Below are 57671 nucleotides of genomic sequence, written 5' to 3'. Positions count from 1 at the left end.
ATCACCGTTGATGTAAAATATGACTAAATTTTCTTTATCGAATTTTTTTAAATCAAAATTTTCAATAATTACTTTTGGTAAATCATCATAGTTCATCGATTTCATATCGCCAAACAAAGTTTCATATTTTTGTTTTTCTTCCTCGTAATTATCACAATTCGGTAATTGTGACTGAAGACACAAAAAACTGAAAACCAAAAGGTGAGAAAATAGAAATTTCATTTTTTTTATTTTCATAAACTTTGACAAATTAATGACATTTAAAATAATCAAAAGGTTCTTTGCAATCATCGCATTGGTATAATGCTTTACAAGCTGTGGAACCAAACTGACTTACCAAATGGGTGTGTTTTGAATTGCAAAGCGGACATTCAACCTCATCTGTTTTTGAGAATAATTCGTCATTATTTTTTGAATAGACAGGTGGCGCAATGCCGTACGCTTTCAGTTTTTGTTTTCCTTCTTCCGTCATCCAATCGGTTGTCCACGCGGGACTCAATTGGTTTGTTATTTTGATGTTGTTGAAACCTTTTTCAATCAGTTTCAGTCTAATCGACATATTAATCATTGATGTGGCGGGACAACCGGAGTATGTTGGTGTCACTACCACTTCCATTTCGTCACCATTGAATCGCACATCTCGGATGATTCCCAAATCCAAAAGATTGAGAACGGGAACTTCCGGGTCGGGAACTTCCTTTAGGATTTGCCAGATGTCGTTTTCTGGGATTGTCATTTTTATTACAAAGGCTAATAATTGTGTCGCCCCTTCAAGGCTTTCTTCATTTTGTTCATTTTTTCATCGGGTTGCACCCGACGCTACTAACAGGACGCCACTACGTGGCTTGACAGATCTGGATCATTGTCATTGCTGTTATAATTTTACCATTCCATATTAGGATAAGTGCGTTGCATTATTTGCATTTCTGCTAAGATGTAACCCATTTTTTCGGTGTGTTTTCCGTCTTTTCCCCCTGTTAGTTTTCTTGATTTCTCGAAATAGACTGTCAAAGTAGCTTCGTTCAGGATTTCCAGAACTTTGGTTTCCCATTTGGTTCGGAAGGTTCTGATGTCGGGGACGATGTTTTGTTCGATTAATTCTAATTCCCAGTTGGTTGGAATGAACATTTCGTCTGTAAAATCCACCAAATCATTGACTGACTTCTGGATTTTGTTATGGCTTTCTTCTGTACCGTCGCCGAGACGAATCATCCATTCGCTGCTCCATTTCAAATGATACGTCACTTCTTTCAAAGACTTTTCTGCGATGGAAGCGAGTTTCAAATCTGAATGGTGTTTCAGTTCTGTCAATAATAGATGATGATAAGCATCGAAGAAAAACTGTCTCGCAATCGTGTCTCCGAAATGGCCGTTTTCTTTTTCTACTAACAACAGGTTTTTGAAATCACGCTCGTTTCTTAGGAAGGCTAAATCGTCTTCGGTTTTTCCTTCATTCTGAATCTCTGTGGCATATTGATAATAGTTGGAAGATTCTCCCAACAAATCCAACGCGATGTTTGACAAAGCAATATCCTGTTCCAAGACTGGACCTTTGCCACACCATTCGCATAGACGCTGACCTAAAATAAGGCTTGTGTCTGCGAGATGCAGGAGATAATTGAACCAGTTGTTTTTATTGTTTTCCATTTGTTTTGAGTACAAAGGTTTTTAATTTAATTAAGTTTGTCATTCTGTAGTATTCTTGGCAGTTTAGATTGACTTCGTAGAAGCACTTCGTTAGGTCTCCTACGGAATGACAATATTGCGTTTTTAGGATAAATGTTGTTCTATGTAGAATCTGAAGCCCGACTTGAGCGGAAATCCTTTTTTGCGTGTACTCAATTTCAACATAATGGAAATCGTCGGCAAAAAAGATTGGGAGCGGAAGGCGGAAATAGCTGCCATAACAATTAAACTACATATTCTTCACCTCCTCCGGAACGTGGTAAAACGTCGGGTGGCGGTAAACTTTGTCTTCCGAAGGTTCGTAAAACGCTTCGGAATCATCAGGGTTTGTGGCGTGGATATGTTTGGATTCTACCACCCAAATGCTGACGCCTTCCATCCTTCTGGTGTAAACATCGCGTGCGTTTTGGATTGCCATCTCAGCATCTGCCGCGTGGAGACTGCCGACGTGCTTGTGGTTGAGGCCTTGTCTGCTTCTGATGAAAACCTCCCAAAGTGGCCATTCTGTATTTTGCATAATATTTCAGATTAGAGACGGATAGATTAGAGATAATAGACTTTAATCTGCCGTCTTGTATTAAACTGTTTTTCTGTTTTGTTCTTCTCTTAATTTTCTTTTCTCGTGGTAAGCGGTTGCGGCTTCTCTTACCCAAGCGCCATCGTCGAAGGCTTTTTTGCGGGTTTCGACACGTTCTTTGTTGCAAGCACCGTTGCCTTTGACCACTTTCCAAAACTCATCCCAATCGATTTCTCCGAATTCGTAATGTCCGGTTTCTTCATTGAATTTCAAGTCTGGGTCGGGAATCGTCAAGCCCAGATATTCTGCCTGAGGAATGGAAACATCTACGAAACGCTGTCTCAGCTCGTCATTGGTGAAGCGTTTGATGCGCCATTTCATTGACATTTCTGTATTTCCGGATTCGGCGTCTTTGGGTCCGAACATCATCAAAGTCGGCCACCACCAACGGTTGAACGCATCCTGAGCCATTGCTTTTTGCTCCGGCGAACCTTGTGCGAGTTTCATCATCAGCTCGTAACCTTGTCTTTGGTGGAAACTTTCTTCCTTGCAAATCCGAACCATCGCTCTGGCGTAAGGTCCGTACGAAGCTCGGCAAAGTGGCACTTGATTCAGAATCGCAGCACCATCTACCAACCAGCCGATTGCGCCCATATCTGCCCAAGTGAGCGTTGGATAATTGAAAATACTGGAATATTTGGCTTTTCCGGAATGCAAATCATTGATGGTTTCGTCCCTCGTAACACCCAAAGTTTCGGCGGCGCAATAGAGATACAAACCGTGACCAGCCTCATCTTGAACTTTTGCCAAAAGGATTTTCTTTCGGTTCAAAGTTGGGGCGCGCGTAATCCAATTGGCTTCTGGCAACATTCCTACAATCTCGGAATGGGCGTGCTGAGAAATCTGACGAATCAGGGTTTTTCTGTACGCGTCCGGCATCCAGTCTTTTGGTTCGATGCGGATTTCGCTGTCTATTTTATTCTGAAAATGTTCTTCTAAATTGATTTCTGTTGTTTCCATAATGTTTTTGTTTTAACAGATTATAATCTTCCAACTTTAATTGTGAGATTTTTTCATTGTTCCATCATCATTTATAAATCTGAACTGATAATCTTGATTTATAATTTCCCCTCCAGAACTTAAAAAACTTCCAAATAGTCCACGCCAATCTTCAGTATCGTCTTCTTTATCTGTGTCCCAACGGATTTGTCCATAATTATCATCATCTGATTTTTTTCTATAACTACACCAACTTCGGCATTCAGTGAAACTTTTGTACCGTTTACAAAATCTTGGTTTCTCTTCCATTTATCAGTTATGCGAAAAATATTAGTCCTTAATTCACTTCCTTCTTCTCCACAAAACAATTCCCATTCTTTTGCAGATTTAAACCATTCCCAAATCTTCGTAAAATCTGCTACATTATCTCCTTCAATTTCATACAATTCTTCAATAAAATCATTTTTAAATTTTACAAAAGCTTCATCGTTATTTTGAATATTATTAATGATTGTTTCAGCTTTATGTAAATCATCAAATAATTCAAACAATTCCCATTTTTTCCAATAGTCAACTTTGGAAATTTTGTTTGAATTTTGTTTTTGAAAAAATCTTTTGAACATCTAGTTTATTCTTTAAGTCACTTGATTTAGTAATACTTTGAATACAATTTTATTTAATATCAAAATTCACAACCACTTCCTCCGACCTCGGATGCGCTTGGCAAGACAGGATAAATCCTGCGGCAATCTCGTCTGGTTCCAAGGAATAATTGATGTCCATCACGACTTCGCCTTTTTCCAGTTTGCATTTGCAAGTGGCGCAAACACCACCTTTGCAAGCGTAAGGCAAGTCGGCTCCGTTTTGCAATGCGGCGTCCAAGATTGTTGGTCCGTGGTAAGCTAAATCTAATTTTAAAGCGGTTGCGTCCAACTTGACGGTGACTTTGCTAAATACATCATCCGATTGATTGATTGCGGATTCGTGCTCTTTTTTCTTTTCGGCGGAAGCTGCGCTGAAGAATAATTCGAAATGAATTTTCTTAACTTCAACACCAGATTGGATTAAAGTATCTCTCACACTCAGAATCATTTCTTCCGGTCCGCAAAGGAAAACCTCATCGATTTTCTCTGCCGGAATTATATTCTTAATAAAAGATTCTGCCTTGTCGGAATTGATTCTTCCGCTTAGCAAATCTGCATCTGCAACTTCGCGACTGAGAATGTGATAAATGCTGAGACGTTCCATAAATCGGTTTTTCAAAGCTTCGATTTCTTCTTTGAAGATGATGGTCGATTTGTTTTTGTTTCCGTAAATCAGAATGAACTGGCTTTGAGGCTCGTTTTTCAAAACTGACTTGATGATGGAAATAATTGGTGTGATTCCACTTCCTGCAGCAAAAGCAACATAGGTTTTTTTGTTCTCGGGATTCAGTTCTGTGTAGAATTTTCCCATTGGAGGCATTACTTCCAAGACGTCGCCTTCTTTCAGATTTTCATTCATAAAAGAAGAGAAGAGACCTTCGGGAACTTTTTTCACAGCGACTTTCAATTCGTTTTCGTGCGGACTTGCACAGATTGAATACGACCGACGAAGTTCCTCGTTGCCATTGATTTGTCGGAAAGTCAGGTATTGGCCTTGTGTGAATTTGAATTGTTCTGCCAATTCTACAGGCACATCAAAACTTACGGAAACACAATCCTGCGTTTCTTTCTTAACTTTTTTGACGGTTAAAGGGTGAAATGTTGTTGACATTTTTATTTGTAAAATGTATGATGTAAAAAGTACAATGACTTTTAATTCTAATTATTTAAACCTTTCATTAATAATGTTTTCAAATCATCTTCCAGTTCCTGTGGTGTGATTTCGCGGCTTGGTTTGTACCAAAGTTCAATCCACCTTAAAGAAGATAACATTGTGAAAAGCGCAACGGAAACATTCATTTTTTTGAATTCGCCGTTTTGCATTCCTTGTTCTATGATGTTGGCAAAGCTTTTTTCATAGGATTTTCTGGTTTCTTTATATTGTTCCTTTTTTTCATTAGATAAATATTTCCAATCGTTATTCGCAACAGAAACCGAGGCAGAATCTTCGATAATCAGTTGAACGTGAAGTCCGATGATGGCGTTCAGTTTTTCCTGAAAAGTCTGGTTTGTATTTTCAATTTCCTGTAATTGAGAAATATATTGGTTGGCAATTTTGAAACAAATCAATTCGAGAATTTCGTCTTTGGATTTGATGTGATTGTACATACTTGCAGCTTCCATTCCTACTTTTTCAGCAAGGTCGCGCATACTGGTTCCGCCGAAACCTTTCTCTTTGAAAAGCATTGCGGCTTCGGATAAAATCAGTTCTTTTTTATTGATTTTTATTTTGTTTGGAATTGTTTCTGTTTCCATATTTTTACGCAAAGTGCAATTTCATCAAAGTTATTTCCCCAGCCCTAAAGGGAGTAACTTTGATGAAATTCTAATACTTTAATAATTGTTCTATTTCTTTAATTAATTTCTGTGTGTTCGGCAACATTTCCTTTTCCAATTCGGAATTGATAGGAATTGCAGGCAAATCTTTTGCTCCAACTACTTTTACCGGAGCGTCGAGATTTCTGAAACAATTGTCACTGATTCTCGCTGCGAGACTTTGCGCAAAGCTATTATTGACAGGTTCTTCCGTCAAAACGATGCAACGGTTGTGTTTTTTCACACTTTCGAAAACTCGGTTTTCATCTAAAGGCGCGAGCGTTCTTAAATCAATGATTTCGATTTGATTGTCAAATTCTTTCGCTGCGTTCGAAGCCCAATAAACGCCCATTCCGTAAGTGATGATGGTCAAAGTTGGTTTGTCTTGGCGATTTTCACAAAGCAAAACTTCTCTTGCTTTCCCAAATGGAATGATATAATCTTCATCTGGCTCAATGGTTTTTGCATTTTCTGTGCCTTCGATTTTTGACCAATACAATCCTTTGTGTTCCAACATTACAACAGGATTTGGGTCGTAGAAAGCGGCTTTCATCAAACCTTTTAAATCTGCACCTGTTGAAGGATAAGCGATTTTGATGCCTTTGATATTCGTCAAAACACTTTCCACAGAACTTGAGTGATAAGGTCCGCCACTTCCGTAAGCGCCAATCGGAACGCGGAGAATCATAGAAATCGGCCATTTTCCATTAGACAAATAATAACTTCTGGAAACTTCGGTAAATAATTGATTCAAGCCTGGCCAAATGTAATCGGCGAATTGAACTTCGACAATTGGTTTCAGTCCAACTGCGCTCATTCCGACTGTTGAACCAACGATAAACGCTTCCTGAATAGGTGTATTGAAAACCCTTTTCTCCCCAAATTGTGCTGCCAACGTAATCGCTTCACGGAAAACGCCGCCTAATCTTAAACCGACATCTTGTCCGTATAATAAGGCTTCCGGATGTTTCGTCATCAATTCTCGGATGGCAAAAAGCGCGCAATCCACCATTACAGTTGGGATTTTTCCGCTTGGGGAACGTTCGCCTTTTTCTTCGGTGATTGGCGTTGGTGCAAAATCGTGTTTGTAAGCGTCCTCCGGTTTTGGGTCTTCTGCTAAAATGGCGTTTTCAAAATCGGTTCTTACGAGTTCTGCAACTTCTTTTTCTATGGTTTCAACTTCAGAATCTTCTACGCTGAATTCTGAAAGTTGATGTCGCAATTTGATTAATGGGTCATTTTTCGCACATTCTTCCAAATCATCTCGGTACCATTCTTTTCTCACACCAGAAGTATGGTGATTAAGCAAAGGAACTTTAGCGTGAATCAGCATTGGACGGCGTTCTTCACGAATGATTTTGATGCATTCTTTGACGGTTTCGTAAGATTTGATAAAATCTGTTCCGTCGATGGTTTTGGTTTCGATGCCGTTGAAACCTTGCATATATTGTGTGATATCCTGCGCTCGGATTTCGTCTGCACTGGCAGAAATGTCCCATTCGTTGTCCTGAACTAAATAAAGAATTGGCAATTGTTTCAAAGCTGCCATTTGGAAAGCTTCGGAAACTTCGCCTTCTGTGCAACTTGCGTCGCCGAGTGAGCAGACTGCGATTGGTTTGTCATCGAGATTTCCGGCGATTCCGATTTCTTCTTTGTACTTCATTCCCATTGCAATTCCGGTGGTTGGAATAGCTTGCATTCCTGTTCCCGAACTTTGGTGGATGATTTTCGGGAAATCGTCACGTCTTAAACTTGGATGTGAATAATATGTTCTTCCGCCAGAAAATGGGTCGTCGCGTTTTGCTAAAAGTTGAAGCATCAATTCGTAAGGCGTGATTCCGATTCCAAGTAAAATTGAATCGTCTCTATAATAAGGACTCACGAAATCCTGCGGCAACAACTGCATTCCCAAAGCGAGCTGAATCGCCTCGTGTCCGCGGGAAGTGGCGTGAACGTACTTCGAAGTTATCTTTTTTTCCTGCTCGTACAAATCGGTCAAAGTTTTTGCCGTAAACATCAAACGATAGGCTGATTTGAGTAAGTCAGTCAGAGAAATTTCTTTGTTTAAAAAATGTCTTTTGGTCATCTCCATATTTAAACATTTGACATTCAGTTAATTAATTCAAAATTTGAATTATGAATGTGATTTAAACAAACTTACGAATTTTTATTTAACTAACAAATGTTAGTTAGTTTTTCCGACTGTAAGAAATAAATATTTTGGAGAAAAAGTATTAATCAAAAAATAAATAAATTCACTTAAATCACTATATTTGAATTAATTAAACTAAAACCTATGAAAAAACATTTCCTTTTTATCTTTGCAATCCTAATTTATAATTTAGGATTTGGGCAAAACAATCCTGTTCAAAATTTAGCGTGGTATCATACACACATATTTCCCTACAACAATATTTTCTCTCTATCTTGGGCTCCACCTGCAACTCCTCATAATGACTTAATTGGATATAATATCTATCGTGGAAATGAATTGTACAGATTTCAAACTAACACCTCTTTAGGATGTGACTCACGTTCGGGAATTAATGATGGTTGTGATTTTCTCACACACGCGTTTATTGTTAATGTAAAAGCAGTTTACGAAGGAAATATAGAATCAGATGCAGTTTCATATACAATAAATGGTCCTGCTTTGGGCACTAAAGAATTTTCATCAAAATCTTTCACAACTTTCCCAAATCCGGTAAAAGACATTCTAAACTTTTCTGAGGAAATTACTGACTTTAAAATCACAGATTCATCTGGAAAAATAATTGAACAAATGTCAAGTTCTGGAAAATCAATCAATGTGTCAAAACTTACGAAAGGAACTTATATTTTTTCTGCAACTACAAAATCTGGAGAAATAATCAACAAAAAATTTATAAAAGAATAGGAATTATGTCTAAGCATTTTAATCTTATAAGACTTTGAAAATCGTACCATTTTCATCTAACGCTTAAATATGAAAATATTTTAAGTTTTAGAATAATTCGTAAATATGTATCTTCGTTAAAATAAATATTAATCGATGTTTCAAGCCAACCTTAATTAAATCTGTTAAAATGAAACATTATTTATTCGTCCTGTTTTATCTCATTTCGAATATTATCTTTTATATTTTCCAGGTAAGTTTTTGGCTTTGTTTGATATGGTTTTTCGTTTTTTCTGCGGTTGTAGTTTGGGGTTCGTTTGATATTCAGTTTGGGTATTTTGTTGATTCTATCATTAATAAAAAGACAAAAATCAAAGAAATCGCTTTGACTTTCGATGACGGACCGACTGAGTGTACTCCGAAATTTCTGGATTTATTAAAAGAATATAACATTAAAGCCACCTTTTTCTGCATCGGAAAACAGATTGAAAAATATCCTGAGACTTTCCAAAGAATCATCGCAGAAGGTCATTCAGTTGGAAATCATACTTATTCTCATTCAAATAAAACCGGATTCTTGTCAACTTCAAAAATGATTGAGGAAATTAAAAAATGTGATGAAGTAATGTTGAAAATTGGCAGTTTTAAAACTGATTTATACCGTCCTCCATTTGGCGTCACCAATCCGAATATTGCAAAAGCCATCAAGAAAACCGCGAAAAAAAGCATCGGCTGGAATGTTCGTTCGCTTGATACTGTTATTCAAGATGAAAAGAAAATTTTGAAAAAAGTAACAAAAAATTTAAAAAAAGGTAGCATTATTCTCCTTCACGACACTTCGGAGAAAACTTACAATGTTTTGGTCGAATTATTGTTATTTTTGGAGCGTGAAAAGTATTCGACTTTCACGATTGATTCAATGATTAATTCTAAAAAATAATGATTAAAAATATAGCTTTCGTAGCACTTTTATTAATTTCAAATTTATTATTTGCCCAAAATACAGCAATGACGAGCGCGGAATCAAAAGCATTTGTCGCAAAAATCTCTGCCGAAACGAAGGAAATTAAAACCTTACAAAGCGATTTCATTCAGACCAAAAAAATGGATTTTTTAGATAAAAATATTGTCACACAAGGTAAAATGTCTTTGAAATCGCCAAATACTTTGAGTTGGAAATACACGAAACCTTATCAATACAGCATTATTTTTAAAGACAATAAAATTTTCATCAATGACCAAGGGAAAAAATCCACTGTCGATGCGAAGAGTAAAACTTTTGAAAAAATAAACAAACTGATTGTCGGAAGTTCAAACGGAAAAATGTTCAGCGACCCAGAATTTTCTGTTGCTTATTTTAAAAATGGAACTTCAAATATCGCGAAGTTTATCCCAAAATCAACTCAATTGCTGAAATACATTAAGCAAATAGAACTACAATTTCCCAAAAACGAATCGACTGTTTCGCAAGTTAATATGACGGAAGCCTCGGGCGACACGACGAATATTGTTTTCAAAAACACCAAAATCAATGCGCCGATTCCTGCTTCTGAGTTTTCTTTGTAGTCTTATTTTTCTGAGTTTTATATCGTGTAAAACATTTGAGATAAAGGATGTAAAATCTATTTCAAACTCCAAAAAAGAAGTTGAAAATTTGTATTTTTCATCGAACGAAGATTATGTCTATAAAAGCCAAATGGAAGTTTATGGCAATGATATCAGCGGAATTCTTATCATCAAAAAAATCTCAGAAACCACTCACAGAGTTGTGATGACCTCAGATTTCGGGAATAAAATGATTGATTTTGAAATTTCTGAAAATGATTTCAAACTTAATTACGTTCTGGCAGATTTAGATAAAAAAATGGTCATTAATTTTCTGAAAAATGATTTTCAGGAATTATTAAAACGAAATTTTTCGGTGAATGAAAGTTTTGAGGATTCTAAATCAAATATTTTCTTATCAAAAATGGATAAAAAAAATTATTATCTGTTTTTTGATAAAGAAAATTCTCTGCTGACAAAAATTGTTTACACAAAGAAAAATCGGGAGAAAATCAATTTCAGTTTTGAAGCTAAAAAACCTACTTTTGCAGAGATGATTAATCTGGAACACAAAGATTTTAAGATTAACATCAAACTATTTCAAATCACCGAAACCGACTAATCGAGCTATGAAAAAAAATTTCTTTTTATTCTTTCTGATTCTGTCCAATTTTGCATTGGCACAAGTGACTTTCACGCCCGGGATTCGTGCTGGAGCCAACTTTGCAAAGTTCACAGAAACGGACGGCGGTTTCTATGATATGTTTGAATCGACGGAACTTTGGGAAAACGAAGAGAGAGTTCAAACGAGTTATATTACAGATTTTTACATCGGTGTTTTTGGGACCATCCGATTTTCAAAAGTATATGCTTTGCAACCAGAAATCAACTATTCCAGACAAGGAACGATAATGAAAACCAGCACGTGGGAACAGAAATCGGAGCTTTCTTATCTATCCATCCAAGCGGTGAATAAGTTTTTTTTACAGAAATTTAATTTGCAAGCCGGCTTGAGTATAGATTATTTAATCGCCGACAAAAACTTCGACCCTTATGTGAAAAACAATACAGATTTGGGGATTTTGCTGGGCGCTGGATATGACATTACAAACCAATTCGGAATCGAAGCCAGATTCAAAAAAGGGTTGGTTTCCCAAATCAAAACGACGAGTGAAGATCACACCAACATCCTTTTCCAACTGGGCGTTTATTACACATTTAAATAAGTTTTATGCAGACTATTCTTACAAATTTCTACACTTTAGAATCTCAGGAAAAAACTGAGAGCGGAAGTTATATTGCTAATATCAAACTGAGTCCCGACCACGAAATTTTCCAAGGACATTTCCCTGGAAACCCAGTGACGCCAGGTGTTTGTATGATGCAGATTGTGAAAGACTTAACTGAAAATTTCACCGCTTCAAAATTGTTTTTGAAATCCGCTTCCAACGTAAAGTTTATGGCGATTATCAATCCTTTTGAAACGCCGGATTTGGTTTTGCAATTGGACATCACCGAAAAAGATGGCGAACTGAAAGTAAAGAACACGACCAGTTTTGGCGAAACAATTGCATTGAAACTGTCAGTTAATTACACCAAAATCTAAGGTTATGAAATTGATGTTCACTTTGATGTTCACGTTCTTCTCATTCTTCCAATCGGATTTGGAATCTTTGAGAAACAGCTATTCCAAAGCAAACTCATCTAACGAAAATGCTAAGAATTTCATCGCAATCGCTGAGAAAAAATCATCATCAGACCCAGTAATTTCTGCATACAAATCAGCTTCTAAAATATTGGAAGCAAAAGTTACGACAGAGAAAAATAAAAGAAAATCCTTTATAAAATCGGGCGCAACTACCTTGGAAAGCCTCATTGCGAGCAATCCAAACAACGCAGAATTACGTATCATTAGAATGAGCGTTCAGGAAAATCTGCCAAAAATCGTGGACTACAACAAGAATCTGAAAGAAGACAAAACCTTTCTCATCAACAACTACAGCAAACAAAACGCTGACCTGAAAAGCTACATCAAACAATTCGCTGGGCAATCCAAAACGATGACAGCTTCCGAAAAAGCGTCATTCAAATAAATGGAATTTCACGAAGTTCAGAATGCAATCTCTGAGAAGAAAATCTGCATTTTAATCCCAACTTTTAACAACGAAAAGACTTTAAAAAGAGTTATTGATGGTGTTTTGGAATACACTCAAAATATCATTGTTGTAAATGATGGTTCCACAGATTCCACTTCAGAAATTCTTAAAAATTACGCTCAAATTTCCAAAATCCATTTGCCAGAAAACAAAGGAAAAGGAAATGCATTGAAAATCGGTTTTAGAAAAGCTTTGGAACTTGGATTTGATTTCGCCATCACTATAGATTCTGACGGTCAACATTATCCTGATGATATTCCCGTTTTTGTAGAAGCTTTGCTTGCAGAGAATGAAGACGTTTTGCTCATCGGAAACCGAAATATGTCGCAAGATGGCATTCCGAAAAAAAGCAGTTTTGGGAACAATTTTTCCAACTTCTGGTTTTGGTTCGAGACTGGAATCAAGCTTCAGGACACGCAATCTGGCTACAGACTTTATCCGCTTAACAAAATTCCGAAGAAATATTTCACCCCGAAATTCGAGTTCGAAATCGAGATAATCGTACGAACTGCGTGGAAAAATGTTCCGGTCAAAAATGTCCCGATAAAAGTGCTGTACGATCCTGCAGAAAGGGTTTCCCACTTCAGGCCGTTCAAAGATTTTACGAGAATCAGCATTCTCAATACGATTCTGGTTATCATCACTTTAGCTTACATCAAGCCTAGAAATTTCATTCATAATTTTCGGAAGAAAAGTTTCAAGAGATTTATCAAAGAAGATGTTTTGGAAAGCGACGGAAGCAACCGCACCAAGGCATTTTCCATTGCTTTGGGCGCGTTCATTGGACTGTCGCCGGTTTGGGGTTTTCAGACGGCTTTGACGATATCTTTGGCCGTGATTTTCAAGCTCAACAAAGTGCTGGCATTTGTCTCTTCCAACATCAGCTTTCCGCCGTTCATTCCGTTTATTATTGCGGGTTCTCTATTTATTGGTGCGCCTTTTGTGGATGGAGAAACCAATTTTCTGAATCACGAAATCAACTTCGAACTGGTCAAAAATCACCTGTTTCAATACATTATCGGCAGTCTGATTTTGGCAACTTCGGTTTCCACAATTTTGGGCGTTGGTTTTTATCTTTTTCTTAATAAAGTCAATCCTGAAAACGGTTAGAATCATTTGGGCAACTTATCCGCCTTCCACTCCCGCTATTTTTGCCTAAGCTTTTCCAGCCACAAAAAATGAGCTCCGTTCAAGTCGGGTTGCGCTTCGCAGAGTTTAACGCTTTCCATTCATTTGACGATTTATCGTTATTTCAACTTTTTCAACGTCTTCTTCAAATATTTCTCAACATCCTCTTTATCAGGAACTGTTGTAATCTCCTTCGTCAAAGCTTTTTCAAATTCAATTTTCGCCTTCCGATAATCTTTTTGATTAAAATAATATTTCCCAGCCTGATAATACACCAGCCAAAAATCCGGATTTAAAGCTTGATAATGATTGATTAATTCATCAGACAAAATTTTATTTTCATCAAACTGAGAACTCAATTTTTTAAATTCTTCGTAATTCTCAAATTCTTCAGAATCCACAAAAGAATCTTTTGCAATGTTCAAATTTGAAGTCGCAAATTCCCCTGTTTTTAATCGCTCATCAGAAAAGATTTTGTTCAAATCATAACAGACAAATTCGCCCAATTGATAAGGATTTGACGACACCCAAACCAATCGTTTCTCCGGCGAAAAAATCACAGCGTGATGCGCCAAAAGTTGGTTCAAAACTTTCTCATTTCCATAACCGATTTGCGTTCCTTTCAAACCAGATTTATCTCTTAGAATCGAAGCCATTTTTTCAGGATTCAACTTTGGGTTTTCATTCAATAATTCCTGAAGTTTTTCATAACGATATTCCGAATGACTTTCCGCAATTTGCTTCTGATTTCGCTCGTCATCCTTGTAAGCCTCAGACTGAAAATGATTCGTGCAAACCAATTGACTCGAATTTTTCACTTTAAAAACCCCGAAATTATCAGGCGAAACCTCGATAATCACAGCATTTTTATCATTCGCACTTCCAACCAAAATAGATTCAGAAACAAAAACTTTTCGCTTTTTTGCAATCGCAATCGCTTCATCAATATTTTTAGCAAATTGTAAAATTTCTCTAGTCACAAGGGAAATCGGTGTTTTTGCGGTCATCGGAATTTTGGACTTTCCAGCGTTGATGGTAACCGTGATTCCTTCGTTATTCATTCCCGAAACCACGCCAATCATTCCCGGCCAACTGACGGACATATAAGGAATTCCGTTTTCTGGTTCTACAAATTCCACCAACTTGTTTTTGGCAAAATCATCGCCGACATAAAAATCGAAATTTCTTCCAATCAGCAAATTGCCGTCTTCTGTATTCTCATTCCAAACCGCGAGTGAAGAACAGCCAACCATCGCCAAATCCTGCATTGCGTGCCCAATATCGTGCGCGCCGTGCAAGTACAAACTTCGAAGATATTTTGGCGCGATAAAGTTATATTTGCCCGATGAATATTGGGATAAACCATAGATTTCGGTTTGATAATCTTCACGAACATTCAAATACATTTTCCGGTTGTACCATTTCAAAAAGCCATTCAACAATTTCTGTTTGAATTTTGAAGGCACAAAACCTTCCACCTTCGAAAAGAAAATAGCTTCCTGATTCTGCATCAAACTTTGAGTCAACGCGCCATTGTTATAACCCAACTGCAAAGGATTTCCTTGGATGTAAAGTTCCCAAAGTTGCTGTTTATTTTTGGTCAGATAATTTTGTTTGAAGCTAAAAGTCGAGTCATTTACTTTTTCAACTTTCGGAATTTCAAGAGAATATTGACTGATTTCCGGAACGTGATGGATGGACTTTGAAACGCCACAAGAAATGACATTTAAAACAAAAAACAGATAAAGTAAAATTCTATTTTTCATTGGTTTGATTTAAAACTTGAGTCAATCTTTCGTCAATCAATTCCTTTCCCAAAATCTCCGAGCAAGTGTTGAACGCGCCAATCGTACAGCCCAAAATCCCGTGCATATTCACGCTTTGACCTGTCAGAAAAAGATTGCTGACTTTTGTTTTTGGCGAAAAAATCGTTTTCATCGGATTGGAAGAATCTTTGGTATAGCCATACATATTTCCTTTGAAACCGCCGATATAATCGCGATAAGAAAGTGGCGAAGAAGTGTGAACAGCTTTAATTTGAGAGCGCAATTCTGGGAATTTCTTTTCAATTTCTGAAATTAACTTTTCAGCTTTTTCACTTTTGAAATCTTCGTAAGTTTTTCCTCGTTCGTGTTCCTCTGCAACCGTGTTGAAAGTGTTTTCCCATTGTTTCACCTCATCGTAATTCATATAAGTCAGAATGGTCAAACTTTCTGCGAACTTTGAATTTTGCTTGGAAACTGTAGCCGAAAGCATATAGGATTCCGGCCAGTTTTCCTCCGAATAATAGGACTGATTCCAAATATTTTCTTCGTTCTTGTAATGGTAATAATTGAAATTGAAATGTTTCAAAGTCTTCGGTTTCAATACAATGTAAACGCTAAAACACGAACTGATTGGCTCCAATTCATCGATTCTCTTGGTGAAAGACTTTTTGAAATATTCTTTTCCAATTAAATCCAAAGTTGTTTTAATTTCAATATTCGAAATGAATTTGTTAGCAAAATATTCTTTTCCGTTTTTAGTTTTTACTGATTTCAAAATTTGTTCTTCATCAAAAATCATTTCTGAAACTTCGGAATGTTTGTAGATTTCTGCGCCGTAATTCCTCAATTGTTTAATCAATAATTTTGAGATTTGACTTCCGCCGTTTGTACATTTATAAGCACTTTGAATGTAGGAATTGACGGTCAGAGCGTGAACGTACAGAGGCGTTTTATCCGAACCTGCGTAAAGAAAATTGGAGCCCGCTAAAACCTTTTGCAATTTCTTATTAGATGTGATTGATTCTATAAAATCCTTGGCATTAATGTAAAGAATATCTTCATTATATTTTCCTTCACCTACCAGATTGTATCTTGGAAATTGGTTGCAAACGTCTTGAATTCCATTAACATAACTAATTAAATTCTCTCGCTCGTTTGGGAAAATTTTTGATGATTGATTTACAAAATTGTCGTAGCCTTGGGAATGCGGATATTCGATTTCGTCGTTTTCAAAAGTGATTTTGTCGAATCCGATTTCGTCCATTTTTTCGAGATTCAAATCTTGGACGATGCCGAGATATTTGAAATATTGATGGAGATTCTGACCTTCTGACAGTCCACCCAGATAATGAACGCCTGTATCGAAAATAAGTTTGTCACGGGAAAATGTCTGGAGGTTTCCGCCGTATTGGTTATTCTTTTCTAACACGCACACTTTCAGTCCTTCCTTCGCCAAAATCAAGGCCGAAACAAGCCCTCCAATTCCGCTTCCGATAACGAGTATGTCGTATTGTTTTTTCAATTTTTTAGAAGTGAGATGTTAGACTTTAGATGTTAGATTTAAAGTATTTTCTATGAATTTATCTGTTAGGAAAGAAAACTTACTATTGATGTTGACTTTTGATTTTATACCGAATCTGCAACCCGGCTTGAGCGGAAATCCTTTTTTGTGGCTGGAAAAGCGATGGCAAAAAGATTGGGAGCGGAAGACGGATTAAGCTGCCATAAATATATTGAAAATCAATCAATATCATCCCAAAAGTCGAAGTAATTGAACCATTGAAGTGGATATTTTTTGAGCATCGATTCCAAATTTTGGACGTAGGAGTTGAGCAAGCCTTGTGAGTCTCGGTTTTTGATGTTTTGAGCGATTCTTGCGTAAAGATGATAATGGAGATTCTTTTCCTTCATCACGTAAACGTAAACCACGGGAACCCGCAATCTGGAGGCGATGAGAAAAGGTCCAGCAGGAAATTTTGCGGTTTTTCCGAGTAAGTCAGCTTCCAGAAATTTGGAGCCTTCGAAATATCGATCACCTGTGAAACAAATGAGTTCGTTTTTGGACAATGCTTCATTAATCTCAAAAATATGAGACATATCGTCTTTGACGTAGATGAATTTGATATTGCTTTTTTTGACGGAAATGCTTTCCATATATTCCCTGATGGCCGTAACTTCCTGGTCTGTTGTGACTAAATTGATTTGACAATCAAAGTCGATGTCGGCAAAAAAGTGTTCGGCAATTTCGAAATTTCCGATGTGTGCGCTGATAAGAACGCCACCTTTTTTCTCGGCGAGAAGGTTTTTGAGATTTTCAATACCGTCGAATTCGTAAGTGAATCGATTTCTTAATCCGACGGAAATGGCAGTTTTGTCAATCAGAACTTTACCGAAGACGAAGTAGCTTTTGAAAACGGACAATTTAGTTTTCAAAGTACTGAAATTCAGTCTGTTTTTAAAATAATAAGAAATGTACTGGTTGCTTTTATTCTCGAAAATAAAGTAGTAAGTCGCAACGAAATAGAGGACAAAATATGAACTTCGGATTCCGATATTCTTGATGCACCAGACGAAAATCCGGTAGCCTAATATCGTTCCTTTGGATTTGCCTTTCCACTTGTTCATAGTTCAGATGTTAGACTTTAGATGCTAGACATTAGACTAAAAATGCTGTAATAATTATGCGGTTTTTTCGGCAATCTTATTTTCAATTGCATCGTAAAAATCATCGAAGGTGACCATTTGCTTGAAATCTGCCTCGCCTAATTTCACACCGAAATTAGACTCAATAATCACGACCATATCGATATAATCCAGGCTATCCAAACCTAAGGTCGTTTTGAAATTAGCATCATTTACAATATCATCGCGATCAACTTCGAACTCGTTGACAAGAAAATTATCAACAATCGCAACAATTTTATCTCTATCCATAGTGTTTTTAAACAAATTTTTTGACAATTAATGCAGAATTGGTTCCTCCAAATCCGAAAGAATTCGACAAAAATACGTCAATTTTTTGATTTTTTGTTTCAGTGATGAGATTTATCTTTTTAGCATCGTCGTCCGGATTTTCCAGATTGATGTTTGGTGCCACGAAATCGTTTTGCATCATCAAAATCGAATAGATGACTTCGCTTGCGCCAGCCATCCAACACTCGTGTCCAGTCATTGATTTTGTGGAACTTACGGGAATTTCGTTTCCGAATATTTTATGGATTGCCTGTGCTTCATTCGCATCACCGATTGGTGTGGAAGTCGCGTGAGCATTGATATAATTGATATCTTCAGGTTTTAAGCCAGACATTTTTAAAGCTCTTTCCATTGCAATAGCAGGTCCATCGATATTAGGCGTAGAAATATGTCCGCCGTTGGAAGAAAATCCGTAACCGAGAACTTCCGCAATAATTGGCGCACCTCTTTTGACTGCAGATTCGTAGCTTTCTAAAATTAAAGTCGCTCCTCCTCCACTTGGAATCAATCCGTCTCTGCCTTGATCAAATGGTCGGGAAGCTTTTGTTGGTTCATCCTCACGAGCTGAAAAAACGCCTAATCCGTCGAAACTTGCCATTGAAAATTTGTTGGTTTCTTGCGCTCCGCCACATATTACAGTGTCTTGCAAACCATTTTTTATCATCAAATATCCTAATCCTAAAGAATGTGAACCACTTGCACAGGCTGCGCTAATCGTCATATTGATGCCACGAAGTTTGAAAATCGTTGCGAGATTCATCGTCACGGTAGAATTCATCGATTTGAAAATGGCTCCGGAACCCATCAATTGTGTGTCCTTTTTTTCACGAACAATATCGATGGCTTCTACAACGGCCTGAGAAACACTATCGTTTCCGTACAAAATTCCGACTTCATTTTCGTCTATAAATTCTTGGGAAATTCCGGAGTATTTTAAAGCGTCGATGGTTGCCATATAAGCATATTCGCTTTCTTCGCCCATCGAAATTCTTTGTCGGCGACTGAGCAAGTTTTTCAAATCGGGTTTCGGAACAAAGCCTGTCAATCCAGATCTGTAGCCAAATTCTTTTCTTTCATTATCGAGAATAATTCCTGATTTACCTTCGTACAAAGAGTTTTTGACTTCTTCCAAAGAAGTGCCGATGCAGGAATAAATGCCGATTCCGGTGATGACAACTCTGTTTTCCATTTTATATAATTTAACAATGTATCAGTTTAGCAATGTAACAATTTTTTGAAATTGGTAAATTGATACGTTGGTATATTGTTACATTAATTATGAATAAATTCCGCCGTTGATATTGATGACTTCGCCAGTGATGTAGGATGATTTTTTTGATGCTAAGAATGCAACCAAATCTGCCACTTCTTCGGCTTCACCAAATCGGTTTGCGGGAATCATTGCTTTTAATTCTGCTTCATCAAAATCTGCAGTCATATCAGTTTTTATAAATCCTGGAGCGACTGCGTTTACGGTGATATTTCGTTTTGCAATTTCTTGAGCCAATGCTTTTGTTGCACCAATGACACCAGCTTTTGCGGCGGAATAATTGGTTTGCCCCGCAGTTCCTTTTGCACCGGAAACGGAAACCATATTGATGATTCTGCCGTATTTGTTTCTCAATAATTTCTGAATGAAAAAATTGGTCACGTTGAAAAATCCGTTCAAACTGGTGTTGATAACATTGTTCCAATCTTCGTGCTTCATCCACATAAAAAGTCCGTCTCTGGTAATTCCAGCGTTATTGATGATGACTTCTACGATGGCGTCTGGATTTTTATCTTGCCAATCGGTCAAAACATTGGTTGTTTCTTCCGCATCCGAAACATCAAATTTCAGGATTTCTCCAGTTGCTCCCAATGCTTTGACTTTCTCCAAAGTTTCGTTGGCTGAAGCTTCGTTGGATGTATAATTAATGAGAAGATGATAGTTATTTTCTTCGGCAAGTTTCAGGCAAATGGCTCTGCCAATTCCTCTGGAACCTCCTGTTATGATGGCGCATTTCATAGATTTCATTTTTTAGATTTTCAAAAATTTGAAGCGAATGATTTGAAATTAATTCTTCAAATATTCTTTCACCTTTTCTACGAATGGATACATTATCAAATCTTCTTTGAAAGCTGGAACAATTGCCCGAACTTCATCGTATAATTTTTTCGTATTTGATGAAATTTCGTTCTGACATTCCAAAAACTCAATTGCTTGAACGATGGTGATCAATTCAATCGCCAAAACTTCAAAAGCATTTGCAATAACTTTGCTACAAATCACCGCAGAATTGGTTCCCATACTCACAATATCCTGATTATCATTATTATTCGGAATACTGTGAACATACATCGGATTCGACAACATTTGGCTTTCAGCAGTTGTTGAAGTTGCGGTGAATTGAACGCCTTGCATTCCGAAATTCAATCCTAATTTTCCGAGATTGACAAATGGTGGGAAAATCTCGTTGATTTTTGCATTCAGAAGATAATTCAATTGTCTTTCTGCAAGCATTGTCAGTTTTGTGATAACGATTTTCAGCTTGTCCATTTCCAGAGAAATATAATCGCCGTGGAAGTTTCCGCCGTGGTAAACGTGTTGGTCTTCGGGAATGATAATAGGATTGTCGTTGGCAGAATTAATCTCATCTTCCAATATTTTTTCCGTGAACTCCAAAGTATCCAAAACCGGTCCCAAAATCTGCGGAACACAACGTAATGAATAATATTCTTGAACTTTATCTTTGAAGATTTCCTCTTTGTTTTCCTTATTATAAAGATGGTCTTCTCTTTTTCTGATTAATTTGCTATCAGAAAGACTTTCGCGCATTCTGGAAGCAATTTTTTGTTGGCCTTCGTGTCTTTTTGTGGAATTTAAAGCTTCCGAAAAATGGTCGTCATAAGCTTTAACAATTTCGTTGATTGCACAAGAAAGTTTCAAAGAAATGTCTACCAATTTCCTGGAATTGTAAGCATTAATAATCCCAATTCCCGTCATTGTGGAAGTTCCGTTCATCAATCCCAAACCTTCGCGGATGTGAACTTTTATGGGTTCAAGATTTAATTCAGCAAAAACATCTTTAGCATTTCTTCTTTCATTTTTATAGAAAACTTCGCCTTCACCAATCAAGACCAAAGCCAAATGTGCCAACTGAACCAAATCACCACTTGCGCCAACGCCACCGTGTTCGAAAATCAACGGTGTAACATCTTTGTTAATCAATTCTTTAAGTAAAAAAATAACGGAAGGATGAATACCAGATTTTCCTAAACTTAACGTGTTCAATCTCGCCAACATTACCGCTTTTGCAGATTGAGGCGACAATGGATTTCCAACGCCTGAAGAGTGACTTCTTATCAAATTATATTGAAGCTGATTTCTATTTTCTTCGCTGATTCTGTATTGCGCCATTGGCCCGAAACCAGTGTTCACGCCATAAATGACTTTATCTTTGGAAAATTCTTCTAAAAAATTGAAACCATTTTCTACTTTCGACAAAAGTGTTTCGCTCAATTCAAGCGTTTCGTTATCGAAAATAATTTTATAAAAATCCTCTAATTTGAGGTTAGCCGTTAATACCATCTATCATTATTTAAAAAAAGGAGAAAACTGATTCGAAATCAATTTTTTGTGATTAATTTTGTGACGCAAATATAGATAGAATATCAGAAATAATGAAAGAATTTGTAGATGTCCTCGTGATTGGAGCTGGACCTTCGGGTTGTGTGTCTTCTGCGTATCTCCATAACAACGGCGCAAAAGTGAAAGTGGTGGAAAAAACCAAGTTTCCGCGATTGGTTGTTGGCGAAAGTCTGATTCCGCGAGTGATGGACCATTTTCACGAAGCTGGACTTTTCGAAGCGTTGGATAGTCAAGGTTTTGAGAAGAAACTTGGCGCACGTTTTATGCGAGGTGATGAAGTTTGTATTTTTGATTTCAGCAACAAATTTGGCGAAGGCTGGGATTGGACTTGGCAAGTTCCCAGAGCGGATTTTGACAAAGTTTTGGCAGATGAAGTCATCCGAAAAGGCGTTGATTTGGAATTTGAAGCAGAAGTGATTTCTGTTGAATTCAATGGTTCAGATTCAATTACAACTGTTAAAAATAAAAATGGCGAAACGAAGGAAATCCACGCTAAATTCATTATTGATTCTAGCGGTTATGGCAGAGTTTTGCCGAGATTGTTGGACTTAGAAAAGCCTTCAAAATTATCACCACATTCCGCGATTTTTTCCCACGTTGATGATATTAATCGTGAAGAAGGCGTGGAAGGAACGTTGATTTCTTTCGATATTATTGAAACCGAAGTTTGGCTTTGGGTGATTCCTTTTTCAAATGGAAAAACAAGTTTAGGAATTGTTGGACCAACTGATTATATTGATAAATTATCCGAAAATGGTGATACGACGGAAGCTTTGAGAAAAGCCATTTCACTTTCAGATTATTATGTAAAACGTTTTGGCGACGTTGATTTTCTTTTTGAACCGAGACATTTGAAAGATTATTCTTGCTCCGTGAAAAAATTATTCGGAGACGGATTCGCTTTGACAGGCAATGCTTCAGAATTTCTCGACCCCGTTTTTTCATCCGGAATGGCTTTCGCAACGGAATCGGGAATGCTTTCTGCAAAATTAGCCTTAAGACAACTGAACGGAGAAACCATCGATTGGCAAAAGGAATATTCGGATTATATTTTATATGGCGTAAATGTTTTCACAACTTATGTGAAAGAATGGTACACTGGGAATTTGCAGGAATTATTTTTCCATCAACCCGAAAATCCCGATGTGAAAAGGAAAATTTGTGCGGTTTTGGCAGGTTATGTTTGGAATAAAAAAAATACGTTTGTGCGGATTCACGATACGGCGGTGAAGAATTTGGCGGATTTTATTAGATTGGAAAAAATGCAACAACAATAAAAAACGGTCTGAGAATTTTCAGACCGTTTTTGTTTTATTTAATGACTTTTCTTATCGCTTTTCCGAGTTCCTTGCCAGTGACTTCATAAGCGCCGGCAATTCTACCATACTCCATTGTAAAGTCTTTATTGGTTTTCTTACCGAGAATTTCTGAACCTTGCAATTTCATCACAACTTTCGAAGGATTGTCTGTCTCCACAAATATCAAATCCGAAGTCAGCTTTCCTTCTTGAGCAACCAAGCCTGCGTGCCAGCCAGCGTAAACCCATTTTGTATCAACAATCAAAGTATATTTTGAATTAATATCCTTTTTGAAAGCCACTTTTTTTGACCAGCCATTGAGACCCTTCAAAAAGTAATTGAGATATTCCGTATTCTTGAAATTGCCCCAAGCTTCTTCCCATTTTTGCCAAGCCCCCGCATTTTTTTTTGCCAAAGTTTCAGCTTTCCTTCTTTCCAAATATTGAGCTTCTGTGAAATTATCTGCTTGAAATAGGACGTTATCAAATTTCAGTTGAACATTGACCTCGGTTTGGTCTTTCAAAAAGTCAAACGTCCCGAACTCAAAATTGATTTGGTTCTGCCCAAAAGCTGTTGTTGCAATGGCGATAAAAATGATTGATAATAGTTTTTTCATAGTTTTAGTTAAGTCAATTTTAATTTCGTAAATCTATAAAATTAATTGGTTTTCGGCTATTTGGATTAAAAACATTTTTCGATAACACTTCAAAATCTAAAACTTCGATTTTCGGACTCACTCTCAGTTTTGCTCGGAAATGGTCTCGTACATCATCCACAAAATTTTCCGTTTCGTTGTCTGTGCTTAGTTTAATGATAATTTCATCTAAACCGATTTCATCTGATTTGATGACAATCTGATAACAGGAAACATTCCCGAAATCATTCATAATATCATTCATCGCTGGTGGATAAAGTGTCGTTCCTTTATACTTTATCATTTGTTGTTTTCTTCCTAAAACAGGACCTAATCGCATTGTATTTCTTCCACATTTGCAAGGTTCATAATGTGCTTTTACAAGATCTCCAGTTTTAAATCGTAAAAGAGGAATCGCTTCAACGCCCAAAGTCGTAATCGTCAATTCGCCACTTTCACCTTCTTTTACAGGATTCTCATTTTCGTCAAGGATTTCTGTAATAATCAATTCCGGATGATGATGACTGCCAATTTGGAATTCACATTCCGTGAAAGCGGTGCTCATTTCCGTAGACGCGTAAGTTGAAAACAGTTGAATATTCCATCTTTCCTTAATTTTCTGAGATAAAATATTGTCTGTAAAATCTTGATTTTTTAATCCTTCTCCAATACAAATTGCGCCGTAAACGCTGGAATTTTTATAATCGATGTTGTGTTTCTCAGCGTAATCTATCATTTTCAAAAGGAAAGACGGAACGGTAATCAGATATTTCGGCTTGTATCTGAAAATCGAATCCCATTGCAATTCTGGAATTCCAGGTCCCATTCTCACCACACTTGCACCCATTTTCCGAAGTCCAAGAAAATAAGCCAAACCAGCCATAAATCTTTTATCGATGGTTGTTATCATCTGCACAACATCGCCTTTTTGGATTCCAGCGCAAGCAAAAGAAATCGCTTCGTTGTAAGCCAATCTTTCCAAATCCCTGTCCGACAATCCGAAAGTCACAGGGTCGCCCAAAGTTCCGGAAGTCGTACTATAATCCACAATTTCAGTTTGAGGAACGCAGAAAAAATCCTGATTGTTCGCCTGAATATCATTCTTGGAAGTCGTTGGAATTTTCGTTAAATCTTCAAGCGTTTTGATTTCATTAATATCAATTTTATTGTCAATAAATAATTTTTGATAAAACGGCGAATTCTGTTGAAGATAAGACAATTGTTCACGAAGTTTTTCTTCCTGAAAATTTTTTATTTTATGGGAATCGGCGAATTCGATTTCTGGTAAAAAATTCAAAATATTGGGTTTTAAGCAAAGTTAGAAATATTAAAATTTTGAGCAATTAAAAGTTAGCTCGCAAACTCGTGAAATGGCAAAACTTCAATGATTTTTCCGTCTTTCTCGAATCGGTCTTTTTGATCAAAAGTGATTATTTTTCCTTTTTCTTCATTAAAATAATTCAGAGCATCCATCAATCCCGCGATTTCTCGTTGCAAATTATCTTGGTTCAAATCGTAGCAAACCTGTATTATTTCCGCAGGTTTTCCTTGATTGATGGCGATGAAATCACATTCTTTTTTTTCATTAAAATAATACAGCTCAGTATATTTTTGCCTAAGATGCAAGTAAACCATATTTTCCAAACGCCTTCCCAATTCATCGGTGAAAACAATGGAAGCGTGCGTAAACAAACCCAAATCTATGACGTAAACTTTTTTAGGATTTCTAACTTGGGTTTTTAATGAATAACTGAATTTTGGAAGAAATTGTATGAGATAAGTATTTTCTAAATGAGAGAAAATTTCGAGCATTGTCGTTGCAGACTTGATTTCAAAAACGTCTTTCAACTTATTAGCAGAGAATAATTTACCAATATTTGAAATCAAATAAACGGCGATTTTTTTTAGCGTATTCACATCTCGAAAACCGTAGCGAATAGCGATGTCTTTGTATAAAATATCTTCCACCAAAGTATTGAGCAGTTTTCCATTGTTCGTATTTAGAAATTCTGGAAATCCACCTTTTTCCATAAATTCTTTGGTCGCATTCTCATTACTTTCAAGATTCATAAATTGTAAAAATTCCGAAAAAGAAAAAGGAAATAATTCGTAATCCAAATGTCTTCCTGTCAATTTCGTTCCCAATTCTCGGCTGAGAAGTGTAGCATTCGAACCAGTTATCACGACTTTCGAACCTTCATCCACTTTTTGGCGGACAAACATTTCCCAATTTTCTGTTAATTGTATTTCATCGAAAAACAAAACATCGGGTTTTCTCTCTTTTATTTCATCATCTAATCGTTGAAAATCTTTCAATTCAAAACCGCTCAATCGTATATCTTCGAAGTTTAAATACAGTGAACTTTGAGAATTTTCTTTTAATAATTGTAGCAACAGCGTACTTTTTCCACTTCTTCTGATTCCGGTGATGATTAAAGCAAATTTTTCATACACTTTCAATTCTTTCAATAATTCTCTTTCTTGACCCAACTTTTTAGTCTGAAAATTACTTTTCTGACTATCGATTATTTCTGCTAATTGACTCTGTAAAAACATTTTATAAAAAATTTTAAACAAATATACAACATCTTCCATTATAAATGAAAAATATCTTTCACTTATTTTATAAAATATCTTTCATTAAAAACTAATATTATCTTCCATTTAAAACAGAAGATAGTTTTCGTTAAATTTTCAACTCCAAAATCTATCAATAAATCCCTAAAAATCCTTATATTCGCAAACTTAATTAATTAGGATAATTCTTTTGAACCGACTGACAATGAAGAAGTTTAACGAATATAAAAACCTCAACCTTACCAAAACTGCACAAAATATCGCAGAATTTTGGAAAGAAAATGAAACTTTCAAAAAATCCGTAGAAATCCGTGAAGGACAACCGGAATTTGTTTTTTATGAAGGACCACCTTCCGCCAACGGAATGCCGGGAATTCATCACGTGATGGCGAGAGCGATTAAAGATATTTTCTGTCGTTTCCAAACGCAATCCGGAAAACAGGTTTTCAGAAAAGCGGGTTGGGATACGCACGGACTTCCTGTGGAATTGGGAGTTGAGAAAGAATTGGGAATTACCAAAGAGGATATTGGTAACAAAAATTCTGCTAATTACATTTCTATTGAAGATTACAACAACAAATGTCGTGAAGTAGTGATGCGCTACACCGATGTTTGGAACGATATGACCGAGAAAATTGGCTATTGGGTGGATATGGAAAATCCGTACATCACCTACAAACCAAAATATATGGAATCGGTTTGGTGGCTTTTGAAACAGATTTATGACAAAGGTTTGCTGTACAAAGGTTACACAATTCAGCCGTATTCTCCGAAAGCAGGAACAGGCTTGTCTTCGCACGAAGTCAATCAACCGGGCGCGTATCGTGATGTTTCTGACACGACGGTTGTTGCGCAATTTAAAACTTTACCAGAAACTTTGCCTTCATTTTTACAAGGTTTTGGCGATGTACATTTCTTGGCTTGGACGACAACGCCTTGGACTTTACCTTCCAACACCGCTTTGACGATCGGACCAAAAATCGATTATGTTTTGGTGAAGACTTTCAATCAATATACTTTTGAGCCGATTAATATTGTTTTGGCGAAAGCTTTGGTTGGGAAACAATTAGGTGGAAAAATGTATTTCGAAGTAAAAAACGAATTTAATCCTTCAGAAATTGAATTATTCTTTACAGAAAATTGCAATAGTAATTTTAGTTCCGAAGAAATTTTGAACGTTGACGGAAGAAAAAAAAGGATTGAGTTCATTATTGGCAAAAGATTATCTGATGAGCAATTTGAGATACTTTACAATATAACTGGAGCGAGCAAAAGAACCGGAAATCTAAACGAAGTTTTATCATCATCTTTATCAGGAATCACTGAAGAAGATATAGATTTATTAATTAAACACAAAGTAAATCACACTAATAAAACCATTCCTTACCAGATTTTAGCCGAATTCAAAGGAGCTGATTTGGTTGGAATTCAATACGAGCAACTTTTAGATTACGCCTTACCTTATCAAAATCCGGAAAATGCTTTCAGAGTGATTGCCGGAGATTTTGTAACAACGGAAGACGGAACAGGAATCGTTCACACTGCGCCGACTTTTGGTGCTGATGATGCGAAAGTTGCGAAAGAAGCAACGCCTGAAGTTCCGCCAATGTTGGTTTTGGATGACAATGGAAATCCGGTTCCGTTGGTTGATATGCAAGGTAAATTTTTATCGATTGTCAAAGATGAAACTTACGGTTTTGCGAATGAATATGTGAAAGGTGAATATCTAAGTGAAGAAGAAAAAAGCACAGAATTCAATATTCAGAAAGAAAATTTAAAATCAATAATTTCTGATTTGAAAGCATATCTTTCTGTTGATGAGAGAATTGCCTTAAAATTAAGAAAAGAAAATAAAGCCTTCAAGGTTGAAAAATACGTTCACAGTTATCCGCACAGTTGGCGAACTGATGAGCCTTTGTTGTATTATCCGCTCGATTCTTGGTTTATCAAAGTAACCGATGTGAAAGACAGAATGTTCGATTTGAACGAAACCATCAACTGGAAACCAAAATCTACTGGTGAAGGCCGTTTCGGAAATTGGTTGAAAAACGCCAACGACTGGAATCTTTCCCGCTCGAGATATTGGGGAATTCCGTTGCCGATTTGGAGAACTGAGGATAAAAAAGAAGAAGTATTAATCGGTTCTGTAGAAGAATTGTACAATGCGATTGAAAAATCCATCAAAGCTGGTTTCCAAAAAGAAAATCCTTTCAAAGGTTTTGAAATTGGGAATATGTCTGAGGAAAACTATGCAAAAGTTGACCTTCATAAAAATATTGTGGACCAAATTACTTTGGTTTCAGCATCCGGAAAACCGATGAAGCGTGAAAGCGATTTGATTGATGTTTGGTTCGATTCCGGAGCGATGCCTTATGCGCAATTGCATTATCCTTTTGAGAATAAAGAGCAAGTTGATAACAACAAAGCTTTCCCGGCAGATTTCATTGCAGAAGGTGTTGACCAGACTCGTGGCTGGTTCTACACTTTGCACGCGATTGCGACAACGGTTTTCGATTCTGTAGCTTATAAAAATGTAGTTTCAAACGGTTTGGTTTTGGACAAAAACGGACAGAAAATGTCCAAACGTCTTGGAAATGCCGTTGACCCATTCGAAACGCTTTCGGTTTACGGGCCGGATGCGACACGTTGGTATATGATTTCCAATGCGAATCCTTGGGAAAATCTAAAATTTGATATTGAAGGTATTGATGAAGTGAGAAGAAAATTCTTCGGAACGCTTTATAACACCTACTCTTTCTTCGCTTTGTATGCGAATGTTGACGGTTTCAAATATTTGGAAAGCAATATTGAAAACCGTCCGGAAATTGACCGTTGGATTTTGTCTGAATTGAATTTATTAATCAAAGACGTGAAATCTTTCTACGAAGATTACGAACCAACGAAAGCTTCGAGAGCGATTAATAATTTCGTAAATGACAACTTATCGAATTGGTACGTAAGACTTTGCAGAAGACGTTTCTGGAAAGGCGATTATTCTGATGATAAGATTTCGGCTTACCAAACACTTTACACTTGTCTGGAAACTGTTGCGAAACTTTCCGCACCAATTGCGCCGTTTTTTATGGACCAATTGTTCCAAGACCTTAATAAAGTAACTGGAAAAGAATTGGTAAATTCTGTTCACCTCACAGACTTCCCAGTTGTAAATGAAAGTTTGATTGACCAGGATTTGGTTGAGAAAACGCATTTGGCTCAGACAATAACATCATTAGTTTTTTCTGTTCGAAAAAAACATAACATTAAAGTCAGACAACCTCTTTCTAAAATTTTAGTTCCAGTAATGGATGAAAATTTTGAGGCTAAAGTTTTGAGTATTGCAAAATTAGTTGAACAAGAAGTCAATGTAAAAGAATTATCTACTATGGATGTCCAACAGGCGAATCATATGATTGAAAAATCTATAAAACCTGATTTCAAAAAACTTGGTGCAAAGCTTGGAAAAGATATGAATATAGTCAAAAATAAATTAGCATCTTTAACCAAACAAGAAATTTTTGAATTTGAAGTAAATGAAGGATTAAACATTGAAGGTCACTGGATTGACATTGAAGATGTCGAAATTATCACTACTGATTTACCTGGATGGGCAGTTGCAACAGAAGGAAAAATAACTGTGGCATTAGATTTGACGCTAACGGATGAGTTGAAATCAGAGGGCGTTGCAAGAGAGTTCATCAACAGGGTTCAGAATCTTCGAAAAGAAAAGGATTTTGATTTAACGGACAGAATATCAATCCAATTGGAAGAGAATTCGCCGTTCCACAAAGAACTTACTAACAATCAAGCATATATTTCTGCGGAAGTATTGTCGGATAAATTAGAATTTGTAAATTCACTCTCGAATTTTGACGAAATAGAGATAGATGAAGAAAAATTCAAGGTAAAAGTTGAGAAAATATAAACGATTTATTATTATTGTTAAGAAATTGTAAATTGATAATTCTTTATTGATATTTTTTAAATTTTATTTCTATCTTGTTTAATGAAAATCAGCGTGGTTGCTAAATATTAGAAAAACTAAAAAAAAATAAAAATTTGAACAATTAATAACAATGGAAATGGCCGACGAAAAATTACGATATAGTGACGCAGACTTACAAGAATTCAGACAACTGATTCAAGATAAAATCGATAAAGCTGAGAAAGATCTTCTTTTGATTAAGGAAAGTTTCATCAATGACCAAAATAACGGGACAGATGACACTTCGCCAACTTTCAAAGCTTTTGAAGAAGGTGCTGAGACGCTGAGCAAAGAGCAAAATTCCATCTTGGCAGGAAGACAGGAAAAATTTGTACGTGACTTGAAACACGCGCTAATCCGTATTCAAAACAAAACTTACGGAATCTGCAGAGTGACAGGAAAACTAATCCCGAAAGAAAGATTGAGAGCGGTTCCTCACGCAACTTTGAGCATCGAAGCGAAGAATATGCAACGATAAACGATTAATTATCAAAATATTAAGTCCGAGTTTCTGATTCTAAAAATTGGAAATTGGGACTTTTTTCTTATAATAAAATGACTTATTTAATTATTTTACTTTTGGTTGTAGCGATTGGATTTGTATTGATGAAAAACAAATCGGTCAAAAACATTTTTCAACCCGAGCAGAAATATTACACCATCGATGATGAGTTCAATGCAAAACGGAAAGAACGACAAGACGAAATCGATAAATTGTTGAGTAAAATCGGGAAAAATGGTTTGGCAGATTTGACTGAAAAAGAACGCAAAAGGCTGGACGAATTGTCTAAAAAATAACTAAAATAAGTACATTTGCAAAAATTTTTCTTGAGGGAAAATTTAATTTAAAATATTCAAAAAATGGAATCAATTATTGTACATACAAAAAATGCGATGGAACTCACAGCACTGAAAAGTGTGCTGAAAGATATGAACATCGAGTTTGAAAAATTTCACACCAAAAATAATTTTCACAATAAGAAAACGGTTCAGAAAATCAACGACAGAAAAGACAAGAAAATCACCAGAACGCCTAAACCAAAAGGATTGTAATGAAGAAAATAATTGCAATTACGTTTCTAATTTTATTGATTGACCAGTTTTCCAAAATCTACGTCAAAACGCATTTCTACCTTGGCGAGAGCATCAACGTTTTTGGATTGGATTGGTTTAAGCTAACTTTCGTGGAAAATCCTGGAATGGCTTACGGACTTCATTTCGGAGGACTTTGGGGAAAATACGCTTTGATTATTCTTAGAATTGCTTTGGCAATCGGAATGGTTGTCTTATTCAAAAAATGGCTGAGAGAAGGCGCATCCAATTACCTCATCATCCCGATGGCAATGATTTTTGCTGGCGCTATTGGGAATGTTTTTGACGGAATCTTCTACGGTGTGATTTTCGACAGCGGAACTTTCTACGACGTGGCTTCCGAAAGATGGATTGATTATGGAGGCGTTTCCAAACTCACCGCATTCGGAGATGGCTATTCTGATTTGATGAAAGGTTGCGTGGTGGATATGTTGCATTTTCCTTTGGTTGATACGACTTGGCCAGATTGGGTTCCTATTCTTGGTGGCAACAGAGTTGAGTTTTTCAAATACATTTTCAACGTTGCGGATAGCTCAATTACGGTTGGTGCATTGTTCCTGTATATTTTTAGAAAGAAAGCTTTTCCGAACGGTTTGGATTTTTAAAAAATATTAGATAACACACACAAATGAAACTCTTAAAAAAATCACTCAAAATAGTCCTGTTGCTTTTGGTAGCAGGATTTCTTTTTATATTCTTCGCCAATTACATTATTAAAGATAAAAGCGAGGATTTCCTTTACAAAGACGCAAGTAAAATCCCAAGTTGTAAGACAGCTTTGGTTCTTGGAACCAGCAAAAGCCTTAGCAACGGAAATCCAAATTTATACTTCCTTTACCGAATAAAAGCGACTGCAGAATTGTACAAAGCCGGAAAAATCCAATCTGTCATTGTGAGCGGTGACAACTCCGTAGAAGGATACAACGAGCCGGAACAAATGAAAAACGACCTCATCACAGAAGGCATTCCTGCAGATAAGATTTTTGAAGATTTTGCAGGTTTCAGGACTTTGGATTCTGTGGTTCGGGCTAAGGAGATTTTTGGACAGAAATCGTTTATCGTGATTTCTCAGCGTTTTCACAACGAGCGCGCCATTTATCTTGCGCATCAAAATGGCATCACCGCTTACGGCTACAATGCAAAAGATGTGGACAAGGAAGCTGGTTTTAAAACCAATGTGCGTGAAAAATTTGCCAGAGTAAAGGTGTTTTGGGATTTCTTTTTTGGTGTGAAACCGAAGTTTGGTGGCGAGAAGATTTTGATTGAATAAGTTTTGTACATTTAATATAAAAATCAACCATACAAACCTGAAAAAATGAGCGTCTTCACTTATCATCTGGTAAAAACAAATTACTTTTCTGCGCTTAGAATCCTTTTGTTTCCACCGAAGCAAAAAAACATTTCAGGTTTGATTCACGCAGAGATTATGACAGCGATGACGCTTGGTTCTGCTATTTTTTCACCATCAAGAATGTTAATCCGACAAATCGCTGTGTTTGCTCAATGGGAAAATGAAAGTGATATTGATAATTTTTTAAATCAAAATAATTTAGGGAAAATCCTTGCTGAAGGCTGGCACACGAGATTAACTTTTATGAGAAAATGGGGGAAATTCAACAAGTTTGAAATCCCTGATGAAACCTTAGAATTTGAAAATCCGGATTCGCCAGTTGTTGCAGTGACCATTGCTCGAATGAAATTTTTGGAAATCCCGAGATTTATCCATTGGGGAAGACCAGTTGAGAAATTGGTGCGCGACCATCCGGCAACAACTTTATCTTTAGCTTCCATCAAATTTCCAAATACTGTTTCCACATTTTCAATCTGGAAAACACAGAAAGAAATGACCGATATGGTTCACGGACACAGCAAAGTTCCAAAGCCAGAAAGACACGCCGATGCGATGAAAGAAAGGGAAAGGAAAGATTTCCATTTCGAATTTACAACTTTGCGTTTCAAACCTATTTCTGAATTTGGAGAATGGAACGGGCGGACGAATATTATTCCAAATCTTAAAAATAATTAAGATGAGATTTGCGTATCCGATGCAGAAATTTCAAGATTGGGTGACTCAGCAATGGGTGATTCTGCGGGGAATAAAAATTAAGCCTGAAGATTTTCCTTGGTTGATGGGACCATTTGGAAATCTGGATGCGATTGGCGAAGATTTTATCATTCAATTTGCGGAAAAGGAAAACTTAATTATAGAAAAAGATTCGGCAAAAGGTATAATTCCTTCAATGTTAAAACTGAATTTATCCGAAACTGACTTTTCAAATTTATCCAAAAATGTTATCGGTTTTTTATGAAAACACAGCCAATCACAATTTGGAATTTTCTGTAAAATGGAATCCGTTTTTTAAATTTTTTGGGATTTTAATCAACAAATTATTTAGCAACAGAATCAATCAACTGAATATTCCAACTAAAAATATTGATGATTCTGAATCTTTGAAAAGCGAAATCATCAATCTTATCGACCCAAAAACCAATGAGATAAAATACACCTTTTGGTTTCGTTCAATTGAATCTAGTGGACAAGTGATTTATTCTGGCGTTTATGGAATTTGTAATTTGCCATCAGGAAAAACTTGTGTGAAAGCTGTTTTCCCTTTACCAAATGGAAATGCAACTGTTTTGATGAATCCAAGTGTTGGAGAGAAGGGCGAATTGATTTTAGACTCTTCAGGGAAACAATTTGGTGATGCTGGATTTTATTTTTTACTAAAAGATTCGAAAGGTGAATATTGGTCACAGTTCATCAGTTCATTTCGAGATAAATTAATTATTGGTTCGGAAAACGATTTGATTTTTGCTGAACAAACTTTGACACTTTGGAATTTGAAGGTTCTGACTTTTAATTATAAAATTAAATTGAAAGATATAATTTAGATTGACATATTTTCCTTTCATCATTTCCATTTTACCACTCGTCATTTTTTGATGGATTTGCAACGTTCGGTGTTTTACATTTGTTTCAGAAAACTTTTAAAACTTTACGCTATGATCACATTATTCATCGAAATTGCTGTTAAAATCATTGACTTTTTTACTCAATTGTTTTAAAATTACTAAAGAAAAAACTTAACTCTAAAACAAATCAAACTATGAAAGATTACAAAGTAGAATCGCTGATTTATTATTCCAAAATCACCTTAGACTCAGAACATATTGCCAAAAAATCTAAGGAAGACATCCAAGAAAAACTAAATGAATATGCTAAAAACGGCTACCAACTAACCTCTACAACTTCTACTAGTTTTGGATTGGCCGTTTATATTTATTTGTTTTTTGAGAAAGATATTTAATCAAAATCTAATCTAAATGAAAAATAAAATTGGTTTTAACCTTGTGTTCGCCTTGCTTGCATTTCCCATAGGATTGGCTTTGTCGCGAGAATTTGATTTTCACAATTTTACATTTAGGAAGCCAGCATTGGGTTTTCTTTATCTGTTCACTTTTATCATAACCATCATTTTGATATTCAAAAAAAGACAGTCATCTCAATAACTTTTGAGTAAATTAGTCAATTATTTTTAAACAATTATCATTGTGACCTTGCTCAAAAACTGGAAATATCACGTTTTTACAATTGCTTATTTCATAAGTATCATTTTCTTTTTCCTGACTTTTAAGAAATTAATTTACGTCGAAATATATTCGAAAATACATCTGAATCTTTATATTTTCGAATTATTTTTTTGCGCATTTTTACTTTACATTATTTCTAATATTGTCATTTATTTTATTGAACGTTTTTCATTAAAACAAATTTTCAACTTCAAGAATATTGCATTGACAATTGGCATTATGCTGATTTTACACGTCATTCTTCAAATAATGCTTTGGCCATTTCTATTCTATGCACAAAATTTATTGGTAGGATCCGAGGCTCGATTTGAGTTCACAGCCAGCCAGACTTTTGACAAAAGATTGGTTAACTATTTTTACTTCCTTTTTATCTCGATCAATTGGTTGGTCTTTATTTATGCCTATAAAATCTATCAAAGCAAACAGGAAGATCTGAAACAAAAATTGTCCATCGAAAAAAATCTGAAAGAAGCCAATCTCAATACTTTGAAAGGTCAAATCAATCCGCATTTTATTTTCAACAGCCTTAATAATATCCGAGGTTTAGTACAAGAAAACCCTGCAAAATCGAAAGAAATGATTACCCGAATTTCAGAATTGTTGCGTTCATCTTTGCTATCTGGGAAAACAAATTTTGTGACAATCGAACAAGAATTAGAAACTGTAGAAAATTTTCTTGAGATTTCTAAAATTCAATACGAAGACCGATTACAATTTCAAATGGACATTTCGTCAGAAACAAAAAGCATTCAAATTCCACCGATGATTGTGCAAATGTTAGTCGAAAACGCGGTGAAACACGGCATTTCTATTTTGAAAAATGGCGGAGAAATTAATATCAAAACTTTTCTGAATAACAATAATTTCCACATTATTGTAAAAAATACGGGAAGCATTTCTCAACACGAGAGTTCCACAAAAATCGGATTAAAAAATATCGAAGAACGCCTAAAACTTTTGTTTGATGACAAAGCAAACTTCAAACTTTCCGAAGAAAATAATGAAGTGACCGCTGAGATTATCATCAACCAAGACCATTTCACGATTTAAATTTGAAAAATGAAGAAGATTACCGCCATCATTGTTGAGGATTCTCGACTTGCAAGAAATGAATTGAAAGATTTGTTGAATGAAATCCCTGAAATCGAAATTCTTGCCGAAGCAGAAAATGCTGATGTTGCATTTGAATTGATTAATTCCAAAAATCCGGATTTGATTTTTCTTGATATTCAGTTGCCCGGAAAAGATGGTTTCCAACTTCTCGAAATGTTGGAAAATGTTCCGATGGTTATTTTCACAACGGCTTTTGACGAGTTTGCCATTAAATCTTTTGAATACAACACTTTGGATTATTTGCTAAAACCCATTAATCCGAAAAGACTTTCCCAAGCCATCGAAAAAGTAAAACAGAAACTTGCCGAAAAAACAGAAAAACAAGACAAAAAATTAGATTTGGAAGACCAGATTTTCATCAAAGACGGTGAAAAATGTTGGATGGTAAAAATCTCCGAAATTTATCTTTTTGAAGTGGAAGGCAATTACACCAAAGTCTTTTTCCGAAATGAAAAAGCCGTTCTCACTCGTTCGTTAAACGTCATCGAGAAAAAACTTCCTCAAGAAAAATATTTCCGTGCAAACCGAAACACGATTTTCAACATCAATTATATTCAAAACATCGAAAACTGGTTCAGTGGAAATCTGATGATAAAATTGCCTAATGATAATGAAGTAGAAATCTCTCGAAGGCAAGCAGTTTTGTTTAAGGAAGTTTATGGAATTTGATTTTTTGTATTAGAATAAATCTCATTTCTGTATTTAACTGGCGTGATTGAGGTTTGTTTTTTGAAAAAATTCACAAAATGTGCAGACTCCTTGAAATTGAGTTTGAAAGCAATCTCTTTTATGGAAAAATCAGTTTGTTGCAACAAAGTCTTGGCGTTGTGAATCAGTTTTGAATCAATATGATCTTTCGCCGTTCTTCCTGTTTCTGATTTTAATTTTGTGCTTAAATAATTGGGATGAACAGCAAGTTTAGAAGCGAAATAGGAAACATTATAATCTACGTTTTCTACATTTTGAGAATCCTCGTGAAGCAAAGTGAGAAAGCGATTGCTTAAAGAATCTATTTTCTTTGCATCAACATCTACAGACTGATTTTCTACGGAATATTGATCGTAGAGACGTTTTATTTTCATAAAAAAAATCAGAATTGCAGACGCCATTATTTCCAGAGAGTCTTTCTTTTCCTCCATTTGGAATTCATCGTAAATATAATCGAATACCTTTACCAAATCTTTCATTTCATCATCTGTAATAACAATGGGAGTAGATTTATCAGCTTGGAAGTATTCAAAAACAGAAATAAAATGTTTTACTTTCAGGTGTTTTTCAATAAATTGATCATTGATAATAACAGAATATTCCAGAATATCATCATCAAGCATTTCACAAGAGGCAATTTGGTTGGGTGGCGAGATAAAGATTGCCGGAGCCTTCAAATTCTCTTTCCATTGTCCGATTCTCATAATTCCTTCTCCTTTCAAAAGTAATTTGATGGCATAAGCATTGTGTTTAAAAGGCGGAACGACGAGCGATGGATGTGTCCAAAGTTTATCCATCATATCCACATACAAACCTTCATATTTGGAAGGTTGCATATCAACTGCTTTGTAAAACTCATCGAAAGTTTTAAAATAAGGAATGTCATTTTCCATAAAATAGATTTTAGTAAAATTATAAAATATTTAACAAAAACGAAATATGAGCAAGAAATATTACTCATATTTCTACAAAACACAAATGATTGTCTAATTAGACAATATTTTTTCTAATTTTTCTAATTTGACTTTTAAACTATTAATTTCTGCTTGTTGTCGCTTTGTAATTTCATCTTGTTCGAAAACATACAAATACAACTCTTCAATTTTTTCGAGATTAATCTCCAAAGATCTGTTCAAAATAATCCCACCTTGCTTCTCGATATCAGAAGCAGAAGGAACTCCAGGAAGATGTTTATTAATTTTGATAAACTCTTTGACTTCATTGATGTTCATTCGTACGTAATCTGGCTTCAAGACAGAATATCCATCAAAATATTTCTGAAAAACATAATCTGGGGTAATGGTTCCCGATGCCAAAATATTCCCAATGACGTGAAGCTTTTGGGTTGGATTATTGGTTCCAACACCCAGATTTCCGGTATTGTGGGAAAACCTTGCCCATTCTGTATAACTGGTTGGCGATGTATATTTTCCAAAAGAAATATGACCCTGAACTCCAGATCTTCCAGATGTGAAAACTCTTGTACCTGGCGAACTTGCCGATCCTGAGGTTGGGAAAAAGGTAGTTTGCGTGAGTCCGTACTTTTCTCCACTACTGTCATCAAAAACTTTCCCAACGCCATAGTTAGAATCTCCAGCAAACTGAATTGATCCGTTTACATTCAGTTTCGCAATATTATCTATTCCTCCGATGCCCACGTGAGCCGGACCAGTAAAATTGAGCCACTTATCATTCATTGTCACCGTTCGGTTGGATGCAAGCGTTCCGTTATCCGTATAAATATTTGTATTACTCAAGGAAACAGGTTGACTACTTACACCATTCACAGTAGTTGTCAATTGATTGGAAGACGAAAGAGAATGACTTACAGTATTCACGGCATTTGTCGTAGAGGAAACACCATTGACTGTTGAAGTAATTGTATTCACAGGATTAGAAATCGCATTGCTTGTGATTCCATTTCCATTAGACTCGAAAGCCATCCATTTTGCCAAAACCGAATCATAATAATAGTAGCCAGACTTTGTAACTTCTATGGTTTTTGGCGTGGTAGGAGAACTTGCGGAAGTCGCAAATATAAACACGCCATTCTGACCAATTCCGTACAAATTGTCTTTGGCTTTTAGTTCGTTCCCAGTTAATCTAGGCGCAATTATCCCATCAGCTTTTGATAGATCCAAAGGTTTCGCTACGACATCTAAAGTAGCTTTTGGATCACTAGTATCAATACCAACTTGAGCGAATATAATTTGATAAGTTATAAATAAAATTGCAGAAATATTTTTCTTCATCATCTATGTTTTAAGTCTGCAAATTTCTTATAAGGAAAACTTTCTAATGTTGCAATAATTAAATACATCATTGCAAATTTTAAATATTCATAATGCTTCTAAAAACAAGATAAAAACTAAATTTTGTCTATTTTTGCACAAATTATAATTAATAATGTCTAGAATTCTAACCGGAATACAAGCCACCGGAACCCCACATTTGGGAAATCTTTTGGGAGCCATCATCCCCGCAATCGAATTATCAAAACAAGCAGGAAATGAATCTTTTCTTTTCATTGCCAATCTGCATTCTTTAACGCAAATCAAAGATGCAAAAGAGCTTAAACAAAATACTTACGAGATTGCTGCGGCTTGGCTTGCTTGCGGACTAGACACAGAAAAAACTTATTTCTACAGACAAAGCGACATTCCAGAAACTTGCGAATTATCTTGGCATTTGTCGTGCTTTTTCCCTTACCAAAGATTGACTTTGGCACATTCTTTCAAAGATAAAGCGGACAGATTACAAGACGTCAACGCTGGACTTTTCACGTACCCAATCTTGATGGCTGCAGATATTTTGTTGTACGATGCGGAGATTGTTCCGGTTGGAAAAGACCAACTACAACATTTGGAAATTGCACGTGATGTAGCTTCAAGATTCAATAACCAAATGGGTGAAATTTTGGTTTTACCCCAAGCTGAATTGCAGGAAGACACAAAGTATGTTCCCGGAATCGACGGACATAAAATGTCAAAGTCGAGAGGAAACATCATCAATATTTTCTTACCAGAAAAAGAATTGAAAAAACAGGTGATGAGTATCGAAAGTGATTCTAAATCTTTGGAAGAGCCAAAAGATCCATCCACGGATAAAACTTTTGCCATCTATGAATTGATTGCAACGCCAGAACAAACCGAGGAATTGAGAGCAAAATATCTCGCTGGAAATTTTGGTTACGGACACGCAAAAAAAGAACTTTTGGACTTGATTTTGGTGAGATTCTCGAAAGAACGAGAAACGTTCACATATTATATGAACAACTTGGATGAGCTGGAAACTAAATTGCAAGAAGGTGCAGGAAAAACCAGAGTTATCGCAACTGAAACGATCAAAAGAGTAAGAGAAAGTTTGGGAATTTAATTTTCTGAAAATTTAAATAAAAGAATAGCCTTTCAGATTTGAAAGGCTTTTTCTGTTTATAAATATTGTTTGATTTCCGACAAATGTTTAATGAATATCAAATCTTCTTCCAACGGATTTTCATCCAAAACATCGAAGAAAATAACCTCGATTCCGAAATTCTGCGCGCCTTTTACGTCAGCAATCCAGTCGTCGCCAATCAAAATACTTTCCGATTTTTCGGCTTTTGCTAAATCTAAAGAATATTGGAAAATCTCAGGTCTTGGTTTTCTGATGTTGACAGAATCTGCGCTTGTAATCGTTTCGAAGAAATCTGCAATTCCGGACAAAACACATTTTCTCTCAGTCACTTCTTGGAAACCGTTGGAAATGATGTGCATTTTATAATTTTTGGATTTTAGATAATTAAGCAAATCTAAAGCGCCGTCAACCAATTTGTTATATTTCAGAATTTCGTCTAAGAAATGGTGTTCGAAATAATCTGCAAGTGTTTCATCATCAATCCCAAATTTCAAAAAAGTGTCGTAGAAGCGGTGTTTTCTTAGATATTCTTTATCGATTTCTTCATCACGGATTTGTTCCCAAAGTCTTTCATTAATGATGTGATATGTGGTGTGAAATTCCTCAAAATCGATTTTATATTTTGTCGCAATCTCTTGTTTTGAGAATAAATCTTTGATGGTCAAATATGCGTTCTTGCGGTGATCCCAAAGTGTGTTGTCGAGATCAAAAAAAATGTGCCTTACGTTTTTCATAAGGCACAAATCTAATCATTTTTGATCCACGTAGGAAAGCTCAAATCATAAAAAATCAATTATATAAATCACAAATTCTAGTTTTTGGAAACTAAAATCGTTTTTCTGTTTTTAGTTTTAAGGGACTGAATATTCTTAGAATAATTCAGCAAAAAATTGATTATTTCTTTTTTTGGCATCAAAGCTTTAGTTGTTAAAGTGTCGATTTTTTTCATAGGCTGACTTTTACAACAATAACGCCAAAAGAAATTCTTTATTATTACATATTTGTTATTTTGTTAAAATAATTTTATGTTCCTCCATTATCTTTCTGAGATTAATCAAAGCATATCTAACTCTGCCAAGTGTTGTATTGATGCTCGTATCTGTATGATCTGCAATCTCTTTGAAGCTTAAGCCATCAAAAAATCTCAGTTTTATAACCTCTTGCTGGTTCTCTGGCAACATTACGAGCATTCTCAAAAGATCGTCATTTATTTGCTTATCTATCAATCGGTCTTCGATATTACTTTCCGGTTCTTTGATGATGTCGAAGATAGAAAACTCTTCATTTTCGTAAGACGTTTCGGAGATTTTAATATTTTTTGACTGCAGACGGAAATGATCGATGATCAAATTGTGCGCAATTCTTTTTGCCCAAAGAATGAACTTATTTTCCTCTTTGTATCGGCCTTCTTTCAGCGTAACAATGATTTTGATAAAGGTGTCTTGGAAGATATCATTGGCAAGATCTTCGTCCATCAGTTTGTAATAAATAAAGCTGAAAAGATCTTTCTTGTGCCTTTTTATCAGTAAAGAAAGCGAGTTTTCGTCGCCATTTTGATACTGAGTAATGAGTTGACTATCAGTTTGCGTTTTCATAATATTTACTTCTCAATATTACACCCAAGAGATTCATTAATTATAAAAAATAACTAATTTCTACTGACTCGGCTGTTTTTAATTTTTAATGAAGTAAATTTTTTCTATACGCTTAATTTAGGTTTGTAAAAGTAATAAAAAAGTTAAAACAAAAAGTTAACGAAATGTTAAACTTTCAATTTCTTTTCATTTGATTCAAATAAAATCAAAAAGTTAAATCAATTCAGAAGGACTAATGGGATATTTATTGTGAAATTGATATTGAGTCCTTTCAGTTCCTTACCATTAATACCGTCTTTATCGAGTGAAAATCCATAACCTCCTGTCAAGTCTAAAATTCCAAAAAGACTGAATCCTGCCTTTGGAGCAACATATTTATTCGTCGCTTCTGCACCTAAAATAAAATAATGGGCGTGGTAGAAGTCAACATTCTTTTGAAAATTTAACAAAAAATCAGCACTCACTTTTGGCATTATCGCAAATTTATTATTTGCAGAGCCCATCATTGCGGAAGCTCCAACGCGGAACAGAACATCATCATTTTTCAAAAACAATAATTTCCCGCCCACTTCTCCAAAACTTTGGTTTTGATAAGTGTAACCCGCAGTTATGAATTTGTGCATCGTCATTTGTGACTTTGCCAAACCACAGAACGCTAACAACAGAATGATTATATAAATTTTTGATTTCATTTTTTCTTAATCTTATATACGACAAAAATAACAAAAGAGATTTTGGAAACATCAGATATTTTAAAAGAATATTTGGAATTAAAAACAAAAAACTGCTTCATCAATTGACAAAGCAGTTTCGAGATTTCTATAAATTCAAGATTTTACAATCCGAATTCTTTTTTGATATCTTCTACTCGATCCAGTTTCTCCCAAGTGAAGAATTCTAGATCTTTCAAAGTTAATTCGTTTTTCTGACCTTTGTTGAAGGTTTTATCCGCCACGTAATGGTCTTTTCCCATATGTCCATAAGCGGCAGTTTCCAAATAAATTGGATTTCTAAGTTTCAAATTTTTCTCAACAGCGTAAGGTCTAAGATCAAACAAAACTTGAACTTTCTTCGCCAATTCGCCATCGTTGATATTCAATTTTGAAGTTCCGTACGTGTTGATGTAAAGTCCACAAGGTTCTGCTACACCAATTGCATAAGAAACCTGAACCAAAACCTCGTCTGCAACACCTGCTGCAACTAGATTTTTCGCAATATGTCTTGTTGCGTAAGCTGCACTTCTGTCCACTTTACTTGGATCTTTTCCAGAGAATGCACCACCACCGTGAGCACCCTTTCCACCGTAAGTATCTACGATAATTTTTCTTCCCGTCAAACCGGTATCTCCGTGAGGACCACCGATTACGAATTTTCCAGTTGGATTGATATGATATTTGATATCGCCGTTGAACAATTCCTGAATCTCAGGCTTTTGTTTAGCCTTGATCTTAGGAATCAAAATCTCAATAATATCTCTTTTGATTTTCGCCAACATCGCTTCTTCGCTTCCGAAATCGTCGTGTTGCGTAGAAACCACAATGCTATCGATTCTCACAGGTTTGTGATCGTCAGAATATTCAATCGTCACCTGAGATTTTGCATCTGGACGAAGGTAAGGAATTGCGTTTCCTTCTCTTCTTAGATCTGCCAATTCTTTAAGAATCTGATGTGCAAGATCCAAAGCCAAAGGCATATAGTTTTCAGTTTCGTTGGTTGCATAACCGAACATCATTCCTTGATCTCCAGCACCTTGAGCATTTGCTCTCGCTTCAAAATCGGTTTCATCCAAAGTTCTGTCAACACCTTGATTAATGTCCGGAGATTGCTCGTGGATTGCAGAAATCACACCACAAGAATCACCGTTGAACATATACTCGCTTTTTGTGTAACCAATTTTGTTGATCACATTTCTTGCAATATGCTGAACGTCAAGATAAGCCTCAGACTTCACCTCGCCAGCCAAAACTACCTGACCAGTCGTCACAAGGGTTTCGCAAGCTACTTTTGAGTTTTTGTCGTAAGCTAAAAAATGATCGATAAGTGCATCAGAAATCTGATCTGCAATTTTATCAGGATGTCCTTCAGAAACTGACTCGGACGTAAATAAATAAGACATAAATAAATTCCTTTTTATATTAATTTGTTTAAGGATAAACGACTGATTTAAAAAAAGGAACTAAAAGAGAAAAAATCTGTTTTAGCATTTTTTATTGAGGTTGCAATCAGTCAAAGTTCTCCTCCGTTTATCAAAATCGAGGGCAAATTTACAAACTAAATTTTAATTTTCAAAATCAATTCATATTAACCAAGTATGAATTTATTCAGGTTTAATACTTTTGTAATTTTCCGGATCTTTATAATAATTAAGTCTGGAATCCATCGAAGTTTTGATTTCAGAAATCAATTCATCAAGGATTTTTTGTTTGTAAGTCGGCTTATAATAGATCAAACTCATTTCTCTGTATGGGAAAGGTTTGATGAATCTTGAAACTCTGGTTTTCTGTTCTGGAGACAATTGCTGAACGCCCATTTCGGATAGAATTGTAATTCCACCCACTTTATCAACCATTTGAATCAATGTATTGACATTTGAGGCGGCAAATTCCAAATTGTTAGGCTTCAAAGAATTTTCTTTCAGATGACAGATGTTTTCGAATTGCGTTCTAAGGCAATTTCCTTCCTCCAAAAGCCAAACTTTATTCACATCAATATCTTCTGGCACCACAAAACAATCTTTCTTCGTCCCTTCTTCTTGATTTGCAGAATACAACATCAATTCCTCATTAAAAAGAAAATCCTGGTAAAACTCATCCGCTGCTGAATAAGGCGTAGAAATAATTCCTGCATCCAACTCTCCGGATTTCAAAGATTTGATGATGCTTTCCGTTGTCATTTCCTTGATATTCAATTCAATCTGTGGATTTTTCTTTAGGAAACTAAAAATTTCGTTTGGAAGGATATAACTGGAAACTGTTGGAATAATTCCGAGATTTAATTTTCCTGCAAGAATGTTATTCAGGAAATTGGCTTTGTTTCTCAATTCCATCACAGAATCAATCACTTTTTGAGCTTCTTTGATGATTTCTCCGCCTGCATCTGTGGTTCTGATTGGATGTGTCGTTCTGTCAAAAACTTTTACATCAAGCTCATCTTCAAATTTTTGAATCATTGCGCTCAATGTTGGTTGTGTGATAAAACAAGCTTGCGCTGCTTTGCCAAAATGCTTATATTTATCAACTGCGATCAGATATTCTAACTGTTGGATATTCACGGGTTGTAATTTATTTTATCTATTGCAAATATAATTATTAATTTGTTTCATAAATAAGTTTTTTTCTCGAATTTCGCTTAGAAAATAGAATACAAATCATAAATCTGAAATATGGACAATAAGAAAAAACTCACCAATTCTGTTGGCTCGCCGTACTTTGAGCATCAGGATTCACAGACTGTTGGACCGCGTGGTCCGGTACTTTTACAGGATTTTATTCTTCAGGAAAATCTTGCACATTTCGTAAGGGAAAGGATTCCAGAGAGAATTGTTCACGCCAAAGGTTCAGGTGCTTACGGAACTTTCACTGTGACACACGACATTAGCAAATACACAAGAGCGAAACTTTTTTCTAAAGTGGGAAATTCTTGTAAAATGTTTGCGAGATTTTCTACCGTTGGTGGCGAAATGGGAAGTGCCGACACAGAAAGAGACCCGAGAGGTTTCGCTTTGAAATTTTACACCGAAGATGGAAACTGGGATTTGGTTGGAAACAATACGCCGGTTTTCTTTATTAAGGATGCTAAAAAATTCCCAGATTTCATTCATACTCAAAAACGTTTACCAAAAACCAATCTGAAAAGCAAAACGATGGTTTGGGACTTTTGGTCTTTGAATCCGGAATCACTTCATCAAGTTTTAATATTGATGTCTGAGCGAGGAACGCCTTATGGATACAGACATATGCACGGATTTGGAAGCCACACTTTTTCTTTGATTAATGAAAACAATGAAAGAACTTGGGTCAAATTCCATTTCAAAACGCAACAAGGCATCAAAAACTTCACAGATGATGAAGCCACAAAAATGAAAGGCGAAAATCCGGATTTCTCTCAGGAAGATTTGGTGAATGAAATCGAAGCTGGAAATTTCCCAAAATGGACACTTTACATCCAAACAATGACGGAACAGCAAGCCAAAGAATGGCGTTGGAATCCGTTTGATGTGACTAAAGTTTGGTTCCAAGACGAATTTCCATTGCAGGAAGTTGGCGTGATGGAACTGAATGAAGTGCCTAGAAATTACTTCGTTCACGTAGAGCAATCCGCTTTTGCGCCAAGTCATTTGGTTGACGGAATCAGTTTTTCTCCAGACAAAATGTTGCAAGGAAGATTATTTTCGTACGCCGATGCACACAGATATAGATTGGGCGTAAACTCCCATCAACTTGAAGTTAACAAATGTCCGTTTGCTGTGAACAATTTCCAGAGAGCTGGCGCAATGGCAAGCGATTCTGATTATGGAGACAAACCAAACTATTTCCCGAACAGCTTCAGCGATGTAGAGCCAGAGCCATCTTACAAGAATTTGGAATATGAACTCGATAATTCTCGTGTGGCGCACTTCGACAGAAACCAAAACGATGACGACCATTACACGCAACCTGGTTTATTTTACACTAAGGCTTTAGATCAAGACGCCAGAACAGCTTTGGTCAACAACATTGTTGGACATATGAGCGGAATTGATGGACCAAAACGAGATGAAATTATCAACCGTCAGCTTTGTCATTTCTTCCGAGCGAATATAGAGTTGGGAATGCGAGTGGCGCAAGGCTTGAATGTAAACATCGATGCGAACGCGATGAATCATACTAAATAGACTTGGAAAATATAGACTTTCAGAGCCTTTCGAATTTTTTCGGAAGGTTTTTTGATTCTAAATAACTACTTTTTTCCACCAAAATTTGTATTGGAAAGCATTGAACTCCTTTGGAGTTCTCATTTTGTTTTTTTATTCTTGTTGCTACAAACATTTCGCTCCTATGGAGCTTTGCTTATTGAATATTTGCTAAAAATCATTCTGATTTTGTCGACTACAAATGTTTCGCTCCAATGAGGCTTTTCCTTTTCAATATTTGAGTGCATTTTATTATCAATCCTAACTAATACAGCTCCGTAGGAGCGAAATGTTTGTAGCCAAAATCCATCTCTAATGCGAAGCTCCGTAGGAGCGACACTTTTCAGCATTTGAAAAAATATTTTGTTATTCAACAAATTTTTCCTTCTTGCTGAACTTTGCTTGTCAAAACATTAGATAAAAAACTATTGGAATTATTTCTTTAAATTCGCCTTCCTTTTTAATTTGATTTATGACAAGATTTTTATTCTCTTTAGCAACAGTTTTTTTATCGATTTCAATATCAGCGCAACAACAAAAAATTTCTTTTGAAACATCCGAAGGTTACAATCTCGGAACTCTTATCGGACAAAAAGAATGGACTGTAAAAACAGATAATGTTCCGAATAATAATTTCAAAGTTGTAACTGGAAAAGCGACCGATGGGAATAATTCTGTGGAAGTGACAAGCACGAACGACTACACAGAAAATATGACTTATCTCTTCAAAAAAATCCCGGAATACAACAGGCTTTCGGTTTCCGCAGATGTGAAGCTGGAAAAATTGGAAAGCTCAGAATATTATATGTTATCATTATATTACAACAACAATGGAAATTATTCTTGGGCTGGAGGATTTAATTTTTTAATCAGTGGAAATTTTTATGCTGATAATGATCTCAATTTTCAAGCTCTCGGAACGTGGATTCCAGGAAAATGGTATAATTTAAAAATTGAAATCGACCACGTTACTGAAAAAAACATAAAATATTATCTTGACAATCAATTGGTTCACACTTCTCCACTCAGCTCCAAAGTCGTAAGAGCAAATGATTTGAATTTCGAGTTTGATAACGACGGAAGTGGTTTTATTGTCGATAATATTATCATTAAAGATATGGATTATCTTGAGGCTAATGATGTTGCTAAAACTGAAATAAATGTTTTCCCAAATCCAAGTTCAGATTTCATTAATGTAAAATCTAATGAACTTATCAAATCGATAAAAATCTATGACATCAAAGGATCATTAATCAAATCAGCAAACAACACGGAAAAAACTTTAAAAATTGACATTTCTTCTTTATTAAAGGGAAATTACATCATTTCCATAGAAACAAAATCCGGAATTGAGACTAAAAAATTCATCAAAAATTAAGAATAAAATTTTTGATTTTCAATACAAGCTATCAATCAAATTGGTAGCTTTTTTAATTCCTCATCGATAAATTTTTCATTACTTTTGTAGCTATGAGTCAAAAATGGATCTATAAAACTGAACCGGACGAAGAGATTGTTGATGGATTAATTTCTTCTATTGGTTTTGGAACTTTAGAATCCAAAATCCTGGTGATGCGCGAGATTGATAATTATCAAAAAGCCCGCGAATTCTTCAAACCAAACGGAACCGACATCCACAATCCTTTTCTGATGGCAGATATGCAAAAAGCGGTAGAACGCATCGCAACAGCCATAGAAAACGGACAAAAAATATTAGTTTACGGCGATTATGATGTCGATGGAACCACGGCTGTTGCATTGATGTACTTGTACCTCAGCAAGATCGTTGACAAAAAATATCTTGATTTTTATATCCCAGACAGAAACGTAGAAGGCTACGGAATTTCTGATGAAGGAATCGATTTTGCGAGAGATAATGGATTTTCATTAATTATCGCTTTGGATTGCGGAATCAAATCGGTTGACAAGATAGATTACGCCAATTCTGTAGGTGTAGATTTCATCATTTGCGATCACCATTTGCCGGGCGAAAAACTCCCAAATGCTGTTGCAGTTCTGGATCCAAAAAGAAAAGACTGCCGATATCCTTACAAGGAATTGAGCGGTTGTGGCGTAGGTTTCAAACTTTGCCAAGGTCTTAACACCATCTATAAAATTCCGGAAAGTGAATTATTTGAATTGACAGATCTTTTGGCAATTAGCATCGCTTCTGATATTGTTGCGATGACTGGAGAAAACCGAGTTTTGGCAATGCAAGGTTTGAAATTCCTTAGAAAAACAAGAAAATTTGGATTAAGACTTTTGATTCCGGAAGAAAAATTGGCGCATTTTGAAATTTCGAATATCGTTTTTGACATTGCTCCGAAAATCAACGCAGCGGGAAGGATTTCTCACGCGAAAGCTTCGGTTGAACTAATGATTTCGGACAACTTGAAACAGGCTCAGCAAATGGTTGAAAATATCATCAACCTGAATGATGAACGTCGGGAAATGGACATCAACATCACGCAATCTGCGATGAGCCAAGCTTTGGAATTGCAAAAAACCGAGCGTTATTCTACGATTGTTTATGATCCAAGCTGGAACAAAGGCGTGATTGGAATTGTGGCTTCACGACTGATAGAAAATTATTTCAAACCTACTTTGGTTTTTACAGAAGGTAACAATGGCGAATTGGTCGCATCTGCAAGATCTGTTTCGGATTTTGACATTCACAAGGCATTGGAACATTGCTCTGATTTGTTTATGAAATTTGGTGGACATCAAGCGGCTGCAGGACTTTCTATGGAAAAAGAAAAGTTTGAAGAGTTTAAAATCAAATTTGAAGATTACGTTAAGAATAATATTCAGGAGCATCAAAAAGAGCCTTCGATTTATATCGACAGCGTTGTAAATCCAGAAGATCTGAACCGCGAATTCATCAATTTTCACAGAAAATTAGCACCATTTGGACCTCACAATATGAAGCCGATTTTGGTTCTTAAAAATGTTAAAGTGAACGGTTATGTGAGATTGATGGGGAAAGAAAGTTCTCATCTCAAATTCAATATTCTACAGCCCACAAACGGTAGAAACATCGAATGTGTGGGTTTCCGTTTTGGACAATTTGCAGAAGATTTTAAAACTAAAACTTTCGATTTGGCATTTACGATAGAAGAAAATCATTGGAAAGGAAATGTTTCGCACTTCTTGAATATCAGAGATGTGATTTTCCACGATTAAAAAAATTTAAACTAAATCATAAAAAATCCCGATTCAGAATTTGAATCGGGATTTTTGTTTTACTCTTTGATAACTTTTCGCGTTATCACTTTGTTTTCGGTTTTTATTTTCAGATAATAAACACCTTGATTGGCATTAATATTAAATTTGACATTCTTCGAAGGCAAACTTAAAATCTGGTTTTGCAAAATCCGTCCGGCAGAATCGTACAATTCTATGGATTTCAGATTTTCTTTGGCTACCACATTCACTTCTCCTTTTGTTGGAATCGGATAGACAGAAATTTCATTAGATTTCAAATCTTCATTTCCTAAAGTTGGAGGCACATTGGATTTTTTATTAGCAAAGATTAATCCGGCTGAGCAAGAAACAATGGCGTTCACATCCAAAGATTGTCTCACGGTAGAGTTGTTGGAGAATACCAAAACTTTGATGTAATATCTTCCGGCGGGCAAACTGTAATTATCCACTTTCGGGCTTCGGCTGTTGACCCAACCTTTGAAACCGTCGCTCAACCATTGTGTTTTTGTGATTTCGATTTCGTCTTCGCTTCCGTCCGGATTTATTTTCACAAGATAAGTCCAGTTTCTGACGAATGACAATGATCTTAGATTCAGTTTTGCATCGGTTGCGTTTTCCGGGATTGCAAATTCTCGGCTTTTGTAAGTGTAATAACCTTCAAAATTATTCAGAGAAATCCAACGGCTGTTGTTTCCGTTTCCGATGTCTGCGTAGCTCCAGCCAGAGAAAGTTTGTCTTACTTTCGGAGTCATTTCTGTTCCGTTGACGTCGTAACCTTTCCAATCGTCGTCGTCAGAATCTATGCTCATCAGATTTCCATCCGAAGCTTTTCCAGTCGAAATATCCGCAGAATTTCCTCCAATACTGAATGATATGGTTTGAGAAGATGTTTTATTATCAGCATCCGAAACAGTCAATTTTGCAGTGTAATTTCCTGGAACGTTATAAACTACTGATGGACTTGCAACTGTCGTTGAGCTAATTGTAGGAGTTCCGGAAAATTCCCAAACATAATTTGTGATTGCTCCTGTACTAAGACTTCCATCAAAATCCACCGGATAATTGTTATTGCTGAATTGATTCGCTTCGTAATTTATTTTAGCCTTCAAAACAGAATTTTCGTCCTGGATTTCTGTGATGTAATCGTTGGTATCAATCGGGAAATTATAATCGAAATAGATTTCTGCGCTATTCGTCACATTATCACCTTCTTGAAGTGTGTTGAGAGACCTTACTTTCAATAAAACATTACCGTGACCGCCACTTTGAAGTTTGATTTTTTTGAAGATAAACTCCACTTTATTTCCAGTGACTCTCGTCATCACATCAGCAGAAGCATTTTGTAATTGAAGCGTATTGATATCAAATTCTGCAGGATTGATGTCCATTTTTACCACAATATTTTCCGCTTCTGCCGTTCCACTATTTTCAAAATTAACGACATAATGCAGATATTTCCCAACAGCTACAGACGGAATCGTTTCGCCTTCCAGACAAACAATATCATTTGGGTCAAAGGAATTTACAACAGTGTGGTTGAAACCAAAATTGTTATCATCCGGCGTCAAGTCTGTGCTGTTTGGTGTAATCTGCGCATTGAAAGTCAAAATATCACCAGAATTGACTGGATTTGTTGTGTGAGTTGGCGTATTAATCGTGAATGTAATTTCTGAAGCTGTATTTTCATAAGGTTTCAGATTGGTGTAATCAAATTCCAAAGTTCCACTGCTCGCCACGGAATATGGAAGTGAACTATTTTGGAAAGTCATTTTGCTGGCATCGTAATTCAGAACTACTTTTCCGGACAGCGTTGTGTTTCCTTTGTTTCTCCAAACTAGTTTGTAAGTCGCATCAAATCCCGGTCTTGCGTTGGTCAATGGTGCAATCACGACCTCAGCATCGTTTTGGTTTCCGTTGGCTGTGACACAAATATCTTGAGTGAAGACATTATTGTTATTATCCGCAAAATTCGTACTGAAATTTGCCGGAGAAACTGTAAATAAAGTTGGATTTTCTGCAAGTGCAACTACATTAAAATTACCAGCTTGTGTGTAAAACTCGTATCTCCCATCTTTCTGAGCAAAGGTTTCTACAGAGTTTGTTCCATCATTTATTTGAAGTTTCAAAAATTCGAAAGCGTTGTCTGATACGTCGCAACCGTTGTTGTTGGCATCGAATTTTACAGTTCCGGAAATGGTGTTGAAGTTTCCGCCTGGTGTGAAAGAGCAGTAAGTGTTAACAGAAATGTTATTGTAGCCGAAATAATCTAAAGAATTCTTGACATTACTTAACTCGGAATCATCCACACAGATAAATTTTAATTTAGGATTATTAGAAAAATTACCATATCCTGCAAAATCATTAATACCATTTTTGGCAAAAATACTTTCTAAATTAGGATTATCACTAATGTATTCAAACGGAGAACCAGCGACTGATATATCTAATTCTTTTAGATTGGGATTATTAGAGATATACATTCCGCCTCCGATACTAAAATCCCTTTTAACCATAGACAATTTGAATTTTTCGGACGATATTCCTTCGATTTTTAATATTTTAGTATTTCCAACATTGATATTATTAATATTCGTATAATCTGCATATAATCCCTTCATATAAACTAGAGGTAAATCTATCATAGCAATTGGATTGTCTGATATAAATAGTTCCCCTAAGTAACTTTCTCCTGAAATCATCAAATTGGATAACTGATTGGATTCAAGATTCAAATATGGTTCAATATTGTTATTAATATTTATTGATCCGTTTACAACAAAGCTTGTAATCGTATTATGACCTAGATTCAAATAACTAAAATTGTTGACTGAAGAATTAAGACTAATTTCTCCACTCAACAGATTATAGGCTAAGTTCAAGTAAAGATTCTCAAAATTAAGCTTAGAAAAATCTACTTCTTGATTGGTAAGTTGATTACTGCCTGCATTCAAATGTTTTAAAACTGATGTAGGTTGCAGATTGAGACTCGTGAGTTTATTGTTCTGACAGTCTAGCGTTTCCAATAGAGGAACCTGCGCCAAATCCAAACTCGAAAGTAATTGATTGCTCACATTCAAATATTCCAATTTTGACAATCCATTAATATTCAAACTCGTGAGTGATGGGTCAAAATTAGCTTCACCCGTACTAAATCCTCCAAATGTCTGCTGATTATTCGAAACATCCAGATGCTCCAGATTTGTAAGGGGTGACGCATCAAAAGTCACAAGAGAATTCCCTCGCAACTCTAGGTTTGTAAGGCTCGGACAATTGCTGATGTTGGAAACTGCCAAATTGTTATTAGTCCAAAATATCGTCTTCACTTGCGGACAATTATCAACCGTAAAAGCTTGCGTATCTCCGTGAACATCATAAGTTGAAGCGTTATAAGTATCTGTATAAGCAGATTTTATCTCCAAAAGATTCGGACAATTCTTAATGCTAACACTTTCGATATCACATCCCGATAAATTAAAGATTTTCAGATTATTAAGTCCATCGATGTTTATATCGCCTATTTTCCCGTGAATGTGCGAAGACATCCCATCGTTTATATAATAGAGTGACTCCAAATTCACAAAGGAATTAATGCCTCCCAAACTGCTATAATTGCTAATGTGTCTCACTTCTATTCTATAAACCAAAGATGCCTCGGAAAGTGAAATCTCGCCATCGCCATCTTGGTCCGCTAATAGGTTGTTTCCATTTTGGTCATAGCAAAGGACAAAATTGCTGAAATTAGTCCCCAAGAAAGCTTCCTTAAAATTCGCATCTGCAAAAGAAACATTTTGAGCCTGCATTCCTATAGAAAAGAATACAAGCCAAATAAATAGTTTTTTCATCATTCGTGTTTTTGTTTTATAAAATTATTGTGTTTTTATGTTAAAATCGCCTGTCAATTAGAATTCGGTTATTTTGAATTAGAATTTATAGTTTACTAATCAGTTCCTGCAACCTTTCCTTTTTCCGCTGAGAAACCGGAAGCTGAGAATCGTCTGACATTATCACAAATCCGCCTTCTTTTCTGATGTAAGATTTCAGTTCATTTAAGTTGATGAGATGTGATTGATGAATCCTTTCAAAGCCTTGGTCTTTCAGCATTTCCTCATATTCTTTCAACGTTTTGGAAATCATCACCGGCTTGTGATTTTTGATGAAAAACTTGGTGTAATTGTCCTCACTTTCGCAACGGATGATGTCTTTGATTTCAAAAAGATGAATGCCTTCCGAAGTAGAAAGTGCAATTTTCTTGAAACCTTCCGACTTTTTCTGAATATTTTCCAGAAGCAAGCCGATGTTTCTGCTATCTCTATTTTGATGGATGACGTTTTTAATTTTCTTCAAAACACTTTGTAATTCCTCAGGATTCACAGGTTTCAAAAGGAAATCCAATGCACTAAATCTGAATGCTTTAATCGCAAATTCCTCGTGAGCCGTGATGAAAATAATGTGAGAATTCACGTTCCCAAATTTCTCATTCAGCTTTTCCAAAATATCAAAACCAGTTCCGTCGTTCATCAGAATATCCAGAAATGCGATGTCGGGTTTTGCCGTTTCCATCAGTTCTGTTCCAGTTTTCACGCTATCTGCCTCGCCCACGATTTGGATTTCCGGCGCGTAGAGATTAATCATCATCTTCATTCCTTCGCGCAGATTGCCGTCATCATCTATTAATACAGCTTTTATCATCTTAATCATTTATGTAATTCAACGGAAGTTCCAGTGTGATTCTGGTTCCTCGGCTGTTATTATTTTCATCTTTCAGTTCCTCGATTTTCAGATTCACTTTCTTATTTTCAAGTTCTTCCAAGGTTTTCAATCGTTTTTTGGAAATGTCCAAAGCCATCGATTGGTGAACATTCACAGAGTTTTTCTTGAGTTCTCTCGATGTATCTATTCCTACGCCATCGTCTTCTATCACGCAAATCAGCTGTTCATCTTTCTGCGTAAAATCGATTTTGATAAAGCCTTTTCCATCCTTTGGCGCAACACCGTGAATAATCGCGTTTTCCACATAAGGTTGCAAAAGCAAAGACGGAATCGCCGTATCATCCTCGATTTCCGAATCTTTATTAATTTTAAAATCAAACTTCTGATTGAATCTCAATTGTTCCAGCTCAAGATAGTTTTGCAACGCCTCAATTTCTTTATCGATCGGGATGGATGATTCTTTGGAAAACTCCAGTGTCAGTCGCATTAGTTTGGAAAATTTGGACAGATATTTCATCGCATCTTCCTTTCCGTTTTGCATAATGAAAGACGAAATCGAAGCCAGACAATTGAACACAAAATGCGGATTCATCTGCAAATGCAAAGCTTTGTGCTCAAACTCGGCGAGTTGTTTTTGCAACATCAAAGTTTTTTCGCGTTCTCTGTTTCGGAAGTAGAAAAACAAACCGACCAAGACAAAAGCCAGAACCACGAAACCCAAAATCACCAACCATTTTGCCCGCATTTCTGTTTCCTTCTTCTCAAGTTGCTCTTTTTCATAATGAAAATCGAGTTCGGTTTTCAGACGTTGTTGTTCGTTGATGATTTTCTCGAGATTGTCTTTTTCGAAGTTGTAATTACGAAGATGTTGCAACGCCAATTCCTGATTTCCTTGCTTGTCATAGATGTCGGAAAGCAGTTTCTCAGACTTCATTCGGGTTTCGGGAAGTTCCAATTCCTTAGCTATTTCCAAACTTTTCCCCGCAAATTCAAGCGATTTTTCGGGATGATTTTCTTTAAAATAAATTTCTCCCAGCAAAAGATAAGTATCAGAAAGTCCGAATTGGTCTTCGATGCTTATGAAAGTCTCTTCTGCTTTCAACAAAAATTCTTTAGCCAAATCATATTGATTTTCAGAAATATAATATCTAGAATAATTGTTATAAAGTTCGCCCAAACCTCTTGCATTGGGATGGATTTCGAAGGCTTTCAAACTCTCATCAAAATATTGTTTTGCTTTGGTTTTTTGATTTTGATTAAGGTAAATCAAACCGATATTGGAAGCGCTCACCGCCACCGCAGGATTGTTGTCTTGTTTCTGAAGCTGATTGGCTTTTAGGAAATATTCCAAGGCTTTTTTTCCATCGTCAATGGAATTATAAATCACGCCAATGTTGTTGTAAATCTTGGAAAGTTGAAGTTTATTTTTCAGATTTTCATAGATTTTCACCGCCCGGAAATCATATTCCAAAGCTTTTGCATAATTGTTTTTTTCGGAAAATGCGATGCCTTTGCTTCCCAATGTTTTTGCCAAGATTTCCTGCGATTCTTTCGATGGATTTTTTTGATTGATGAGAATCTGTTCCGACGCTTCAAAATTCTGAATCGCCTTGTCGTAATCGCTTAAAATGATGTAGGAAATCCCAATGTTCTGATACGCTTTTGCCTTTTGAATAGGATTGTTACTTTTTTTAGAATTCATCAGCGCGAGCTTTGCAAACTTCTGCATCTGCGATGGGTCCGAAGATTGATACGCCTCAGAAATCTGATTCTGAAGTTGGATGATTTTGTCGGGGTCATTCGTTTGACTTAAAATCAACAACAGTGAATCTGGAGCCGATTTTTGCGCAGAATTGATAACAAAAGAGCAAAAAAAGAGGAGCGTAAAAAGTGGTTTCATTTGTGTTTCGTGTGCAAAATTAAAACTATTGATTTGAAAATCAAAACTATAAATGAGAAATCGCAGGTTCTGAATTAGAATTTGATTTCTGATTGACATTTTAATTCTTTAAATTTGAGATTCAAAAGCATTACAATTTTGGGAAACTCAAAGAAAATCGGACTTTTTTTCGGATCATTCAATCCTATTCATATCGGTCATTTGATTTTAGGAAATTATATTTTGGAAAATTCTGATATGGAGGAATTGTGGTTTGTGGTCAGTCCGCAAAATCCTTTCAAAGACAAAAAATCACTTTTGAAAGACCATAATCGTTTGGATATGGTGCAACTTGCCATCAAAAATTATCCAAAAATGCGCGCTTCCAATGTCGAATTTTCTCTGCCAGTTCCTAGCTATACGATTGATACTTTGACTTATCTGAAAGAAAAATATCCAGATTTTTCATTTTCATTAATTATGGGCGAAGACAATCTGGGAAGCCTTCACAAATGGAAAAACTACGAATTGCTTTTGGAAAATTATCAGATTATCGTTTATCCTAGGATTTTCGGTGAAGACATTTCGACTCCGCTCAATGTGACAGAATTAAAAAACCACGAAAATATTCATCAAATCGATGCGCCAATCATAGAACTTTCTGCGACTGAAATTCGAAATATGATAAAAGCTGGAAAAAACACACGACCAATGTTGCCTCCGGAAGTTTTTGAGTATCTTGATGGAAGTAGTTTTTATAAATAATTTTATGAAGAAATTATTAGTTTTATTTCTAGTTTTAAATTGTGCTTTTATTTATTCACAATCAGATTCTCTACGAAAAAAATGGATTGAAGAGTTAAATGAAAAATTTGAAAAGAATTGCAAGAAAGATTCTGAAAAAGCATCGATAGATTCTAAAATAAAAACTCTTTATTACATCAACGTTCCCGCTCCAGATGGTGAAGAATTTCTGCAGGAAAAAGAATTTGCTAAAATTCTAAGTGAAGAAAATATTACTTTTGGAGGTCTTTGGATGGGAAGTGACATTTCAGGATATTATACGGATAGCTTATGTTATAAATCTAGTATGACAAGATATGCTGAAGCTAAGTTTGGAAAAGAATTTTTCAAAAATAAAAAACTACAAGCTTTAGAAATTTTTATTAAAGAAAATCCAAATCGTATTTTTCATAATTATGAAGATTTGGATAGAGATTTTGTCATCAAACAACAAGATATTTTAAATAAAGAATTTTGGGTTAA

The 57671-nt window shown here is 35.8% G+C and carries 58 protein-coding genes (2 of these 58 only partly in view); 29 read left to right on the top strand and 29 right to left on the bottom strand.

Annotation, left to right across the window (positions count from 1 at the left end):
* The 9 genes from B0I22_RS11925 to B0I22_RS11885 all read right to left on the bottom strand — a co-directional run.
* Positions 1-222, bottom strand: partial view of a hypothetical protein gene (locus B0I22_RS11925; RefSeq protein WP_133945097.1) — the start only. 468 nt of this gene lie to the left of the window's left edge; the window shows 222 of its 690 coding nt (coding positions 1-222); the start codon lies at positions 220-222; the stop codon falls past the left edge of the window.
* A 28-nt stretch (positions 223-250) separates the two neighbouring features.
* Positions 251-736: a 1,2-phenylacetyl-CoA epoxidase subunit PaaD gene (gene paaD, locus B0I22_RS11920; RefSeq protein WP_133945095.1), complete on the bottom strand. Its 486-nt coding sequence runs from the start codon at positions 734-736 to the stop codon at positions 251-253.
* 146 nt (positions 737-882) lie between these two features.
* A complete protein-coding gene (gene paaC / locus B0I22_RS11915; RefSeq protein WP_133945093.1) occupies positions 883-1647 on the bottom strand; it encodes a 1,2-phenylacetyl-CoA epoxidase subunit PaaC in 765 nt (254 codons plus the stop codon).
* Between the two features lie 268 nt (positions 1648-1915).
* A complete protein-coding gene (paaB, locus tag B0I22_RS11910) occupies positions 1916-2203 on the bottom strand; it encodes a 1,2-phenylacetyl-CoA epoxidase subunit PaaB (protein WP_133945091.1) in 288 nt (95 codons plus the stop codon).
* Positions 2204-2263: 60 nt separating this feature from the next.
* Positions 2264-3223 carry a 1,2-phenylacetyl-CoA epoxidase subunit PaaA gene (paaA, locus tag B0I22_RS11905; RefSeq protein ID WP_063970554.1) on the bottom strand — a complete coding sequence of 320 codons (960 nt, stop codon included), beginning with the start codon at positions 3221-3223 and terminating at the stop codon, positions 2264-2266.
* A 119-nt stretch (positions 3224-3342) separates the two neighbouring features.
* A complete protein-coding gene (locus B0I22_RS11900) occupies positions 3343-3825 on the bottom strand; it encodes a hypothetical protein (RefSeq protein WP_246022218.1) in 483 nt (160 codons plus the stop codon).
* Between the two features lie 49 nt (positions 3826-3874).
* Positions 3875-4957 carry a 1,2-phenylacetyl-CoA epoxidase subunit PaaE gene (gene paaE, locus B0I22_RS11895; protein ID WP_133945089.1) on the bottom strand — a complete coding sequence of 361 codons (1083 nt, stop codon included), beginning with the start codon at positions 4955-4957 and terminating at the stop codon, positions 3875-3877.
* Positions 4958-5004: 47 nt separating this feature from the next.
* A complete protein-coding gene (locus B0I22_RS11890; protein WP_133945087.1) occupies positions 5005-5601 on the bottom strand; it encodes a TetR/AcrR family transcriptional regulator in 597 nt (198 codons plus the stop codon).
* Positions 5602-5671: 70 nt separating this feature from the next.
* Entirely contained in the window at positions 5672-7678 is a 2007-nt protein-coding gene (locus B0I22_RS11885; RefSeq protein ID WP_246022217.1) for an alpha-ketoacid dehydrogenase subunit alpha/beta, read from the bottom strand.
* A gap of 279 nt (positions 7679-7957) precedes the next feature.
* Here B0I22_RS11885 and B0I22_RS11880 point away from each other — a divergent pair, with 279 nt between their 5' ends.
* The 8 genes from B0I22_RS11880 to B0I22_RS11845 all read left to right on the top strand — a co-directional run bounded on the left by B0I22_RS11880 (position 7958) and on the right by B0I22_RS11845 (position 13347).
* The gene (locus B0I22_RS11880; RefSeq protein WP_133945084.1) at positions 7958-8557 is read left to right on the top strand and encodes a T9SS type A sorting domain-containing protein; all 600 of its coding nucleotides are present in this window, start codon (positions 7958-7960) and stop codon (positions 8555-8557) included.
* Between the two features lie 169 nt (positions 8558-8726).
* Positions 8727-9476 carry a polysaccharide deacetylase family protein gene (locus tag B0I22_RS11875; protein ID WP_133945082.1) on the top strand — a complete coding sequence of 250 codons (750 nt, stop codon included), beginning with the start codon at positions 8727-8729 and terminating at the stop codon, positions 9474-9476.
* On the top strand, positions 9476-10102 hold the full coding sequence (lolA2, locus tag B0I22_RS11870) for a flexirubin biosynthesis/transport protein LolA2 (RefSeq protein ID WP_133945080.1): 627 nt from the start codon (positions 9476-9478) through the stop codon (positions 10100-10102). Before B0I22_RS11875 ends, lolA2 begins: the two co-directional genes overlap by 1 nt.
* On the top strand, positions 10068-10703 hold the full coding sequence (gene lolB2 / locus B0I22_RS11865; RefSeq protein WP_133945078.1) for a flexirubin biosynthesis protein LolB2: 636 nt from the start codon (positions 10068-10070) through the stop codon (positions 10701-10703). Before lolA2 ends, lolB2 begins: the two co-directional genes overlap by 35 nt.
* A gap of 7 nt (positions 10704-10710) precedes the next feature.
* Complete coding sequence (locus B0I22_RS11860; RefSeq protein WP_133945076.1) at positions 10711-11307, top strand: outer membrane beta-barrel protein; 597 nt, start codon at positions 10711-10713, stop codon at positions 11305-11307.
* Positions 11308-11312: 5 nt separating this feature from the next.
* Complete coding sequence (locus tag B0I22_RS11855) at positions 11313-11687, top strand: ApeI family dehydratase (protein WP_133945074.1); 375 nt, start codon at positions 11313-11315, stop codon at positions 11685-11687.
* Between the two features lie 4 nt (positions 11688-11691).
* On the top strand, positions 11692-12174 hold the full coding sequence (locus B0I22_RS11850) for a hypothetical protein (protein WP_133945072.1): 483 nt from the start codon (positions 11692-11694) through the stop codon (positions 12172-12174).
* A complete protein-coding gene (locus tag B0I22_RS11845) occupies positions 12175-13347 on the top strand; it encodes a DUF2062 domain-containing protein (protein WP_133945070.1) in 1173 nt (390 codons plus the stop codon). It begins immediately after the preceding gene.
* Between the two features lie 137 nt (positions 13348-13484).
* Here the strand turns inward: B0I22_RS11845 and B0I22_RS11840 are convergent, their stop codons facing one another.
* A complete protein-coding gene (locus B0I22_RS11840; RefSeq protein ID WP_133945068.1) occupies positions 13485-15131 on the bottom strand; it encodes a C45 family autoproteolytic acyltransferase/hydrolase in 1647 nt (548 codons plus the stop codon).
* Entirely contained in the window at positions 15121-16653 is a 1533-nt protein-coding gene (locus tag B0I22_RS11835; RefSeq protein ID WP_133945066.1) for a phytoene desaturase family protein, read from the bottom strand. Before B0I22_RS11835 ends, B0I22_RS11840 begins: the two co-directional genes overlap by 11 nt.
* Positions 16654-16705: 52 nt before the next feature.
* On the opposite strand from B0I22_RS11835, the gene B0I22_RS16155 reads away from it, so the two are divergent.
* A complete protein-coding gene (locus B0I22_RS16155) occupies positions 16706-16849 on the top strand; it encodes a hypothetical protein (RefSeq protein WP_166668227.1) in 144 nt (47 codons plus the stop codon).
* 22 nt (positions 16850-16871) lie between these two features.
* Here the strand turns inward: B0I22_RS16155 and B0I22_RS11830 are convergent, their stop codons facing one another.
* The 5 genes from B0I22_RS11830 to flxA form a co-directional block, all read right to left on the bottom strand.
* Entirely contained in the window at positions 16872-17756 is an 885-nt protein-coding gene (locus tag B0I22_RS11830; protein WP_133945064.1) for a lysophospholipid acyltransferase family protein, read from the bottom strand.
* 54 nt (positions 17757-17810) lie between these two features.
* Positions 17811-18065, bottom strand: coding sequence for an acyl carrier protein (locus B0I22_RS11825; protein ID WP_133945063.1), 255 nt, complete (start codon positions 18063-18065; stop codon positions 17811-17813).
* Positions 18066-18072: 7 nt separating this feature from the next.
* On the bottom strand, positions 18073-19293 hold the full coding sequence (locus B0I22_RS11820; protein WP_133945061.1) for a beta-ketoacyl-[acyl-carrier-protein] synthase family protein: 1221 nt from the start codon (positions 19291-19293) through the stop codon (positions 18073-18075).
* Between the two features lie 87 nt (positions 19294-19380).
* Positions 19381-20112, bottom strand: coding sequence for a flexirubin biosynthesis SDR family reductase FlxB (gene flxB, locus B0I22_RS11815; protein ID WP_133945197.1), 732 nt, complete (start codon positions 20110-20112; stop codon positions 19381-19383).
* A 48-nt stretch (positions 20113-20160) separates the two neighbouring features.
* Positions 20161-21675 (bottom strand): flexirubin biosynthesis tyrosine ammonia-lyase FlxA, encoded by a 1515-nt coding sequence (gene flxA, locus B0I22_RS11810; protein WP_133945059.1) that lies wholly within the window; start codon positions 21673-21675, stop codon positions 20161-20163.
* 89 nt (positions 21676-21764) lie between these two features.
* On the opposite strand from flxA, the gene B0I22_RS11805 reads away from it, so the two are divergent.
* Complete coding sequence (locus B0I22_RS11805; protein ID WP_133945057.1) at positions 21765-23012, top strand: NAD(P)/FAD-dependent oxidoreductase; 1248 nt, start codon at positions 21765-21767, stop codon at positions 23010-23012.
* Between the two features lie 34 nt (positions 23013-23046).
* On the opposite strand, the gene B0I22_RS11800 is transcribed toward B0I22_RS11805, so the two are convergent.
* From B0I22_RS11800 to B0I22_RS11790, 3 genes are read right to left on the bottom strand one after another with little or no spacing between them, the layout of a single operon-like run.
* Positions 23047-23649 carry a hypothetical protein gene (locus B0I22_RS11800; RefSeq protein WP_133945055.1) on the bottom strand — a complete coding sequence of 201 codons (603 nt, stop codon included), beginning with the start codon at positions 23647-23649 and terminating at the stop codon, positions 23047-23049.
* 19 nt (positions 23650-23668) lie between these two features.
* Positions 23669-24964 (bottom strand): flexirubin biosynthesis putative acyl-CoA ligase FlxY, encoded by a 1296-nt coding sequence (gene flxY / locus B0I22_RS11795; protein WP_133945053.1) that lies wholly within the window; start codon positions 24962-24964, stop codon positions 23669-23671.
* A gap of 53 nt (positions 24965-25017) precedes the next feature.
* Positions 25018-26223: an ATP-binding protein gene (locus B0I22_RS11790; RefSeq protein WP_133945051.1), complete on the bottom strand. Its 1206-nt coding sequence runs from the start codon at positions 26221-26223 to the stop codon at positions 25018-25020.
* Positions 26224-26449: 226 nt separating this feature from the next.
* Between B0I22_RS11790 and ileS the strand changes: the two genes are divergently transcribed.
* The 13 genes from ileS to B0I22_RS11730 all read left to right on the top strand — a co-directional run bounded on the left by ileS (position 26450) and on the right by B0I22_RS11730 (position 36691).
* Positions 26450-30166 (top strand): isoleucine--tRNA ligase, encoded by a 3717-nt coding sequence (gene ileS / locus B0I22_RS11785; RefSeq protein ID WP_133945049.1) that lies wholly within the window; start codon positions 26450-26452, stop codon positions 30164-30166.
* Positions 30167-30323: 157 nt separating this feature from the next.
* On the top strand, positions 30324-30704 hold the full coding sequence (locus tag B0I22_RS11780) for a TraR/DksA family transcriptional regulator (RefSeq protein WP_133945195.1): 381 nt from the start codon (positions 30324-30326) through the stop codon (positions 30702-30704).
* A gap of 77 nt (positions 30705-30781) precedes the next feature.
* Complete coding sequence (locus tag B0I22_RS11775; protein ID WP_133945047.1) at positions 30782-31024, top strand: DUF6576 domain-containing protein; 243 nt, start codon at positions 30782-30784, stop codon at positions 31022-31024.
* Between the two features lie 63 nt (positions 31025-31087).
* Positions 31088-31279 (top strand): DUF2683 family protein, encoded by a 192-nt coding sequence (locus B0I22_RS11770; RefSeq protein WP_133945045.1) that lies wholly within the window; start codon positions 31088-31090, stop codon positions 31277-31279.
* On the top strand, positions 31279-31923 hold the full coding sequence (locus B0I22_RS11765; protein WP_133945043.1) for a lipoprotein signal peptidase: 645 nt from the start codon (positions 31279-31281) through the stop codon (positions 31921-31923). Before B0I22_RS11770 ends, B0I22_RS11765 begins: the two co-directional genes overlap by 1 nt.
* 23 nt (positions 31924-31946) lie before the next feature.
* Positions 31947-32588, top strand: a complete 642-nt coding sequence (locus tag B0I22_RS11760; RefSeq protein ID WP_133945041.1) for a SanA/YdcF family protein — start codon at positions 31947-31949, stop codon at positions 32586-32588.
* Positions 32589-32633: 45 nt separating this feature from the next.
* Positions 32634-33344: a hypothetical protein gene (locus B0I22_RS11755; protein WP_133945039.1), complete on the top strand. Its 711-nt coding sequence runs from the start codon at positions 32634-32636 to the stop codon at positions 33342-33344.
* A gap of 1 nt (position 33345) precedes the next feature.
* A complete protein-coding gene (locus tag B0I22_RS16350) occupies positions 33346-33627 on the top strand; it encodes a hypothetical protein (RefSeq protein ID WP_246022214.1) in 282 nt (93 codons plus the stop codon).
* Positions 33608-34210 carry a hypothetical protein gene (locus tag B0I22_RS11750; protein ID WP_246022212.1) on the top strand — a complete coding sequence of 201 codons (603 nt, stop codon included), beginning with the start codon at positions 33608-33610 and terminating at the stop codon, positions 34208-34210. The genes B0I22_RS16350 and B0I22_RS11750 overlap by 20 nt, the downstream gene beginning before the upstream one ends.
* A gap of 215 nt (positions 34211-34425) precedes the next feature.
* Positions 34426-34626 (top strand): DUF4177 domain-containing protein, encoded by a 201-nt coding sequence (locus tag B0I22_RS11745; protein WP_133945037.1) that lies wholly within the window; start codon positions 34426-34428, stop codon positions 34624-34626.
* Between the two features lie 16 nt (positions 34627-34642).
* Positions 34643-34828, top strand: a complete 186-nt coding sequence (locus B0I22_RS11740) for a hypothetical protein (RefSeq protein WP_133945035.1) — start codon at positions 34643-34645, stop codon at positions 34826-34828.
* A 300-nt stretch (positions 34829-35128) separates the two neighbouring features.
* Positions 35129-35959, top strand: a complete 831-nt coding sequence (locus B0I22_RS11735) for a sensor histidine kinase (protein WP_133945033.1) — start codon at positions 35129-35131, stop codon at positions 35957-35959.
* Between the two features lie 9 nt (positions 35960-35968).
* Complete coding sequence (locus tag B0I22_RS11730) at positions 35969-36691, top strand: LytR/AlgR family response regulator transcription factor (protein ID WP_133945031.1); 723 nt, start codon at positions 35969-35971, stop codon at positions 36689-36691.
* On the opposite strand, the gene B0I22_RS11725 is transcribed toward B0I22_RS11730, so the two are convergent.
* Together B0I22_RS11725 and B0I22_RS11720 are read right to left on the bottom strand one after the other, a co-directional pair.
* The gene (locus tag B0I22_RS11725) at positions 36679-37623 is read right to left on the bottom strand and encodes a helix-turn-helix domain-containing protein (protein WP_133945029.1); all 945 of its coding nucleotides are present in this window, start codon (positions 37621-37623) and stop codon (positions 36679-36681) included. The genes B0I22_RS11730 and B0I22_RS11725 overlap by 13 nt on opposite strands.
* Positions 37624-37716: 93 nt before the next feature.
* On the bottom strand, positions 37717-38985 hold the full coding sequence (locus tag B0I22_RS11720; RefSeq protein ID WP_133945027.1) for a hypothetical protein: 1269 nt from the start codon (positions 38983-38985) through the stop codon (positions 37717-37719).
* A gap of 151 nt (positions 38986-39136) precedes the next feature.
* On the opposite strand from B0I22_RS11720, the gene trpS reads away from it, so the two are divergent.
* Complete coding sequence (trpS, locus tag B0I22_RS11715) at positions 39137-40105, top strand: tryptophan--tRNA ligase (protein ID WP_133945025.1); 969 nt, start codon at positions 39137-39139, stop codon at positions 40103-40105.
* A 56-nt stretch (positions 40106-40161) separates the two neighbouring features.
* Here the strand turns inward: trpS and B0I22_RS11710 are convergent, their stop codons facing one another.
* The 5 genes from B0I22_RS11710 to B0I22_RS11690 form a co-directional block, all read right to left on the bottom strand.
* Positions 40162-40860, bottom strand: coding sequence for a YjjG family noncanonical pyrimidine nucleotidase (locus B0I22_RS11710; RefSeq protein WP_133945023.1), 699 nt, complete (start codon positions 40858-40860; stop codon positions 40162-40164).
* A 270-nt stretch (positions 40861-41130) separates the two neighbouring features.
* Positions 41131-41721, bottom strand: coding sequence for an RNA polymerase sigma factor (locus tag B0I22_RS11705; protein ID WP_133945021.1), 591 nt, complete (start codon positions 41719-41721; stop codon positions 41131-41133).
* 218 nt (positions 41722-41939) lie between these two features.
* The gene (locus B0I22_RS11700) at positions 41940-42413 is read right to left on the bottom strand and encodes a hypothetical protein (RefSeq protein ID WP_133945020.1); all 474 of its coding nucleotides are present in this window, start codon (positions 42411-42413) and stop codon (positions 41940-41942) included.
* Positions 42414-42556: 143 nt separating this feature from the next.
* Positions 42557-43837, bottom strand: a complete 1281-nt coding sequence (gene metK, locus B0I22_RS11695) for a methionine adenosyltransferase (protein ID WP_133945018.1) — start codon at positions 43835-43837, stop codon at positions 42557-42559.
* A 201-nt stretch (positions 43838-44038) separates the two neighbouring features.
* Complete coding sequence (locus tag B0I22_RS11690; protein WP_133945016.1) at positions 44039-44992, bottom strand: hydrogen peroxide-inducible genes activator; 954 nt, start codon at positions 44990-44992, stop codon at positions 44039-44041.
* A gap of 111 nt (positions 44993-45103) precedes the next feature.
* On the opposite strand from B0I22_RS11690, the gene B0I22_RS11685 reads away from it, so the two are divergent.
* The 3 genes from B0I22_RS11685 to recJ all read left to right on the top strand — a co-directional run bounded on the left by B0I22_RS11685 (position 45104) and on the right by recJ (position 49795).
* Positions 45104-46594, top strand: a complete 1491-nt coding sequence (locus tag B0I22_RS11685) for a catalase (RefSeq protein WP_133945014.1) — start codon at positions 45104-45106, stop codon at positions 46592-46594.
* A 490-nt stretch (positions 46595-47084) separates the two neighbouring features.
* Positions 47085-47990: a T9SS type A sorting domain-containing protein gene (locus B0I22_RS11680; RefSeq protein WP_133945012.1), complete on the top strand. Its 906-nt coding sequence runs from the start codon at positions 47085-47087 to the stop codon at positions 47988-47990.
* Positions 47991-48082: 92 nt separating this feature from the next.
* Entirely contained in the window at positions 48083-49795 is a 1713-nt protein-coding gene (recJ, locus tag B0I22_RS11675; RefSeq protein ID WP_133945010.1) for a single-stranded-DNA-specific exonuclease RecJ, read from the top strand.
* Positions 49796-49854: 59 nt separating this feature from the next.
* On the opposite strand, the gene B0I22_RS11670 is transcribed toward recJ, so the two are convergent.
* The 3 genes from B0I22_RS11670 to B0I22_RS11660 all read right to left on the bottom strand — a co-directional run bounded on the left by B0I22_RS11670 (position 49855) and on the right by B0I22_RS11660 (position 56426).
* Positions 49855-53661 (bottom strand): DUF7619 domain-containing protein, encoded by a 3807-nt coding sequence (locus B0I22_RS11670; RefSeq protein WP_133945008.1) that lies wholly within the window; start codon positions 53659-53661, stop codon positions 49855-49857.
* 82 nt (positions 53662-53743) lie between these two features.
* Positions 53744-54505, bottom strand: coding sequence for a LytR/AlgR family response regulator transcription factor (locus B0I22_RS11665; protein ID WP_133945006.1), 762 nt, complete (start codon positions 54503-54505; stop codon positions 53744-53746).
* A 1-nt stretch (position 54506) separates the two neighbouring features.
* Positions 54507-56426 (bottom strand): tetratricopeptide repeat-containing sensor histidine kinase, encoded by a 1920-nt coding sequence (locus tag B0I22_RS11660; protein ID WP_166668226.1) that lies wholly within the window; start codon positions 56424-56426, stop codon positions 54507-54509.
* 114 nt (positions 56427-56540) lie between these two features.
* On the opposite strand from B0I22_RS11660, the gene nadD reads away from it, so the two are divergent.
* Both nadD and B0I22_RS11650 read left to right on the top strand, forming a co-directional pair.
* The gene (gene nadD / locus B0I22_RS11655; protein ID WP_246022210.1) at positions 56541-57170 is read left to right on the top strand and encodes a nicotinate (nicotinamide) nucleotide adenylyltransferase; all 630 of its coding nucleotides are present in this window, start codon (positions 56541-56543) and stop codon (positions 57168-57170) included.
* 4 nt (positions 57171-57174) lie between these two features.
* A protein-coding gene (locus B0I22_RS11650; RefSeq protein WP_133945000.1) for an energy transducer TonB crosses the window boundary here: on the top strand, positions 57175-57671 show its 5' portion. The gene runs 262 nt beyond the window's last position; 497 of the gene's 759 nt are visible here — the first part of the coding sequence; the start codon lies at positions 57175-57177; its stop codon lies off the right edge, out of view.

The sequence above is a fragment of the Epilithonimonas xixisoli genome (assembly GCF_004365655.1).
Lineage (GTDB): Bacteria > Bacteroidota > Bacteroidia > Flavobacteriales > Weeksellaceae > Epilithonimonas > Epilithonimonas xixisoli.
The sequence above is the reverse complement of the archived record's forward strand: the minus strand, read 5'-3'. Positions and strand labels throughout refer to the sequence as shown.

Bases quoted from the DNA above. Each gene is read 5' to 3' on its own strand.
- ileS (WP_133945049.1), top strand. From the start codon at position 26,450: ATGAAGAAGTTTAACGAATATAAAAACCTCAACCTTACCAAAACTGCA.
- B0I22_RS11885 (WP_246022217.1), bottom strand. From the start codon at position 7,678: ATGTTTACGGCAAAAACTTTGACCGATTTGTACGAGCAGGAAAAAAAG.
- B0I22_RS11725 (WP_133945029.1), bottom strand. From the start codon at position 37,623: ATGGAAAATGACATTCCTTATTTTAAAACTTTCGATGAGTTTTACAAA.
- recJ (WP_133945010.1), top strand. From the start codon at position 48,083: ATGAGTCAAAAATGGATCTATAAAACTGAACCGGACGAAGAGATTGTT.
- B0I22_RS11855 (WP_133945074.1), top strand. From the start codon at position 11,313: ATGCAGACTATTCTTACAAATTTCTACACTTTAGAATCTCAGGAAAAA.
- B0I22_RS11665 (WP_133945006.1), bottom strand. From the start codon at position 54,505: ATGATAAAAGCTGTATTAATAGATGATGACGGCAATCTGCGCGAAGGA.
- B0I22_RS11760 (WP_133945041.1), top strand. From the start codon at position 31,947: ATGAAACTCTTAAAAAAATCACTCAAAATAGTCCTGTTGCTTTTGGTA.
- B0I22_RS11735 (WP_133945033.1), top strand. From the start codon at position 35,129: ATGCTGATTTTACACGTCATTCTTCAAATAATGCTTTGGCCATTTCTA.
- B0I22_RS11850 (WP_133945072.1), top strand. From the start codon at position 11,692: ATGAAATTGATGTTCACTTTGATGTTCACGTTCTTCTCATTCTTCCAA.
- B0I22_RS16155 (WP_166668227.1), top strand. From the start codon at position 16,706: ATGAATTTATCTGTTAGGAAAGAAAACTTACTATTGATGTTGACTTTT.
- B0I22_RS11730 (WP_133945031.1), top strand. From the start codon at position 35,969: ATGAAGAAGATTACCGCCATCATTGTTGAGGATTCTCGACTTGCAAGA.
- flxB (WP_133945197.1), bottom strand. From the start codon at position 20,112: ATGAAATGCGCCATCATAACAGGAGGTTCCAGAGGAATTGGCAGAGCC.
- B0I22_RS11825 (WP_133945063.1), bottom strand. From the start codon at position 18,065: ATGGATAGAGATAAAATTGTTGCGATTGTTGATAATTTTCTTGTCAAC.
- paaE (WP_133945089.1), bottom strand. From the start codon at position 4,957: ATGTCAACAACATTTCACCCTTTAACCGTCAAAAAAGTTAAGAAAGAA.
- paaD (WP_133945095.1), bottom strand. From the start codon at position 736: ATGACAATCCCAGAAAACGACATCTGGCAAATCCTAAAGGAAGTTCCC.
- B0I22_RS11775 (WP_133945047.1), top strand. From the start codon at position 30,782: ATGACTTATTTAATTATTTTACTTTTGGTTGTAGCGATTGGATTTGTA.
- B0I22_RS11840 (WP_133945068.1), bottom strand. From the start codon at position 15,131: ATGAAAAATAGAATTTTACTTTATCTGTTTTTTGTTTTAAATGTCATT.
- B0I22_RS11790 (WP_133945051.1), bottom strand. From the start codon at position 26,223: ATGTTTTTACAGAGTCAATTAGCAGAAATAATCGATAGTCAGAAAAGT.
- flxA (WP_133945059.1), bottom strand. From the start codon at position 21,675: ATGGTATTAACGGCTAACCTCAAATTAGAGGATTTTTATAAAATTATT.
- B0I22_RS11765 (WP_133945043.1), top strand. From the start codon at position 31,279: ATGAAGAAAATAATTGCAATTACGTTTCTAATTTTATTGATTGACCAG.
- B0I22_RS11740 (WP_133945035.1), top strand. From the start codon at position 34,643: ATGAAAAATAAAATTGGTTTTAACCTTGTGTTCGCCTTGCTTGCATTT.
- paaC (WP_133945093.1), bottom strand. From the start codon at position 1,647: ATGGAAAACAATAAAAACAACTGGTTCAATTATCTCCTGCATCTCGCA.
- B0I22_RS11685 (WP_133945014.1), top strand. From the start codon at position 45,104: ATGGACAATAAGAAAAAACTCACCAATTCTGTTGGCTCGCCGTACTTT.
- B0I22_RS11880 (WP_133945084.1), top strand. From the start codon at position 7,958: ATGAAAAAACATTTCCTTTTTATCTTTGCAATCCTAATTTATAATTTA.
- B0I22_RS11705 (WP_133945021.1), bottom strand. From the start codon at position 41,721: ATGAAAACGCAAACTGATAGTCAACTCATTACTCAGTATCAAAATGGC.
- B0I22_RS11890 (WP_133945087.1), bottom strand. From the start codon at position 5,601: ATGGAAACAGAAACAATTCCAAACAAAATAAAAATCAATAAAAAAGAA.
- paaB (WP_133945091.1), bottom strand. From the start codon at position 2,203: ATGCAAAATACAGAATGGCCACTTTGGGAGGTTTTCATCAGAAGCAGA.
- B0I22_RS11745 (WP_133945037.1), top strand. From the start codon at position 34,426: ATGAAAGATTACAAAGTAGAATCGCTGATTTATTATTCCAAAATCACC.
- B0I22_RS11875 (WP_133945082.1), top strand. From the start codon at position 8,727: ATGAAACATTATTTATTCGTCCTGTTTTATCTCATTTCGAATATTATC.
- B0I22_RS11755 (WP_133945039.1), top strand. From the start codon at position 32,634: ATGAGCGTCTTCACTTATCATCTGGTAAAAACAAATTACTTTTCTGCG.
- B0I22_RS11780 (WP_133945195.1), top strand. From the start codon at position 30,324: ATGGCCGACGAAAAATTACGATATAGTGACGCAGACTTACAAGAATTC.
- metK (WP_133945018.1), bottom strand. From the start codon at position 43,837: ATGTCTTATTTATTTACGTCCGAGTCAGTTTCTGAAGGACATCCTGAT.
- B0I22_RS11680 (WP_133945012.1), top strand. From the start codon at position 47,085: ATGACAAGATTTTTATTCTCTTTAGCAACAGTTTTTTTATCGATTTCA.
- B0I22_RS11660 (WP_166668226.1), bottom strand. From the start codon at position 56,426: ATGAAACCACTTTTTACGCTCCTCTTTTTTTGCTCTTTTGTTATCAAT.
- B0I22_RS11700 (WP_133945020.1), bottom strand. From the start codon at position 42,413: ATGAAATCAAAAATTTATATAATCATTCTGTTGTTAGCGTTCTGTGGT.
- B0I22_RS11845 (WP_133945070.1), top strand. From the start codon at position 12,175: ATGGAATTTCACGAAGTTCAGAATGCAATCTCTGAGAAGAAAATCTGC.
- B0I22_RS11820 (WP_133945061.1), bottom strand. From the start codon at position 19,293: ATGGAAAACAGAGTTGTCATCACCGGAATCGGCATTTATTCCTGCATC.
- B0I22_RS11720 (WP_133945027.1), bottom strand. From the start codon at position 38,985: ATGATGAAGAAAAATATTTCTGCAATTTTATTTATAACTTATCAAATT.
- B0I22_RS11770 (WP_133945045.1), top strand. From the start codon at position 31,088: ATGGAATCAATTATTGTACATACAAAAAATGCGATGGAACTCACAGCA.
- B0I22_RS11860 (WP_133945076.1), top strand. From the start codon at position 10,711: ATGAAAAAAAATTTCTTTTTATTCTTTCTGATTCTGTCCAATTTTGCA.
- lolB2 (WP_133945078.1), top strand. From the start codon at position 10,068: ATGCGCCGATTCCTGCTTCTGAGTTTTCTTTGTAGTCTTATTTTTCTG.
- B0I22_RS11710 (WP_133945023.1), bottom strand. From the start codon at position 40,860: ATGAAAAACGTAAGGCACATTTTTTTTGATCTCGACAACACACTTTGG.
- B0I22_RS11830 (WP_133945064.1), bottom strand. From the start codon at position 17,756: ATGAACAAGTGGAAAGGCAAATCCAAAGGAACGATATTAGGCTACCGG.
- B0I22_RS11800 (WP_133945055.1), bottom strand. From the start codon at position 23,649: ATGAAAAAACTATTATCAATCATTTTTATCGCCATTGCAACAACAGCT.
- lolA2 (WP_133945080.1), top strand. From the start codon at position 9,476: ATGATTAAAAATATAGCTTTCGTAGCACTTTTATTAATTTCAAATTTA.
- B0I22_RS16350 (WP_246022214.1), top strand. From the start codon at position 33,346: ATGAGATTTGCGTATCCGATGCAGAAATTTCAAGATTGGGTGACTCAG.
- trpS (WP_133945025.1), top strand. From the start codon at position 39,137: ATGTCTAGAATTCTAACCGGAATACAAGCCACCGGAACCCCACATTTG.
- paaA (WP_063970554.1), bottom strand. From the start codon at position 3,223: ATGGAAACAACAGAAATCAATTTAGAAGAACATTTTCAGAATAAAATA.
- B0I22_RS11900 (WP_246022218.1), bottom strand. From the start codon at position 3,825: ATGTTCAAAAGATTTTTTCAAAAACAAAATTCAAACAAAATTTCCAAA.
- B0I22_RS11670 (WP_133945008.1), bottom strand. From the start codon at position 53,661: ATGATGAAAAAACTATTTATTTGGCTTGTATTCTTTTCTATAGGAATG.
- B0I22_RS11750 (WP_246022212.1), top strand. From the start codon at position 33,608: ATGTTATCGGTTTTTTATGAAAACACAGCCAATCACAATTTGGAATTT.